A 57,671-nucleotide genomic window follows, 5' to 3' on the forward strand; every position below is an offset into this window, starting at 1 on the left:
CTCGAAAGGGAAATGGAAGACTGCATAGCCCGCGAAGTTGAAGATCTCCGCAATCGATACAAGTACTATCTTGATATCCTGCAAGAAATTCGGGATGAAGCCTCTTGGTTTCCCTTCCCCGCGGCCCTGCGGGAGTTCAGCCAGGAATTTAACGAGAGCGCGGGCATCATCAACCGGGCATTTTCGTGCAACTTCAAGGAGGCCGAAGCCTTCAAGCGTGCCCAGGGCGAAACTCCCCACTTGGCAGAATTGCTGCGCAGTCTGCGCAAGCGCTTGCAATTTTTGCGAATGGTGCGCGATGGTACTCTTTTTGGGCTTACCCTGATCAAAACGTTCATGTGGCTGGAGGCCTTGGGGCTGCTGCTCTGTTTTGTTGCGGTGCCGGTGATCTATTTTTGGGGTGAAGCGCTGCACTTGGGCTGGCTACGGGATATTCTTGGCTCCGAACCGTGGTCGATCCAAAAGATTCTGATCCTCATTGTGACCATGGTTTCTCTGGGGACAGCGGCCCTGCGCACGACAATCGTGTTTGACCGCAAGCGTGAGCGCCTGCTTGAGGAAGCGCGCCAGCAGCGTGAGCAGGCGCAGCAAACCCGGCTTGAGCGTATTCGTCAGCAACGTCGGCTTGAGGCGGATCGCGCCCAGAAAAAGAAGGATGCGGAGCAATCGGGGAAGAAGTAACTAAACTTGGGCCAGCCTCTTGCATAATTTATCGATAATTGTTATTAATAAATCAAGCACACAAGGAGGAAGCCATGACATCCCTGAAGGATTTTTCTCTTTACAATATAGACTGGAACCTCAGCCCCGAACACGCCGTAACCATGTATCTGGAATGGGGAAATAACGACTGGCATTCAGAATATCCGCCGGTTCGATCCAAGGAAGACGTGTCCCACTACTTTGTGGTGGACAGCTGGCAGGAGACGCCTGTTATCCGACTTGTGAGGCGCAATTCTGAACGGGCGGACGATCTGATTACCGTTCCTCTGCCTACGGGGCTGATGGAAGACTATCGAAATGTTCATGGTTCGTGGCGCGGCATAAGCGAACCCACGCCCGAAGTGAAGTCCTGGCTCAAAAAGGAGCTTGAGCAGGATTGATGCCCCAGCGCAGGGTGCCCCGGAAGTGCCCAACGATACAAAGAAATGTTAAAAGGCCCGCGTAAAGCGGGCCTTTCTCGTGACATGGAAGAAAGTCAAAGAGGCGGCGCTAGCGCGCTCCAAAGCCGGGGATGCGGTATCTGTCTTCAAGCCAGCGCAACAGAAATGTCGCCAGCGTGACCATTGCCAGATAGTACGCGCCCACAGCGATAAAGACTTCTGTGAAGCGAAACGTGTCAGAGGCAACAACCTTGCCTTCGCCCATGAGTTCAAGGCACGTAACAAGATAGGCCAGCGAACTGTACTTGATAAGGTAGATGATCTCATTACCGCAGCCGGGCAGAGCGCGTCTGGCTGCCTGAGGAATAATGATCCACGAGACTGTCTGCCACTGGCTGAAACCAAGCGCCTGGGCGGCGCGCACCTGCCCCTGCCTGATGGAAAGCAGCGCGCCCCGCACGTATTCCGACTGATAGGCGGCTGTGCAGAGTGTAAAACTGGTCAGGGCCGCGCCAAAGGGCGAAAAGAAAATGCCGAGCTTGGGCAGAGCGTAATAGATCATCATCAGTTGCACGGCCAGAGGCACACCTCGTATCAGCGAAGTATAGCCGTTGCCGAGGCGGCGCAGCCAGCGCGGCCCAAAAGCGCGGGCGCACCCCAGAAGAACGCCGCCCACAAAGCCGAGGCTACCGGCTGGAATAATGAGCGCAAGCGAAACCAGCAGCCCACGGTTCAGGGCTGGCAGCAGTTCGTTGCTGAAAAAGGCCGCGTCCAGCACTTAGGCCCCCATCTCCAGCAGGCGCTGGCAAAAATCGCGGGTACGCGTGTTTGACCCTTCGGCCAGCAGCACTGCGGGCGAGCCCTGTTCAATGAGCTTGCCGTGTTCCATAAAAATAATTTCGGTGGCGAGCGCACGGGCAAAATCCATCTGGTGCGTTGCCATGACCATGGTCATGCCGCCGCTGGCGAGATCGCGAATAACGGCAAGCACTTCGCCCACAAGTTCCGGGTCAAGGGCCGAGGTCGGCTCATCAAGCAGAATAACCTTGGGATCCATGGCGAGGGCGCGGGCCATGGCCACGCGTTGCTTCTGGCCGCCAGAGAGCTGCGCCGGGTACAGGCTCGCGCGGCGGGCAAGGCCCACACGTGCAAGTTCTTCCTGTGCGCGGGCGCGCGCATCGGCAGCAGACATGCCGCGCACCTTGCGCAGGGCTATGGCCACGTTTTCTTCGGCGGTAAGGTGATCAAACAGGTTGAAATCCTGAAAGATCATGCCAACCTGGGCGCGAAAGGCGCACAGTGCGGCCTTGTCCGTGCGGTTGAGCAGCTGACCTTCAAGATATATCTCGCCGGAATCCGGGGGGATAAGGCAGTTGATGCTTTGAAGAAATGTGCTCTTGCCCGCGCCGGAAGGGCCGATGAGCACCTTGAGTTCGCCCCGGTTCACCGTGAGACTGCAATTATCCAGAATGGGCTTGCCGCCCAACATCTTGGAAATGCCTTTGACCTGCAATACCGCTTGTTGATCCACGCTCATGCTTATCCCATACCCATGCCTTCCATGCCGATCCCTGAGGAATAGCCGGGTACATGGATTTTTTGTTCCAGAAGACGCAACAGTCTCAGCACCACCAGCGTCAGCACAAAATACAGCACGCCCGCTGTGGCGTAGAGGGCCAGATGCTCGTGCGTTCTGGCCGCCACAAAGGATGTGCGGGCCATGATGTCCTGCGTACCGAGCACAAAGCAGATGGCCGAATCCTTGAGGAGAATAGAAAATTCGTTGGCCCAGCCAGGGATGGAGAGCCGCATGGCCTGAGGCAAAATAATGGAGCAGATGCCCGTGCTTTCGCGCATGCCAAGGGCGCGCGCGGCATTGAGCTGCCCGTGGGGCAGGCTTTCGATAGCGCCCCTGAAAATCTGCGACTGGTAGGCCGAGCTGGTGCTGCCAAGAACGATACAGCAGATGAAAAATGGATCAATGGAAATACCGATGCTGATGAACAGGCCGTAGCAGAGAAACAGCAGCACCAAAATGGGCACACCTCTGAAAAACCAAACATACAACGCCACCAGCCGCCGCAGCCATGGGCCGCCATAAACCTGGGCCACGGCCATGGGCACGCCAAGCAGCAGACCCATTGTCAGCGACAGGGTGACGTTGCCCACCGTAACCAGACTGCCGGACAGAATGGAGGGCAGGGCGTTGTATACCACAAGCAGTGAATTCATGTATGGAGGGTGCCTTTTCCGCACAAGCGCGAACCGTCCGGGTTGCAGGCGGTTCGCGCTTGACGTGTGGGCGCTTGCGCGTCCGTTATTTGCTCAGGTATTTCTGCTGCAGTTCTTTCCAGTAGGGGTCGGCCATAAGCTTTTTATAGCCTTCGTTCACCAGCTTCTGCAGTTCCTTGTCGTCTTTGCGCATGGCAACGCCGAAATTGTCGGGTTCGCCGTGGGTGCCGGCCTTCTTGACGGCGCGGCCATTTTCAATGGCGTTGTTGGCGGGGAGTTCGTCCATCAGGGCAGCCTGGATGCGGCCATTGAGGAGGTCTTCAACCGCAAGGGGGGAAGATTCGTAAAAGCGCAGTTCAAAAGGATATTTCTTTTCTTCCTGCTCTTTTTTGATGTCGTTGGCTTCAGAGGTGCCGCGCTGCACGCCGAGCTGGATTTTTTTGCTCAGAATGTCGGCAGGGGTCAGCTTGGAATCGGCGGGCACAACAAACACGCGCGAAACCGTCCAGTAGGGGTTGGAGAACTGCACAACCTTGGCGCGCTCTCCGGTGATGCTCATGCCGGAGTCAACCATGTCGATCTGCTTGGCGAGCAGGGCGGGGATGATGCCGTCCCATGCCATGGGCTTGTGAACCACTTCAAATCCCATGGTCTTGGCTATCCAGTTCATGGAATCCACGTCAAAGCCCGCGGGCTTGCCAGTTTTTTCATCCATGTAGGCAAAGGGCGGATAGTCGGGGTCAATGCCGTTCACATAGGCCTTTTTGGCAAATGCGGGCACGGCGGCCAGTACGGCGGCCAGCAGGGCGCAGACGAGAAGCTTCTTCATGTTCAATTTCCCCCTCGGAAAGGACAGAACGGACATGCGCCGACACTGCCGCCTGGGGCGGCTGACGCGCATACCTGCGCGGTTGGAATTTTTTACCAACGCCGCGCGGCCACTGCAAAACAAGGTCTTTCTGTAACAGAAGGAGGACTGTGACGCAAGGGCGATAGCCCGCGTCACAGGGCCGCCGGGGCAGGGGCGGCCCGAAATGTACGAGCCGGTGTCGGCTTTGCCGACCCGAAAGCAAGAGCATTTCGTGAATATGTGTAAGCCGCAAGGGCGATAGCCCGCGTCACAGGGCCGCCGGGGCAGGGGCGGCCCGAAATGTACGAGCCGGTGTCGGCTTTGCCGACCCGCAAGCGAGAGCATTTCGTGAGTATGCGTAAGCCGCAAGGGCGATAGCCCGCGTCACAGGGCCGCCGGGGCAGGGGCGGCCCGAAATGTACGAGCCGGTGTCGGCTTTGCCGACCCGAAAGCGAGAGCATTTCGTGAATATGCGTAAGCCGCAAGGGCGATAGCCCGCGTCACAGGGCCGCCGGGGCAGGGGCGGCCCGAAATGTACGAGCCGGTGTCGGCTTTGCCGACCCGAAAGCGAGAGCATTTCGTGAATATGTGTAAGCCGCAAGGGCGATAGCCCGCGTCACAGGGCCGCCGGGGTCTGCCGGTATCGCATGGGGGGGATTATTGTGCTTTGCGAAGAAAGAGAATAACATTACATTGTTTGAGTATCTGTGTTTTCAGCAACAGCGCGGCTTGCCGCGCGTAAACGTGGTGCCGGTCCATCGGCACAGCGCCGCTCCTCATGAAACAATATCCCCTCTGGGTCAGGGCGCTTCTGGCTTGCGGGCTTTCCCCGCAAAAAACCCTGCTTTGTCTTGCTGATCTTTTCACCATCCTGGGCACGGCCCTGGTGGTTTTTCTTGTGCGCGCCGCTTTTGGCGACGTGGATTTTTCACAGTATCGCGGGGCATTGCCCTTGTTGATTATGGGGCCGGTGATGGCCGCCGGGCTCGGCCTTTATCAAAGCATAAGCCTGCCTCCGCACCGCGAACTCAAGGCCTTGTTTCAGCTCACAAGCCTCATGTACGGTATCATTCTGGCCGTGCTTTTCCTGTCAAAAGCAGGCGATACCTACTCCCGAATTGTCATTGCGGGCAGTTGGCTGGCCACGGTCTTTACGCTGCCGCTCATGCGCAGCTATTGCCGCCGCCTGTTTATGCGCCGCCGCTGGTGGGGCAGACCGTTGATAATTTTTGACAGCGGCAACGCCGGGCGTGACTTCTGGCGGTACCTCAAGCGCCGCCCCGAGCGCGGGCTGCGCCCGGTAGCCATATATTCTTTGCCCACCAATGAAGCCGCCGTGCGCAAACTCTTTGCGGAAACGTCGCAGGCCAAGCCAAAGGCGATGGCCATGATTCTGCAAAAGGCGGATCAGGGGCAGAGCCTTGACTATATTACCGAAGCCAGCCGTTATTTTGAGCGCATTCTTGTTGTGCCTTCGTTCAACGATGGCTTCCGCGCGCACTGGCTGACCCCGCGCGACCTTGGCACTGCCGTGGGCTTGCAGGTACGGCAAAACCTGCGCGACAAGCGCCGCCTGCGGGTCAAAAGGTTTATGGATGTGCTGCTCTGCGCCCTTGGTGGCGTGGTGCTGCTGCCCCTTGGCTTGCTGCTGGCTCTGGCTATTCGCCTAGACAGCAAGGGCCCCGTGTTTTATCGCCAGCGGCGTATTGGCAACGGGGGGCGCGAGATCAGGATTTTCAAGTTTCGCACTATGGTGGACAAGGCTGATATGGTGCTCAGGGAAGTGCTTGAGCACGATTCTGAATTGCGGGCGGAGTGGGAGAAAGACCACAAGCTCAAGCATGATCCGCGCATAACCCGCGTGGGCCGCATTTTGCGCAAGGTCAGCCTGGATGAACTGCCGCAGCTGCTCAACGTGGTCATTGGCGATATGAGCCTTGTGGGGCCGCGCCCCATTGTGCAGAACGAAGTTCAAAAGTACGGCCCTGTGTATGAGGAATACTGCATGGTGCGCCCCGGCATTACTGGGCTGTGGCAGATATCTGGCCGTAATAATACCACCTATGCCGAGCGCGTGGCCTTTGACCACTATTATATCAACAACTGGTCTGTCTGGATGGATTTGTGGATCTTGGCCAAGACGATTCCTGTGGTCATAACCGGGTATGGAGCATACTGATGGGAGAACGCGGCAACAGGCTTAACCGTTTGCTAGATCGTTATGCGGGCATACCTTTGGCGGCATGTAGCGCAGTCGCGCGCCTGGGCAAAAAATCTGTGCCCGATGCAGTGCCACAGCGTCTGGGCTTTATCTGTCTGGGGGCCATTGGCGATCTGCTGCTGCTTTCAGCGCTGATTACCGCCCTGCGCGAGCGGCTGCCCAACGTACATATTGCCCTGCTTGTGTCCCGCGCCAATGCCGCTACCGTCAACCTGATCCCTGGTATTGACCAGTTCGCGGCCTTTGCTGTGAGGGATGTTTCCGCAATGGCTGCATGGCTGCGTGAACAGCGTCTGGATGTGCTCATTGACAGCACGCAGTGGGCGCGGCTTGGCGCCATATTGAGCAATCTTTCCAACGCCCGAACCACAGTGGGCTTTGATACGGAAGGGCAGCAACGCGCCTTTGGCTATAGCCTCAAGGTACCCCACCGTAATGACAGGCATGAGGTGGAAAATTTCATGGAGCTGGGCCGCGCTCTGTACCCGGATCTTCAGGGTGCGCCACGCCTGCTTTTGCCGCAGTCGCCTCCGGATGATCTGCCCGCTGAACTTTGCGGCAGGCTGGAACCCACAGGCGAAATAGGCGATGCCTTGCCGCAGAGGGTTTATCTGCACATGTGGCCCTCAGGCTCCAATGCCTGGCTCAAGGAGTGGCCCGCCGACAGTTGGGATGCTCTGTCCCGACTGCTGGGCAGCAAGGGGTTTGAGGTCTACCTGACCGGTGCGCCAGCTGATGCCCCGCGTAATGACGCTTTTTTGCGGGCGCATCCTCAATGCCCTGCTATTTCGCTTGCGGGCAGAACATCACTTGCAGGCCTTGCCTGGCTGTTCAGCCGCGCCTCGGCTGTAGTCTCCGTGAACACAGGCACCATGCATCTGGCAGCCCTTGCAGGCGCACCCACAGTGGGGCTGCATGGGCCAACCAATCCCTTGCGCTGGGGGCCGGTGGGGCGTCATGTGCGCGCACTTTTGCCGCACAAGGGGCCATACGCCTACCTCAACCTGGGTTTTGAATATCCACGGCCCCACACCCCCTGTCTTGATTCGCTGCCAGTGGAGGATGTGGTGGATGCCCTGCACAGTCTTTCGCTCTTTTAGGCAACTAGCAGTAAAAAATTCTCCGTCGTGTGGTCTGCTTGTGGGCAGATGTCTTGCAACGGAGGGGAGAAATATTTAAGGGGAAGGGATCATTGATCCCTTCCCCTTAAATATTGCGGTCAGCGTTTGTGGAATTAGCTCTTGGGCCTGTCGCCGATGGCTGCGGTAATCTGCGCTTCTGCGGCAAGCTTGCCATCCACAAAGGCGCGGGCTTCCATTTTGCAGAGTTTGAGCTTCATGCGCAGGTTGCTGCATTCAAGGTCGAGCCTGTCGCCTGGGACCACCTGCCGACGGAACTTCACGCCGTCAAGCCCGGTAAAGAGAAAGAGCTTGTCGTCCAGGCTGTCCATGCCGGAAACGGCCAACAGGCCGCCAGTCTGAGCCAGAGCTTCCAGAATGAGCACGCCGGGCATGATGGGAGCACCGGGAAAATGCCCCTGAAAGAAAGGCTCGTTGAACGTAACATTTTTATAGGCCCGGATGTGCGAGCCTGCTACGCATTCCACGACCCTGTCCACCAGCAAAAAAGGGTAGCGGTGCGGCAGCAGACGCAAAATGCGCTGTATGTCCATGCCCGTATTCTGGGGGGCGGTTTCCTGCATGGGGGCCTCCTGATGAGTTGGTCTTATTCGCCTGTTGGCGGCATGAAAAAAGGCCTCTCGCCCCATCCGGGTTGAGAGGCCTGAGAATGAACGCCTGAGGGCTTTATTTCTTGCCGCTCTTGTCGTTGGCTTTTGCTTTGTAGATCTTGTTCACTTCGGCCAGCACGTCCTGGGTCAGATCCATGGACTGGTCGGCGTACAGCACGCCACCGGCGGTGACGTCCACCACAAAGTTAAAGCCCTTGGCGCGGGCAACTTCATAGGTGGCGCTGAAAACCAGGGTAACCATATCCTGGCGAAGCTTCACTTCTTCCTGCTCAACCTTGCGCAGGAAGTTGCGGGTCTTCTGATCCAGATCCTGCTTGGAGCGGATGAAGTCCAGCTTCTTTTCTTCGCTGGCCTTGGGGTTTTTCAGAGCATCGGCCTTTTTCTTCAGCGCTTCGCCCTGCTTTTCAAGTTCGTTACGTTCAGTGCCGAACTTGCTTTCCATTGTTGTTTTGGCGGCCTGGGCAGGGACGCTCTGCGTCGCCACGGTCTGCATGTCAACAACACCGATCTTGGCTGCGGGTACGGCGCCGCCGTCTGCAGCATAGACTTGCCCGGCAAGCAACAAGCCAACCGCAACAGCCGTCATCAAAACCTTGCGCATGAAAGTTCTCCTTCCCCAATGCTGATTTGTTATGTCGTCCTTGCGGAACTGGGATGACCCGCGCGCCGTAAGAGAAGATGCCTCTGCTGTTTGCAACTGTTCAATACACTTGGCAAAACAGCTATAATTGTCAGACGCGCCCAAAGGAACAGTCATTTGCTATGATACAGGCCGGGGACACGTAGTTGAAATTACTTGCCTCACATAGCACCAGCGCCTTCTTGCGTCAAGGAATTCTGGACAGTCCTGCGCTTAAGAAGCTTATCCTTGTATGCAAGAATGCCCTCGGCAAGCCCCTCGGCCAGGGTCATGCGGTATTTGGGCGTGAGAAGCCTTGCCGCTTCTTCCCTGTTGGTGCAGTAACCAATTTCCACAAGTACTGCTGGCATTTGTGCGCCAAGCAGAACAATAAATGGCGCAGATTTGATGCCATTATCCTTTGTATCATACTGGCGGCGCTTCAAACGGAACTGTGAAAGCCGCTGAATATCTTGCGCCAGATGGCGTGATTCGTCCACCCTTGCATTGAGCATGACATCGGCGAGCATTTTCTGCATATCGCCGAGACGGTGGTCGCCGTCAGCATTTTCAAGAGTGGCAAGCCGCGCCGCCTCAGGATTGCTTGCGATATCAAGGTAGTATGTTTCAAAACCCTGCACCGAAGGATCATCATTGGCATTGACGTGGATGGAAACAAACAGATCCGCCCCGGCAGCATTGGCCATGGTGGTGCGTTCACGTAGCGAGATATGCTTGTCGGCAGTGCGGCTGTAAACAACCTCCAGGCCATTGGCCTCAAGCAGCCGTCCCAGGGTCAGAGCCACGTCAAGGGATACGATGCGTTCCAGCACGCCGTTGTGATTGGTGCCTGGATCCCGCCCGCCGTGACCGGCATCAATAAATACCGTGCGTACCGTCAGGCCGAGCTGGCGGGCCATATCGCGCACCAGGCGCGGCGAAGGCGGCGTTGCGGGCTGGGTGCCGCTGGCATCGGCCACTGTTGCCTGATTTTCCGCTGCTGGCTGTGCATCGGCAAATCCGGCTTTTGCATTGCTGACCGGCGGCAACTGCGTGCTGCCGCCCGCCACCCGCAGGATGATGCGGCAGGGGTTGGTTTCTGTACGGGCATCAAAGCGGCGCGCATCCTGAAAATTGAACTGGAGCACGGTTTCGCCGCCCTTGCTGTCGCTGACGCTCATTCCCTTGAAAAGGCTGCCCCGGATATTCACGCCCTTGCGAATATCCTTTTCCACAGAGGCATTTTCCAGCGCGACATGCAGAGATGCCTGCTCAGCCTTATTCTTGCCTTTGGCGCTGCTTGTGTTCAACTTTGCCGTGTAACGGGCCGGGGCGCTCAGCTCAAGAACAATCTCCACGCTGTTTTTGCTCAGCGAATTCCAAGAAAGGGACTGAACCACCGGGCGGGCAACCTGCGTCGCAGCGCCTGCCTTGCTGGCAGTGGCAGCAGGTGCGCCTGTGAGGCGGTTGCGCAGGGTTTGCGCCTCCGCCACCATATCGCCGCCGGAGTAGAGGGCCATGATGGCGTCAAGCAGTTCCAGAGCTTCTGAGGTCTGGTTCAGACGGTCTGCCTCAATGGATGCGGCGCGGAACAGCGAGTCGTCAGCCAGGGCGCTCTTGGGAAATTCCTGCGCAACCTTGAGATAGAGGTCGCGCGCCTGTCGGTATTCATCTGCAAGATGCGAGCAGTCTGAAAGGGCCTCCTGGCTGGCAGCAGCGCGGAACAGCGCCCCGGGAGAAATGGCCCAGTCTTTACGGCTGGTATAGATGCGCAGAAAGTCAGTAGTCAGTTCTTCCCAGGGCTGACGCCAGCATGAACGGACCTTGTCGGCGCGCAGGGCATCCATTTTTGCCTTGGCCTCGCGGTAACGGGGCAAAAGCTCCGCTTGCGGCACAGGCTGCAAGGCTGAAGCCTTGGCAAGCTGGCCTGCTGCCGCATCTGCGCCGCCAGCAGTGGAAGATGCGGCAGTATTGGGCGTGGAGGCAGAAACTCCCTTTGCTGGGGCGGCCTCGTCCTTGGGTTCCTTGCCATCGGTGCTGGAAACCTGACGCGCCTCTGGGGCGGTGCGCCCGTTGGCAGCAGCCTGAAGCGTCTTTTCCAGGGCCAGGGCTTCCTGAATCATATCGCCCTTGGGGTACTGGGCTTTGATGCGCTCAAGCAGGGCCAGTGCCCCCTTGTCGTCTTTAAGCCACGCGGCGCGCAGCTTGGCAGCTCGAAACAGAGCGTCATCGGCAAGTCGGCTGTCGGCATGGCGCTGGGCGACAGCTTCATAGCACTCGATGGCCTTGCGGGCGTCAGCCTTGGCGAACGAGCGTCGGGCCAGCTCTTCCAGACTTTCCGCAGCGCGGAACAGGGCCGCAGGGCGGTTGGGCCAGCCCGGATCAGCATCATAGATGGCGCGGAACTCCGCAGCCAGATTTTCCCACGGTTCACGCTGGCCCGAACGCTTTTCGTCCTGCCGCAGGGTTTCAATATTCGCCTTGGCAAGATCGTAACGCTTGCCCGTTGGCGGCAAGGAAGTATAGCCGGAGTCGTAAAAGCAGACGACCATCAGGCACAGAGCAACCAGAAAAGCCAGAGGCGGAACAAGTCTGCGCATCTGGTTGTTGCCAGTTGGTTCGGAAGCCTTGGGCTGGGCTTTTTTTCCGGCCACGGTTTTTCCTTTTGCCATGATGGTGTCGGTAATTTGACTCTTAAAGTTTTGCCTGCGTTATTGATAGCATATTGTATGCCAGCGGCGCAAAGATGGCAAAATTCGCTTTTTGTCGGCTGATAAGCGTTGGCATGGGCATGAAAAAAGCAGCGCGCCGGATACACAGAAAACTGTGCCTCCGGCGCGCCGAATTTCTTTGCCGCAACAGCGGCAGAAGTGAGGGCTAGAAGAACTGGCCCATGCTGAATTCTATGCGACCGGATTCACGTTCCTTGTCGTAGTCCTGAACCAGCGGGATACCGTAGGCGATACGCAGATCGCCCATGGGTGAACGCCAGCGCAGTTCAAGGCCCGTGGAGCAGACGATGTACTTGTTGAGGTCGTTGCCCATGGTCTTGCTGTCGATGTTGTAACCAGTATCGAAGAAGGGAACCAGAGCAAGGCCAAGCTCCTTCTGGAAGGTCCAGATGTATTCAAAGTTGGCAACACCCATGCGGTCGCCGCCGATCTGGTCGCCGTTGTATTTGTAGTCGCGGGGCGAGAGGTCGGAGAAGGAGTAACCGCGAATGGTATCCATGCCGCCAACCCAGAAGCGTTCAAACACCGGGACGTTGGAATTGGTGTTCTGGTACACGCCGCCCAACCGGCCACGGACATGGATGGTGTTCTGCGGGTTGAAGGACCAGAAGCCCTGCCAGTCGGCCACAGTCTTGATAAAGTTGTCTGTGCCGCCGAGGCCGCCGCCGCCGTATTCAGCCCACAGGCGCGCAATGGTACCCTTGGTGGGACGTTCCTTGGAGTCCGTAGTGTCGCGCAGGATGCGGCCAGAAACGGCGCTTGTCCAGTTGGTGCCCTTGTAGTCGCGAATGTACGGAGAGGCGTTATCGTCCACATCGTAAAGAACATAGCGTTCCAGACGATAACCGCCGCCTACGCTGGTGTATTCACCAATGGGGTACGACAGGCGAATGGTGTCGCCGATGGTGTCCTTGGTAAAGTTGTCCCAGTAATCGTGCGTGTAATACAGGTCGTTGCCAACGGAGAGATCGGTATCGTACAGGCGCGGGTTGGTGAAGGACAGCACGCCCGACGTACGGCGCCAGGAGAAGAAGCCCTGCAGCTGCAACCAGTAGCCGCGGCCAAAGAGGTTGCGTTCCATGATGGAGGCGGTGACGCCCACGCTGTAGTAGCTGGAGTAGCCCACACCGCCCATGATGGCGCCGGTATTGGTTTCCTTGACCTTGACCTTGAGGTCAACTTCGTCTTCGTTTTCCGTGGGGATCAGTTCCATATCCACGGCAGAGAAGAAGTGCAGACGGTTCAGGCGCTCGTTGGAGCGGCGCAGCTTGGCGCCTTCGTACATGTCGCCGTCACCCAGGCGCATTTCGCGCAGAATGACGTTGTCGCGGGTTTTGGTATTGCCCTCGACAGACAGACGGCGGATGAAGACCTTCTGTTTTTTGTTGATCACATAGCCCACGTCCACCTGGTCGCTGCCGTCATCGGCCTTGACGACCTTGGTGTCCACTTCGGCGAAAGCATATCCGTAATCGGAATAGTAGTCGGTCAGGCGTTTGGAGTCTTCCTGCATGACCGTGAGGGAGAAGTACTTGTCGGACTTTTTCCAGTCGTCCATCTGCACGACTTCAAGCATCTTGTCTTCACTGTCGATAACATCGCCCGCAAAGACCACGTCGCGCACGGTGTAGCGGGGGCCTTCGTGCACGTTGAATGTGATGTAGATGCCGTCATCGCGGTATTCAACGGTGGGCGCAGCCACCTGAATGTCCACGTAGCCTTCGTTAAGGCCAAAGGCGGCAATGGCGTTGGTGTCGCGCTCCAGGTATTCGTCCTTGAGCACGCCGGTACCCGTCAGCCACGAGAACATGCCGCGCGTCTTGAGGGCCATGTATTTGTCAAGATCGCCGCGATTGAGCTTGTTAAGGCCTTCAATCTTGACGTCCCTGATATAAAGCTTGTTGCCTTCGGTAACGCTGATTACCAGCACTGCGCCTCGACCACCCTGACGGTCGTCAAGACGGTAGGTGACCTTGGCAAGGTAAAAGCCTTCCTTGTGGTACAGCTCGCTGATTTTCTGAAGGTCGTCCGAAAGCACCTGTTCGTTGAGAACACTGCCGCTCTTGGTGCCCATGGCTGCCAGCACGTCGTCCTTGCTGACTTTGTCCGAACCATCAACAACGATGTTGTCGATGCGCGGCTTTTCAACCACGGTGAACACAAGCACGTTGCCTTCAAGTGTGGCCTGCACATCGCTGAAGTAGCCCATATCCCATATGCGCTTCACTTCTTCGTTGATGGCCGTGGCGTCCGGGTTGTCGCCCTTGCGGATGGTGAGGCGCATGAGCACGGTATCGGGGTCAAGCACCTTCATGCCGCGTACCTGCACATCGGCAATACCGCCGTGGGCAGAGGTGGGGGCATTCATGGGAACAAGGGTGGCCGGCGCATCGCTCTTTTTGGGCGCTGCCTCGGCGGCGGTGGCGGGATTTGCAATTTCTGCCGCGCGTTTGGCCAGCACAGCGGCGCATTCGTTCAGCGAGGTCAGCGAGTTGCGCTCAAATCCGGCGGGGACGGCTTCGCCCTCATAGACAGGCACAATGCGCGTGTCCATGGAAAAACCTTGACCAAGCTGGTTGAACTTGCCGTAAATAACCATGCGCGCTCCAGCCTTGCGGCCGAGTTCGCGCGCGGTGGCAAGGTCAATGGATTCGCCGCTGTTGCGCTGTAAAACGCGGGCGGTTTCCATGGGAACAGTGCGCATGCCGTTCTGCTTGAGCTGATCGGCAATCGCCTGCGGCACATCCTGCGAGGCGTTGGGCATTTCAGGCCCGGCGTTCACCTGGAAGGGCAGAACAAGCACAAGGGCCCCTTCTGCCGCTACGGCTCCACCTGGAAGCGCCAGGGTGGCGCAGGCCAGCACGGCAAGGCACAGGGCTTTGCACAGTACGTTATCCAAAAATCTTTTCATACAAGGTCCCCGCTTTCAGTTCCAGGGTTCTGCCCATGCCTGCGGCCAGCTCTCGGTTGTGCGTTACAACTACGAGGGTCATGCCCAATTCACGGTTGAGTTCGTTCATGAGAGCACCCACCTGCGCTCCCGTAACTTCATCCAGATTGCCGGTGGGCTCGTCAGCCAACAGAACGCGCGGTCGCATAAAAACCGCACGCGCAATGGCCACCCGCTGGCGTTCGCCGCCCGAGAGAGTGGCGATCTTGCTTTCCATACGCGCCGATAGCCCCACGCGATCAAGCATTTCACGCGCACGGCTCATAACGGCGCTTTGTTTAGCACCGCCGATAATTGCCGGCATTGCCACATTTTCGAGGGCTGAGAATTCCGGCAGCAGATGATGAAATTGAAAAACGAAGCCCAGAGTCTTGTTGCGAAAGGCAGCTTTCTGGTCAGCGCTCATGAGCGCCATGTTGCGCCCTTCAAAACATATCTCGCCCGTACTTGGAGTATCAAGTGCACCCATAAGATGCAAGAGGGTACTCTTTCCGGAACCGGACTGTCCAACTATGGCGAGCATCTCGCCTTCTTCCACAACCAGGTTAATATCCTTGATAATCTCGGTCTCTTCACCAGGTGTGGCAAATTTTTTGCCCACGTTTGAAAAAGTATAGAGTGCTGACATGGCTATTCGTAGCGCAGGGCTTCTGCCGGTTGCAGGCGTGATGCCTGCCGTGCCGGGTAAAGGGTGGCCAGAAAGCACAGCAGCATGGCGCTTGCGCCAATGATGAGTACATCGGAGAGGGTGATGATAATGGGCAGGTGATCGAGGGTATAGACGTTTTCAGGCAACTTGATGAACTGGTAGCGCTTGAGCAGCCAGCCGAGCGAAAGCCCAAACGCATAGCCAAGCAATGTGCCGACAACCCCGATGATTGTTCCCTGAAACATGAAAATACGCCGTATCATGCCGCTTGTGGCACCCATGGACATCATAATGGCGATGTCGCGGGTTTTTTCCATAACCAGCATGACCAGTGTTGTTACAATGGAGAAAGAACCGATAAGCACCACCATTGCCAACAGAATGAACATGCCGATTTTTTCCAGCTTGAGCGCTGCAAAAAGGTTGGCGTTCATTTCCATCCACGAGCGCACGTAGAAGGGCGAGCCAAGCTCGGTTGAAACCTCGGCTGCGGTTTTGTCCGCCTTGTATACATCGGCCACGGTCAGTTCCACGCCCGAAAGATAATTTTCCGGCAGGCCCAGCACATCGCGCGCCGCGTTGAGCGTAACAAAACCCAGCGAGGAGTCGTATTCAAACATGCCTGTCTTGAAAATGCCTACCACTTCAAAGGGACGCACACGCGGCGCATAGCCCGAGGTGGTTTTTTGCCCTGAGGGAGAAAGCAGGTTCACGCGGCTGCCCATGCCAAGCCCAAGGCGCTTGGCCAGTTCCTCGCCAATAATAAGCCCTGGCGCGCCTTCGCGCTCAAGATCGGCGGCAGAACCAACGCGCATCTGGCGCAGCATGGAAAGCACCGCAGGGGCCGACTGCGGGTCAATGCCCCGCAAGACCACGCCCTTGACGCCGCCGCCAGCGGAAAGCATGACTTCCGTGTAAATAAAGGGGGTTGCCCCGGTCACGCCCTTGACGGAACGCACCCGATCCAGAAGGTCGGTGCGGTTCTCAAAGGCCGAGGGGATATAGGACATGACAATGGCGTGGGCATTGGCCCCAAGGATCTTGTCCCGCATGTCGGTGGTGAGGCCGTTGTACACGCCAAGCACCACCACCAGCGCACCAACGCCGATAGCCACGCCCAGAATGGACATGATCGATATGATGTAGATGAATGTCTGCTTTCGCCTCGAAAAGAGGTAGCGCAGGGCAACGAATAGTTCAAATGACATTTGCGGCATATTGTCCCACCTTGCCCGGATATTCAAGAGTTATTTTAGACCTGGGACATTGCGTTGCCGCAAGGCAAGCCAATAGCGTCAAGGATTGCTGCTGGCAGGCAATGGCAAGAGGTGCGGGCGCTCTCTTGCCGGGCCACTGGCGGGGCAGGAGCGCGGCGCAGATTCCGGGCGGCAGATTGGCGTGTCTGTTCAGTTCTGCCAGAACGCTGACAGCTCTTGGGGTTTTTTGTCTGCTGCTAGTTTCTCTGCCTGTCGTGATTTTGAATTTTAGCCATTATGGCGGGAAAACTATCAGGCAAAAGCCCCCGGCTGGCTGACAAACCAGACCGGGGACCCTCTTTTCATTCTTGCCCTCAAGGACAAGACAGATCATCCACAAGTTTTATTATTCCGGGTTTTAGCCCCGTTTCATAGCCTCAATAAGTTCGCTCAGCCTGCGCGCCTGCTGGGCAAGGTCGGCCACGGCCTTTGTGGCCTCGCCCATCGCCTGCGAAGTCTGGCCGGACATGGCGTTGACCTGCACGATGGACTGGTTGATTTCTTCACTGGCGGCGGATTGTTCCTCACTGGCGGTTGCAATGGCGCTTACCTGATCGGCAGTGGCCTCCACATTGCTCACAATATCCCGCAGGGCGGCACCCGACTGGTTGGCAAATTCGGTGGCCGTGTTTACTTCCATCAGGGCCTTGTCCATGGCGGCCACGCTCTGCGAAGCGCTCTGCTGGATGGCAGATATCGCATTGCCCACATCATTGGTGGAGGCCATGGTTTTTTCCGCCAGCTTGCGCACTTCATCGGCCACAACCGCAAATCCGCGTCCGGCATCGCCAGCGCGGGCAGCTTCAATGGCGGCGTTGAGGGCCAGCAGGTTGGTCTGGTCGGCAATGTCCGAGATCACGTTCATGATCTGGGTAATTGCCTGGGCATGCTGGTTCAGCTTGGTCATGTCGTCCTTGAGCGCCAGCGAAACCTTTTGCACCTGCCCGATGCTTTGGAGGGCGTTTTCCACAATATTTGCGCCGCTTTCTGCATTGGTGCGCGTTTCGGCAGAAACTGCCGAGGCCGAGGAGGCGTTGCGGGCCACTTCCTGCACGGTCACATTCATCTGATTCATGGCCGTTGCGGCCTCGCTGAGGCGCTGGGCCGACTGCGCGGCTATCTGGTCCGACTGCTCAATCTGCCCGGAAAGCTGGCTTGAGGCAGAAGAAATAATGGCGACCACTTCTTCCAGTTGCCCAGCGGCAGCCAACATGCCTTCCCGCTTGGCATTCTCTGCCCTTTGGGCCGCTTCTTCAGCGCGCGAGGTAGCAAGCCTGGCTTCTTCAGTTGCCTGCTGAGCGTCTCTGGCTTTTTGCTCGCTTTCTTGCAGCAGTGTTTGGATATTGCCAACCATGTGTTCCATGCCCGATGCCAGCGTGCTGAATTCATCACGGCGTTTTTCTGCGGCAAAGAGCATGGCTTTTTCTGCGGGGGTTGTTTCAAGGCGGCCCTCAGCAACGGATTCCGCAATGCCGGAAATGCCCCTGAGCAGTCGCGCGATGGCGCGCGCCGCAAAGAAGATGATCAGCCCAACCACAAGGGCGCTAGCAAAAGTCAGCATCATGGAGTTGCCCAGCATTATCCGCATGGGTGTGTAGATTTCGTCTCTGTCCACTTCCAGGCAAAGAACCCAGCCGACTTCCGGCATGGCCCGGTAAAAGACAGACTTGTTGCTGCCGTCTTCGCCCGTAAATCTTACCAACCCCTCTGGGTTTTTCAGCATCTCCGCAACATGAGGTTTTTTGCTGTCATCGCGCCCAAAGGCCTTGAGGTCGCGGTTCAGCATCATCATGCCCTTGGTGTCATAGGCATAGATGCCGCCCTTGGTGCCAAAATCTATCTGGCTTGTGGTGGTGCGGGCGAGATTTTCGTTGTCAACGCCTGCCCACACGAGGCCTTCGGGCTTGCCATCGCGCATGATGGGGAGGCCAATGATTGTTGCAACCTTGCCTGTGGTTTTGCTGATCACGCCAGTAATGGTTTTTTTGCCTTGCATGGCGCGCTGGTAGTAAGAGCGGTCAGTAAAGCTTACTCCTACGGATTTGCTGGGATGTTTTTCGCCTGCCAGATGATGGGCAATGGCTATGCCGTCCCTTCCGGCAACACCGCAAAATTCAAAGTTGGAATTGAGGGTCACAAATGTATTGAGTGCGGCATCTGCATCGTTGAACAGCGTGCGCGTCATGACTTCAGGCATTTTATCGTTGACAGCATCAAGATATAAAATAACCCGGTTGTCGGCGGCAACCATGGCGAGTGACTCTTCCATCACCTTCAGCATGGCGTGCAGGCCGATGCTTTGGCAGCGCAACAGCGACCTTGCATCGTTGATAATCTGCTCGCGCAAGTTGCTTTCAGAAATTTTATAGCTCACACCAGCAACCAGCAGCAGCCCTGCAATTGCCGGAGTAAGAATGGACAGGAGCATCTTGCTCAGCAGCCCCATTTTCATAAGAACCTCCTTGCCCAAACCACAATAAATGTATGCGCCATGCGCGAAAACATGCCCAATGGGCTTGGTTTGCACTTTTTATGAGTATAACTATCGACCAGTGGCGACAATAGTATATGCTTTTGATTCAAAAATGTTTTTTGGCAGGTAATTTTTTATGACAGCCTGAATTTGTACATGGTTAAGACTGCTGAACAACAAAAAAGCGCCACCAAAGAGGCGGCGCTTTGTGGAACGAGCGTATCAATATTTTTTAAAGGCGATCAATAAGGTAGCATGCTACCGTTGTTACACTTCGGGGCGCAGCAAGGGGAAGAGAATAACTTCGCGGATTGAGGCGCAGTCGGTAAGCAGCATGACCAGACGGTCAATGCCTACGCCCTGGCCCGCAGCCGGGGGCATGCCGTATTCGAGGGCGCGCAGGTAATCCTGATCCATGCTGTGGGCTTCGTCATCGCCCGCTTCGCGCTCGCGCACCTGATCTTCAAAGCGCAGGCGCTGATCCACGGGGTCATTGAGCTCGGAAAATGCGTTGGATAGCTCACGCCCGGTGATGAACAGCTCAAAGCGGTCCGTCAGTTCCGGATGCTCGTCATTGCGGCGCGAAAGCGGCGAGATTTCCGTTGGGTAATGATAGATGAAGTGGGGCTGGGTGAGCTTGCCTTCCACATCAAGATCAAAAAGTTTGGCATGCAGCTTTTGCAGGCTTTCACTGTCGGCGGCCTTTTCACCACGCGAGCGGATGTATGCCTTGACCTTGCCGTAATCGTTGTAGAATTCCGGCGAATGCCCGCCCACCTGGGTGAGCGAATCGTAGAAGCTGAGGCGCGTCCACTTGCCGGGCGTGAGGTCGATCATTTCGCCCTGATAGGGTACCACGGTGGTGCCGCAGGCAGTCATGGCAAGGTGGGCAATAAGCTGTTCAGTAAAGTCCATGAGGTCTTCAAACGTGGCATAGGCCCAGTAGAATTCGCACATGGTGAATTCCGGGTTATGGCGCGTATCTATACCTTCGTTGCGGAAGTTGCGGTTCAGTTCAAAGACCTTTTCAAATCCGCCCACCAGCAGCCGCTTGAGGTACAGTTCGGGCGCAATGCGCAAAAACAGGGGCAGATCAAGGGCATTGTGGTGCGTTTTGAAAGGCTTGGCCGCAGCGCCGCCAGCCAGCGGCTGCATCATGGGAGTTTCCACTTCCATAAATCCGTGGTCTTCCATAAAGCGGCGGAATTCGCGCACAATCAGGCTGCGTTTAAAGAAAATTTCGCGCGCGCGGGGCGTGACGATAAGGTCAACATAGCGCTGGCGGTAGCGCGTTTCCATGTCTGTGAGGCCGTGATATTTTTCCGGCAGGGGACGCATGGAGCGCGTGATGAGCTTGATCTTGCGGCAGGCAATGGTGAGTTCGCCCGTCTTGGTGCGGAACAGGTGGCCGGAAACGCCCACGATGTCGCCCACGTCGAGCTTTTTGACCACTGTGTAGTTTGCTTCATCCATGTGTTCGCGCGAGGCGTAACACTGGATGCGACCACTCTGATCCATGATATGGAAGAAGGCCACCTTGCCGAACGAGCGCAGGGAAACTATGCGGCCCGCAATGGCAAACACGTCTTCCTGACTGTCCAGGGAGTCGCCTTCAAGAGCGCCGAATTTGTCCAGCACCCAGGCGACGTCGTGTTCCTTGCGGAAGTCGTTGGGGAAAAGCGGAACGCCCGCATCCAAAAGGTCGCACGATTTGACAACTCTGTTTTTGACGACTTCGTTGAGGCCTTCGCGCGCGGCGAAACTTTCCAGCATGGGCATAAAATAGCCCGCATGCTGCGACTTGGTACCCAGCTTGATAGCCGGCTTGCTGTTTTTCTTTTCCCGAGTATCCACGTAACGACTCCTGAATGGCCCATACCTGAAAGGAGCGTTACGGTATGCCATTCACGCTTGGGCGTCAAGATTGTGAGGAGTGTGTCTGCAACTTGATGTAAAATCGTGGTTTGTTGGATGCTCATACTGTTGATGCGACTCTGGCGCAACAGGAAACATCAATGCATGCGGCGGCTTATAGCCGCGCCAGTCGGGGCTTTGCGCCCCCTTGAAGTTTTGACCTGTTTACGTATATAAAACCCTTTTACACGATACAACCGCCGTCAGATTCAAGCTGGCGGCTTTTTCAAGGAAAGCGTCATGCAAAAATTTACAGCCTCCTTTCTGGGGCGCGACTGCCCCGGCGTGGTGGCCAACGTCAGCCGCATTCTCGAAGACAGCGGCTGCAACATCGAAGAAGTGACCCAGACCATCCTTTCCGGCGAATTTGCGGCTATCTTTGTTGTTGCTGCGCCGGAAAAAAACGCGGAAACCCTGCGCTCCAAGCTGAGCGCCGGGCTGGAATCCGCCAAGGTTGATCTCTCCGTCCTCGTGCGGCCCGCAATCAAGGGGCAGTGGGGCACAGACCTGCACTGCGAACCCTTTGTGGTCACTGCCGACGGGCCGGACAAGCCCGGTCTTATCGCCGCCATGAGTCGCGTGTTTGCCCAGCACGGTGTGAACATTGAAAGCCTCAAGGCCATTCTGGGCGAGGGCGGCAACAACCATGCGCTTTTTGTGTTTGAGGTCATGGTGCCTGACAGCGTTGACATGGGCCGCCTGCGCCGTGAGCTTGACTGCGAAGGGCAGAAACGCGATCTGCGCGTCAGTGCCCAGCACAGGGATATTTTTGAGGCCGTGCATCGGGTGAATTCTTTTTAGGATATGTCGCCACTCTGGCTCTTTTGCCCCTGCCTGCGTCTGAAAACCTTTTATTCCGGTTGAGTGCCGTAACGTACACTCCCTTCATAAAAAGGCTTCCTTCCTTGGCAGGGAACAAGACTTCTCATAGTGGCAACAGGCCCGAGGCTAATTTCAACATAAATTGCCCTTGCGACTGTGTGAGCGGACGCCCACCACTGCGTAACGCTCTGTTTCAGAAACGATGCACATTCCCCTGAACGCCCGGTTTTGCGCGTCAGGGCAAAACCGCCTTCCGGGCGGGGCCGCCATATGGCAGGCCGACAGCCCGAACATACAGGAAGACCTCCATGCTTTCAGAACGCGAAGTTATAAGCACTCTGAACATGCTCCGCAACGAGCATCTTGACGTGCGCACAGTCACCCTTGGCGTGAGCCTGTTTGACTGCGTCAGTCACGACCTTGATCTTTTTACCGCCAACGTTAAGGCCAAGTTGCACCGCTACGCCTCGCAGCTCGTGAGCGTGTGCAACGAAGTGGGCGACAAATACGGCATCCCCGTGGTGAACAAACGCATCAGCGTGAGCCCCATTGCCGTGGTGGGCGCGCCTTTTGGCCCCGATGGCATGGTGCGCGTGTGCAAGGCCCTCGACGAGGCCGCCAAGGAAGCGGGCGTTGATTTTCTGGGCGGTTTTTCTGCCCTGGTGGAAAAGGGTTTTGCCAAGGGCGACCGCGCCCTGATTGAAGCGCTGCCCCAGGCCCTGGCCGAAACAGACCGCATCTGCTCATCCATCAACGTGGCTTCGTCACGTAGCGGTATCAATATGGATGCTGTGGCCCTTATGGGGCAGCAGATCCTCAAGGTGGCCGAAGCCACCGCCGAGCGCGGCGGCATTGGCTGCGCCAAGCTGGTGGTTTTTGCCAACATTCCGCAGGATGTTCCTTTCATGGCTGGCGCTTACCTTGGCGTGGGCGAGCCTGACGTTGTCATCAACGTGGGTGTTTCCGGCCCCGGCGTGGTCAAAAAGGCTCTGGATCGCGCCCGTGAAGCCGGGCACAACGGCAAGGGCGGCCGCCTTACCCTGCTGGATATGGCCGAAGTCATCAAGCGCACGGCCTACAAGGTGACGCGCGTGGGCGAAATGATCGGTACCGAAGTAGCTACCCGTCTGGGTCTGCCCTTTGGCGTGGCCGACCTTTCCCTGGCTCCCACGCCTGCGGTGGGCGACTCTGTGGGCGAAATTTTCCAGAGCATGGGCCTTTCGAGCATTGGCGCGCCTGGCACCACTGCCGTGCTGGCCATGCTCAACGATGCGGTGAAAAAGGGCGGAGCGTTCGCTTCTTCGTCCGTGGGCGGCCTGTCCGGCGCGTTTATCCCCGTGTCGGAAGATTCCAGCATCGAGGCTGCGGCCACCTCCGGCCTGCTCAGCCTTGAAAAGCTGGAAGCCATGACCAGCGTGTGCTCTGTGGGCCTGGACATGATCGCCATTCCCGGCGCCACGCCCGCTTCGACCATTTCCGGCATCATTGCCGACGAAATGGCCATCGGCGTCATCAACACCAAGACCACGGCGGTGCGCCTTATTCCCGTGCCCGGCAAGGGCGTTGGCGAAGAAGTGTCTTTTGGCGGTCTGCTCGGCAAGGCTGCCATCATTCCCGTGCCCAAGGGCGATGCTACAGACTTTATCGGCCTTGGCGGTCGCATCCCTGCGCCGATTCACAGCCTCAAAAACTAGGCTGGTTAAGCGTTAGCTGTTTTAAAAGCGGACATAATTCCTTTACGGCGTGGAATCTTTGAGATTCCGCGCCGTTTTTTATGGTTCATAGCCACGATAAAGGCATCCATTACATTTTTCTATTTGCGCCAGTACGTTGGCTTGCTGTATGTTCAGATACAGAAACCTTGTCCAGGACGAAATAATGCCCCAGTATTTTATCTACGGTCAAAAAGAAACCGACTTCCTTTCGCGCAAAGACAAACGCCTGGCCGCTGCAATTGAACGCATAGGCCCCATACAGCGGGAGGTGCGGCCAGACCTGTTTGACGCGCTCATGCATTCCATAGTCGGGCAGCAGATTGCCACCAAGGCGCAGCAGACCGTGTGGGCGCGGCTTGTGCTTGCCCTTGGCGAAGTGACGCCTGAAACCATTGACGGCGCAGAGACTGCCGAGTTGCAGGGAGTGGGGCTTTCCTTCCGCAAGGTTGGCTATATGAAGGCCGCCGCGCGCAAAGTGCTGCTGGGAGAACTGGACGTGGAGGCCCTGCGGCTCATGGACGATGCCAGCCTTTGCACCACCCTTTGCGCGATGGACGGGGTTGGCGTGTGGACTGCGGAAATGCTCATGCTGTTTTCACTCCAGCGGCCTGATGTGCTCAGTTTTGGCGACCTTGCCATCCTGCGGGGCCTACGCATGCTGCATAGGCACCGGGAAGTCAGCCGCGACCGCTTTGAAGTCTATCGTCGGCGCTACAGCCCTTATGGTTCGGCTGCAAGCCTGTATCTGTGGGCCATAGCGGGTGGGGCTTTGCCTGACCTATCCGATCCGGCTGCTTCCAGACGCTGATAACTTTGATCATCATTATCCGGCAGTAGGGCTCGCCGCAGTTTAGCGGTGTTCTGCCATGCTGCGCTTAACACAAATCGTTGTTGTTATCTGGTATCAGATGTCTACGGCTTTCCTTCCTAAATGGGATTGATATGCAATAGGCCAAAATAACAGTGTAAAAAACCCTAGCTCGTTTGTAGTAATTTCTTGTGAAAATAAGTATAATTGATATATTGAACGTCACGCTTTGTCCGATAAGCTCACTAGAATACGCCAGCCTTAAGGGATTTTAGGGGTAGTTTGATTTTTCACATGGTAATTAGCCTTTCGGTCATTCAGTGCGTAGACGCGACGCAAAAGGGGTAATGATGAAACTCGGATTACTTGCGAAAATGGGAATTTCCATCCTCACGCCTGCAATAGTGGGGCTGATGCTTGTGGCAGGGGTTTGCTACAAGATGTCAGAAGAAATCCTGAGAGAGCAGATCGCCACAGATATGAGCGCCTTGCTTGAATGCCAGAGCATCGGGCTTGACGCTGTGTTCTCGGGGATAGAACAGGGCCTGCAAACTATGACCGAGAACCAGCGCATCAAGGATCAGGTGGAGGCCTACTCCCGCAACAAATCGGATGCCTTTGAGGGTTCCCTGTTCACGCGGGCAGACCAGGCGCTTGATTCTTTTGTGACAAATAACGATATGGTTTCTTCCGCTGCCATTATTGCCATGGACGGCACCGTGCTTGGGTACCGCGTCGATAAGCAGCAGGGGAAGAACAAGTTTGTCGGCGCCAATTTTTCTGACAAGGAATACTTTGTAAAGAGCAAGAATGGCCAACCCAGTGTTGTCGGCATGGTAGATGCCGCCACTGGCGAGGTCTACACCGTGCTCGCCATGCCGCTCAAGCTGGACGGGAAAAACATGGCTGTGCTGGCTGCGGGCATAGACAATAAAATTCTGGGCAAAAATACCACGGATAAGATCAAGATCGGCCAGAAGGGCATGGTCTACGTATATGATCTTCAGGGGCGCGTAGCACTGCACCCTGATGGAAAGGTCATTGGGCGCAACGACAGCAAGATTGCCCATGTGGCGGCCCTGTTGCAGCAAAAAGAAGGCCGCACCCGATTTGACATTGGCAATGGCGAAAAGGGCTTGTACTACAAGCCGCTACCGCATGAAGGCTGGATTTTGTGCGTGGAATTTGACCGTGGAGAAATCTTCAAACCCACCAGCGACCTGCTGACCAACGCCAGCCTGCTTACTCTGGCCTGTGCGCTGATAGTAGGAACCATGATCTTTTTCTCGGCCCGGGGCATTGTGCGCATGGTGGGCGGCATTTCTAGCGTGGCCGAAGCCGTTGCTGGTGGCCGCCTTGAAACCAACGACAAGGAACGCGCCCTGTTTGACGTTGCTGAAAAGCGCGGTGATGAGTTCAGTACGCTTGCGGCGGGCATGCGGCGCATGGTGCAAAGCATCAGGCACCTTTTGAGCGAAAGTGAACACAAAACACAGGCCGCGCAGCACGCTACGGAAGAGGCGGAAAAAGCCACAGCCAGAGCCGAAGAAGCTGCACGTCAGGCCGAGAGCGCCAAGCGTGAGGGCATGCTGACGGCAGCGGGGCAACTGGAAGAAGTGGTGAGCGTTATTTCCGCCGCTTCCACAGAGCTTTCCGCGCAGATCGAACAGTCGGACAGGAGCGCCGTGGAATCCGCCCAGCGTCTGGCCGAGGCCGCCACTGCCATGAATGAAATGAACGCCACTGTGCAGGAAGTTGCCCGTAATGCGTCCGCTGCTTCGGCGGTGTCTGCGGAAACGCGGGCCAATGCCGAAAGCGGTGCGAATATTGTGGAAAACGCCTTGCAGAGCATTGGGCAGGTGCACAAGGTTTCGCTGGCGCTCAAGGGCGACATGACCACGCTGAACCAGCATGCCCAGGCCATCACCCAGATCATGAACGTGATCTCTGACATCGCCGACCAGACCAACCTGCTGGCGCTCAATGCCGCCATTGAGGCCGCCCGTGCGGGCGAGGCCGGGCGCGGTTTTGCCGTGGTGGCCGATGAAGTGCGCAAACTGGCGGAAAAAACCATGGCCTCCACCAATGACGTGGGCAATGCCATTTCTGCCATCCAGGGCAGCGCAGGACAGAGCGTTGCCGCTATGGACAAGGCGCTGGCAGAGGTGGAAAAGGCCACCGAGCTTGCAAAGCAGTCTGGCGAAGCCTTGCAGGGGATTGTAACCAAGGTCGAGGAATCGGCAGATCAGGTGAGCGCCATCGCGACGGCAAGCGAGCAGCAGTCCGCCACCAGCGACGAGATCAACCAGTCCATTGTCAGCGTCAACGAAATGTCCAGCCAGACGGCCCAGGCCATGGGTGAGGCTTCCCGGGCCGTGAGCGAGCTTGCCCGGCAGGCCGATCGCATGAGTGAACTTATCAGCGAGATGAAGCGCGGCTAGTTCTGCATTTCTCTCAATGGCAAACAGCCTCGGAATATCTCATTCCGGGGCTGTTTGCATTGAACTGTATGGCCCTGGTTTGTTAATGCATGCTCGGAGCCAGAAAATACTGCCATACCAGGGTAAGCAGCAAGAGGCTAAGCGAAATGGTCAAAAAGCGGCGCACAGCCGCAGGCCCCACGCGAATAGCCATGCGGCTTCCCATCCAGTTGCCGAGGCAGCAGGCTGCGGCCATGGGCAGGGCCAGACTCCACACCACCACGCCGTTGATGATGAAAACCACGGCTCCGGCAAAGTTCGAGGCAAGGTTGAGCACCTTGGAGGTGGCGGAGGCTTCCATCAGGCCCATGCGCAGAATCCAGTGAAAGGCGAGGATAAGAAAGCTCCCGGTGCCGGGGCCGAAAAATCCGTCATAGCCGCCCATAACAAGGCACACAAAGGCCACGGGAATCCAGAAGCGGGGGCCTGAGTGCGGCAGGGGTGTTTGCTTGCGTTCTTTTTTGGGCAACAGGGTTGCGCACATGCCTATGGGCAGCAAGGCCACCAGCACCTTGCCAAGAACAGCCGCGTCCAGCAGCAGGGCAAGGCGTGACCCGGCCCACGAGCCAACCAGTGAAAAAGCGATGCCCGCCAAGGCTACCCGCCACAATACCAGATTACTGCGGGCAAAGTTGCCAAGGGCAACCGTGGTGCCAAGGCAGGCGCTGACCTTGTTGATGCCCAGGGACTGGTGCGGCGGTACACCGGAAAGCAGCAGGGCGGGCATGGTGATAAGCCCTCCGCCGCCAGCGATGGAATCAATAAACCCGCCCCCGAATGCCGCGGCTATGCCAATGACGTATGTAGCAAGACTGAAATCCAACACGCTGCCTACCATTCCTTAAAGATAACCCATGCTGCCAGCACAATAAGCGCAAAACCCACAAGGTGGTTCCAGCGCAACGGCTCGTGCAGCCAAAAAGCGGAAAAACCCATGAAAACAGTCAGGGAGATGACTTCTTGAATGGTTTTCAGTTCTGCCGCTGAAAAATAGCCGTATCCGATCCTGTTGGCAGGTACTTGCAAAACATATTCAAAAAAGGCGATGCCCCAGCTTGTAATGATAACCAGCGGCAGTGCGGTGCTTCTGTAACGCAGATGCCCGTACCATGCAAAGGTCATGAAAAGATTGGAACAGAACAGCAGGCCCACGGTGCTGACGGGAATTGGTATCTGCATGGAAGATCCATCGGGCGGTCGCAAGAGCAAATGCCTGGCAGGCCGGAAGAAGTTGAACAGAGCGTAAATCTCATATCTGCTGCAACATGGCTCGTCAACAGCCTGCACCGGAGCTTGGGGCCATCGCCGCCTGCCTTGTTTGCGCGGGCAGCGCCGAAAGGCTATGTTAGGCGTGCGGCGGGGTTTGCGCCGCGCAAGCAATGGAGGAACACTGTATGGCAGCACGCTCACCGCGCGCTAAGGATGCTGAAAACGCAAGTTTTTTGAATACGGGGATGCCATCCGCTTCTGGAGGTGCGCATGCTCACGCCGCAGCGGAAGCTTCGCCTGACAGGGTGACATGGGCGCTGTTCTGGAAAGCGGCCTTGCTTGTGACCGTTATCTGGGCCGCATCGGCTGTGTTGCTCTACTGGTCAGTGGAAGATTTCAGCAAATCCGGAACCTTTGGCGATTCCTTCGGAGTGCTTAACACGTTGTTTTCAGGGCTCGCATTTGCGGGCATCATTGTTTCCATAAAAATGCAGAACGATGAAATGCGCGAGCAGCGCAAGGAGCTGCAAAAGCAGAAAAAGGCTGCGCAGATATACCACCGGGAGCGCATGTTCCTGCTGCTCATGGACGAATTTAAAAAATCGCGCGAGCGCCGTTTCAGCGTAGCAGACGTGCGGCTGGTGGTGCGCGAATGTTTGAACGATGTAACCGCCTTAAACGCCCGCAGCGCCGAGGCTGGCGCGGCCCTTGTGCGCGAGGTGGAAGGCGTGCTTGCGGGCGCGCATGCGGAGACACCCATGTTGCAGGTTTTTGGCCGCCGGGTCTTCCGGCACGAACAGTGCGAGGTGTTTATCAAGACCTTCCGGCAAGCGGCAGAAAGCGCCAGAAAGATTGATCCGGCCAACAAGACGGAATACTATGATATTGTCTGCAACAGCATGTCTGATGCAGAGGAGGCCCTGCTTTTCATGTGCGCTGTGGCGCGCGATGGAGCACTGGTTCTCGGCGATCCGCAGATTATGAAGCTGCGGGAAAGCTACGATGAAATCCGGGCGAAAATCTGAACAGAGGCAATTGCCGCTGCCCACAGTAAATCGCAGGCGGAGTGAGCCGTCCACACACAAAAACCCCTGACATACATCAGGGGTTTTTCCGGCGCTCCGTGCCGCCGTGCCCGATCCGAAGAACGGATCAATAGCGGCAGCGGCGCGTGGCTTCCCTCAGGGAATGATTTTCCGGCCCCCGACACCCGCCAGGGGCCGGAAAATCATGTGGGGAGGGGAGTATGTACAGGCTGAGGTATGGCTTTGGCCATTCCTAGGCAGCCATGGTGTCGAAAAGTTCCTTGGCATTGGTGTTGGTGGGGTTAGCGCCCAACACGGCTTCAAGGTGCTGCCGGGCTTCTTCGGCGCGGCCCAGGTAGATCATGCAGCCGGCCAGAGTGACGCGAACGGCCTCGGCTTCCACGCCGGAGCGCAGGGTGTCTTCCAGATAGGGCAGCGCGTTTTCAACGCAGCCAAGCTGATAAGATTCGCGCACCAGGCAGTTGAGAGCCACAATGTTTTCCCTGGATTTCTTCAGGGCAGCAGCAAAGTAGTCAAAGGCCTGCTGGTGTTCGCCCTTTTCCATGTACACAAGGCCAATGCCGCACAGGGCCTTGTCGGTTTCTTCCACGGAGGCGGCCTTCTGGTACAGAACCAGAGCCTTGTCCAGATCAGAGCGCTGCACGGCCACGGTGGCCAGGCCCAGGAAGGGGGCCGCGCTCTGGGAGTTGCTGCCTGCGGCCTTGCGGTAGTATTCCTCGGCCTTGTCAAAGTCACCCATGAAAAGGTAGCACTCGCCCAATTCCTTATTGATTTCGTAATCCAGTTGATTGCTCATGGTATCCTCCCCAACTGAGGCTGGTTTGTGGTCGGACGCTTTATGCGCCACTGACTTGCCTTTTCATATGCACTGAACGTGCCAATAGTAAAAGAGTGCAATAAATACAATGTGGTGATTTGCAGTTTGTATAAAATATACGCCAGGGGGGCGGCTTTGCACCACTTTAAAGCGCCAAAGCCTTGGCGCTCAGGGGCGCCGTGCGGGCAGGATTTTCCTGGTTGGGCAATTCTTGCCGCTGTGCTTTGCAGGTAGCCCAGAGGGAAACAAAAGAAGGCCGAACCATAAAACGGTTCGGCCTTTAAGGGTGCGAATTGGTGCGTGGATTACTGTGCGCGTCAGGCGGAGCGAAGGCTCTGCGTACCGCCATGCACGTTGATGTGGTGCAGGATGACGCCCAGCACCCCCTCAATGTCAAGGTGGGACGTGTCCACAATCAGCGAATCCTGCGCGGGGCGCAGGGGGGCCACGGCGCGGTTGCGGTCAAGGGCGTCGCGCTGGCGGATTTGTTCGGTCAGGGTGGCGAGATCTGCTTTCTGCCCGCTGGACTCAAGGTCGTGCAGACGGCGCATGGCGCGTACCTCAGGCGCTGCATCCAGAAAGAACTTAAAGCGCGCATCGGGAAAAACCACTGTTCCCATGTCGCGCCCTTCGGCCACCAGCGGGTACTGCTCGCCAATGGCGCGCTGGGTGGCGCGCAGAATTTCGCGCACCACAGGCACAGTGGCTATGCGGGCTGCCAGCATGCCCACGGTCTCGGTGCGCACCTCGCCCCGCACGGCAACGCCGTTGCAGAACAGGGTGGACTGCTGACCAAGGCCCGAAAGGGTGAACGTCCACTCCGCGCAGCGGGTGCGCAGTTCTTCTTCCGGCAATGTTTCCGCCCCGGCACCCAGCTTGAGCGCCATACAGCGGAACATGGCTCCGGTATCAAGGTAGGAAAGGCCAAGCCCTTCGGCCACACGCCGGGCCAGCGTTGTTTTGCCAACGCCTGCCGGGCCGTCAAGCGTCACCACAGGAAGCCGCGCACTCATGCCTTTTCCCCTTTGCGGGCAATAATGTCTGCCATGGCGGAAAGGAAGGCGAGGTTTTCCTGCTGGTTGCCAATGCTGACCCTCAACAGATCCGGCAAGCCGTAGCTCTTGAGCGGACGGATGATGATGCCGCGCGCGAGCAGCGTTTCAAAGCATTCGGCTGCGGTGGGCGCGCCCTCGGGCATGCCGAACATCAAAAAGTTTGCTTCGCTCGGCCACACCTTGCAGCCCAGAGCGGTCAGACCCGCAAACAGCTCCTTGCGGCCTGTGCGCACGGCATCCTGCGTGGCGTTGTAAAAGGTGTCGTCAGCCAGAGCCGCCAGAGCCGCTTCTTCTGCCAGAATGTTGACAGAGAAGGGCAGGCGCGCACGCCAGACAAAGTCCGCCAGATGGTCAGGCAAAATGCCGTAGCCCACGCGCATGCCCGCAAGCCCGAAGCTTTTGGAAAACGTGCGCATGAAGGCGGTATTCTTGGGCATGATGCCGCTCGCCAGCAGGGATGCGGCTTTTTCATTTTCGGCAAAATCCACGTAGGCCTCGTCCACCACCAGCAGGCAGTCGGGGGCCTTGTGCGCCAGATCGCGCGCAAGGGCCTCCACCGCAGCACGCGGGGGGCAAAAGCCCGAGGGATTGTCGGGCGTGGTTACAAAAACAATGCGCGTGTTGGCGTCCACCAGTTCCAGCAGGGCGGCAAAGTTGAAGGAAAAATCTTCCTCAAGGGGCTGCCGCCGGATTTCTACGCCGCAAATGCGCCCCTGAATGGGGTAAATACTGAAACAGGGGTTGAAGCACACAATGTTGTGCGCGCCGGGTATCGCCAGAATACGGATAAGCAGGTCAATGATTTCGTCCGAACCGTTGCCCACAACCACGCGGTGCTCGTCAACGCCGTGTCGCTGGCCCAGTGCCTTTGCCAGCCGCGGATTGCCGCCCTGCGGATACCGAAAGGCCCCGGCCGCGTGGCGTTCCACAGCCTCGCGGGCCAGAGGAGGCATGCCCAGCGGGTTTTCGTTGCTGGCCATCTTGATAACCTGGGGCAGGTTGTACTTATCCTGGATTTCGGCAATGGAAAGGCCGGGAACATAGGCCTTGAGGGCCATAATTTCCTGGCGCACACTGATCTCGGACATGGTTACTCCACCGGTATCGCCCGCAAAGGCGAAGATTCATGGCTGCGCATGGGCGCAAGGCGTTTTGCGGCGTTTGTCAGTATGTTTCAGCCAGCAAACCATCGCAATGCGACAGCTTGCTGGCTGAAAAAGTTGGAAAGCTTGTCTTTCTTTATGGCTCTGGTACTGGCGCAAATGCCCGCGTGCCTGCAGGAAGGGCCAGATCCGCCTGTTATTCGCCTGCTTCCGTGGGGCGCACGGTCAGCACGGGCATGTCGGCGTTCTTGACCACCTTTTCTGCCACAGAGCCGAAAAGAATGCGGTCAATGCCCTTGCGGCCATGGGTGCCCATAACGATAAGGTCGGCCTTTTCTTCACGGGCGCGGTTGAGGATTTCTTCGGCGGCATAGCCGATGAGCACCTGCCCCTTGGCTTCAACGCCCACGAAATTTTCGGCCACAAACGATTCCATGGACTTTTCAGCGCCGGTCACGATTTCGCCGACAAAGTTTTCAATGGTGTTTGGGGGTACATGAAAGCCCACGTACTGGCTCAGCGAGGGGGCAGTGTATACAACAAGCACGCTCGCCTTGAGGCCCTTGGCAAGAAGCACCGCGTATTCGGCAACTTCCTTGCTGTGTTCGGAAAGGTCTACCGCGCAAAGAATCTTCTTGATATCCTTCATGGCAAACTCCTGTTCCCCCCGGTAGGCAGATTGATTAACGGGCTGGCTGAATATGGCTGACCAAGAGGGGGTTGGTTTGGGGTCGCAGCCTTTATCCTTTGCCTTCATCTGTAATAAATGGTAGTTTTTTTTGGCACAATAGACAAGACATTTCGCCTAACGCCGCCAAGGGGCAGGGAAATTTTTTCCCCATTGCTTCTGCCAGCCTGTGAAAAATCAGCCTGTTATGGAAGTGAGCCTTTGTGGCAGGATTTTTGCACTTTTTCTGCAACGGCAGTACGCCAACCCTGGAGGCGACATGAAAGTTACCAACGATCAACTTGAGGCGCTGTTACGCCAGCAGAGCCAGACCCCGGGCACAACCCGAGCGCAGACGGCGCAGGGCGGCTTTGAGGCGGCTTTGAGCGAACAGATGGGCCTTGAAAATGCCGTTGCATCTTCTGCGTTCCCCACGACGGCGGCGGGGCAGGCTTCGCAAGCATCCATGATCAGTCAGATGCTGCTTGGCTCCACCCAGTCCGAATCGGTAGATGTGGACGAAGACGTTATCCAGAGTGCCTTTTCACAGGCTTCCGGTACGCTGGACATGTGGGATTCGTACGTTAACGCCCTGGGCTCCTCGGGCCAGAATGGTTCCTTGCGCGAAGCCTATTCCCTGTTGCAGGGGATAGACGGGCAGGTTTCCGCCCTCAAGAACAGCACGGCCTCTGTACGCGGCCAGAATGCTGGGCTTGATTCTCTGGTCAACGAGCTTGACGTGATGACAACGACAGAAAAAATCAAGTTCAATAGGGGCGACTATACCGCATAGCCGCCCGGACAGAAAAACCGCCGTGAAATCAGGGTTTCACGGCGGTTTTTGCTTGTGATCAGGCCGTCTGCTCCCAGGAGCGGGCGGTTTTTTTGCGCATGACGGTCAGTGCGGCATATGATGCTGCGTAAACGCTCAAGCCTCCGGAATCATGCGGTTCCGGAGGCTTGCTTTATGGAGGTGCGTTGCCCTTAAACGGGCTACGCGGTGCGCTGCTGTGAGGTTACTTGTTGCCGGTAGCGCCGGACTGCACGGCATTGCCAGTTGTATTGGCTGCGCCAGGCATGCCAGCCATGCCGGGGCAGTCGCCGGGATTCATCATGCCGTTACCCATCATGCCATGTCCCATGCCGTGTCCGCCCATGCGGTGTCCCATGCCCCGGCCCATGCCGTGGCCAGCCATGAAGGGAATGCCCTTGTCGGACATCTGCTTGAGCATTTCGGCCTTGGCGCTGTATAGCTTGGCGTCGATTTCGCGCAGATCCTTCTGGGCGGCCTTGACGCGGGCATCGTCGGGCTTGGCGCCAGCGGCGTCAAGATTGTTCAGTTCAGCCATCTTGGAAAAGTGCTGCTGCATGGTGGGCTGTGTTTTTTCAACAAAGCTCTGGTGGATCTGCTGCATGGTTTCCATCTGTTCGCTGGACAATCCCATGCCAGGACCCATGCCATAACCCATGCCGGGGCCCATACCCATACCCATGCCTGTGCCGGGTCCCATACCCGCGGGGCCTTGCCCATCGCCTTGCCGTGCAGAGGCAACGCCCGAAAGGCCGAGGAAAATGGCAAGGGTAAGGGCCGCGCCGCTGGTAACGATCTTGGAGGTCTTCATTGTAGTTATATCCTTATGGTTTGATAATATTTTCGTGGTAATTATTTGCTCTGGCTGCCGGGAAGCTTAACGTCCATAACCGTGGCCGTGGCCGTGGGGGCCGTGCGAGGCGGATTGACCACCGCCGCACCAGGTGGAACTGATCTGGGTGTTAGCCGTGTTGGCGGCTGAGGCGTTTACCGCAAAGGCCAGCACCAGCGCCAGGGAAGCGAAAACCAGGGTAAGTTTGATAGAGTTCATGAATATTCTCCTTTATCTCGGCCTGCAGAGGGCAAGGCCGCTCAGATGGATTTTTTCAGTTTTTCGTATTCCTCAAGAGTGATTTCTCCAGAGGCAAGCCGTCTTTTAAGAATCGCCATGGAATCTGTGTAATCCATGTTCTTTCTCTGTAACGGAAATATTCTGCTGATAAAAGCGACCGCAAGGGAAATAATCAGTATCATGAATATGAGGTGCGTCATGCCATTTCCCCATCCCATTACGCTTCCTATATCGCAGCCATACATATCAGTATCCTCAGTGTTACGTTGCGCCGTCAGTTTATTGTTTATCTGCTGATTGGTGTTGCGTATTTCAGCACCGTTTGATGTTGTATACGCAAAGGCCGTGCCAACATTGGTCATAGGCTGTAACTATTTGAATTTACATCATTAAATAAAATTTATGACAAACGATAGCTCGCTGGTCGGATTAATTTGTCCGTTTTTTACTCAGTTGGCTGGACAGCTATCCAATTTTTACCAGGGGGCTTGCGCGGTGAGTAAAAAATACATACTTTTGATACTGCGCCGTTGAGGAAACACTCATGATCCGTTTTCGCTCATCTTTCTCCCAGCGCTTGTCGCGCATGGGCCTTTCACCCTGGATGCTGATTGGGGCAGCCCTTATTCTCGGCCTGACTCTGGTGGGGCTTTCCGTTCGTAGCAATCAACGCGAACGGGCCTTTATGGTGCACAACCTTACGGACAGGGCCGAGGCGCTCATCTGGGCGCTTGAAGCCGGAACCCGCACGGGCCTGCGCCTCAGCCCCGGCGCTGTGCTCGGCCTGCGTCCGCTGCTCAGTGAAACCGCCCGACAGCCCGGCATTCTCTATATGGCCGTGACAGACACCAGCGGGGCCATACTAGCCCAGAGCGGCGACAGTTCGCCAATCCCCGGTGTGCCGGATGACGCCGCGCCGGAATTTGTCCCCACCCCCATGCTGGTGCAGCCACAGGATATCCCCCACCTTGCCCAAGTTTCAGACCGGCCCATGTGGAGGGTAAGGACGGTGGATGGAAGGGAAGTTTTTGAGGTTTTTCGTGTGTTTGCGCCCCTGAGCCGTTCACATGGGCAACAGTACATGGGCGGGCAACAACATATGGGTGGCGGGCATGGCCCCCACGGCATGGGCATGATGGGCCGGATGATGGGGATTGATGGCCCTGAGAGTGCTGGAGGCCCGTATGATCGCGATCTGTTTGGCAATCCGCCGCCGCCCCCTCCCGTACGTGGAGGGTTTGGTGCCCGCCCCGGCCCTGAGGCCCCCCGGCAGGTGGTGGGTGTGGCCTTGGTGGGCTTTGACGCGCGTCCTTTTGAGGATGCTCTGGCGCAGGACGCGCGCAACAACCTGCTTTCTGCCGCACTGGCTGCCGCCTTGGGGCTGGCCGCCTTTGTCTCCTTGTTCTGGATGCACAACAACCGGCGCTGGCGGCGTATTGTGCGCGATCAGCAAGTCATGGCCGCAGAGGTCGTGGCTAACCTCCCCCTGGGACTGGTGATCAGCGACCCGGACGGGCGCATTGCCATGATAAACGACACGGCTCTGGTCATGTTTGGCAAACAGCGCGCAGAGATATTTCCTTCTGGCGCGGCGGCCTCTCAAGGCGGCCCAGACATGCCCGGCAAACCCGCACGGGCAAGGCGGCTGAACAGTCTGCCCGGCCTGGAATGGGAAGCCCTGGCGGGTAAACTGGTTAAGGGATCGCGCATTCTGGAGCAGGAAACAACACTTGCCGTGCCGGGGATCAAAACGCTGACCATCAGCCTTGGCGGCGCGGCCATGCGCAATGAGGACGGCGCTTTTTTGGGCAACGTGTTTGTGTTGCGCGACATTACGGAAATGAAGCGCCTTCAGACTGACGCCCAGCGCAATGACCGGCTTGCGGCCCTTGGGCATCTGGCGGCGGGTGTGGCGCACGAAATCCGCAATCCCCTGAGCACCATCAAGGGCGTGGCCCTGTATATCGCCAAGCGCATGCCTCTGGGCGGGCGCGAGGAAGAAGCCGCCCAACGCATGATTGACGAAGTGGAACGGCTGGACCGCGTGGTTTCCGAGTTGTTGGAATTTGCGCGTCCCGGTTCGTTTGAAACAGTGGAGGCTGATCTTGGCGAAGTTATAGGGCGTGCGCTGCGGCTTGCAGAGGCCGACCTCAAGGCCAAGAACATTACTGTGGTTTTTGAAATGGAACCGGGTTTTCCGCTGGTGCGCATCAGTACGGAGCGGCTCACTCAGGCCCTGCTGAATCTTTTTCTCAACGCGGTTCAGGCCATGGATCACGGCGGCACCCTGCGTGTGAGCACGCGCGCGCTGCCCGAGGGCATGTTCAGCATCACCGTGGCCGACACGGGGCCGGGCATCCCGGCAGAGATCCAGGCTTCCATTTTTACGCCCTACTTTACCACCAAATCCTCGGGAACCGGCCTTGGGCTTGCCATCGTCTATCAGATTGCCGAGGGGCACGGCGGGCGCGTCAGCGTTGGCAACGCGCCGGGGCATGGGGCGGAATTTACGCTCACCCTGCCTGTAAACGGCAAGAGTTAGGGCAGTCCCGCACTGTTGCGTCATGCCTGTAACGCTTGCGAACCATGCAATCCCGATCAGTTCAAGGATAGTGTTATGACTGCAAATCCCGCCATGCAGCTGCTGGTGGTGGATGACGACCACAATCACCGCGAAATGCTGCGCGCCCTGCTTGAAGAGTGGGGCTACGCGCCCACCGGGGCCTCCAGCGGCGAGGAAGCCCTGGAACTGTGTCGTGAACGTCCTTTTGACCTCATTCTTATGGATGTGCGCATGGGGGGCATGAGCGGCATAGAAGCCACACGGGCCGTCAAGGGTTACAATCCTGCAATTCCCATCCTGATCATGACGGCCTACTCGGACGTTTCCAGCGCCGTGGAGGCGCTTAAGGCCGGGGCGTACGACTACCTTACCAAACCGCTGGCCTTTGATGCCCTCAAGCTTGCCCTTGAACGCGCGCTGGACCATGCCAGCCTGCGGCACGAGGTGCGTACTTTGCGCCACGAGCTTGCGGCTGGTCTGGACGCCCGCAACATCATAGGACAAAGCCAGGCCATGCGGCAGGTACTGGATCTTGTTTCGGCCATTGCGCCCTCTGAGGCCACAGTGCTTGTGACGGGCGAATCCGGCACCGGCAAGGAGGTGGTGGCCAAGCTCATCCACGCCAACAGCAACCGCCGCTCTGGCCCCTATGTGGCCGTGAACTGCGCGGCCCTGACGGAAACCCTGCTGGAATCGGAGCTTTTCGGCCATGAAAAGGGCGCGTTCACCGGGGCGGAAAAGCGTCGCGAGGGGCGGTTTCTGGCAGCGGACAAAGGCACGATATTTCTGGACGAGATTGGCGATATTCCGCTTTCCATGCAGGTAAAGCTGTTGCGCGTCATTCAGGAGCGAGAGTTGCAGCGCGTGGGCGGCGATCAGACCGTACGGGTGGATGTGCGTATTCTGGCGGCCACCAACAAGGATCTGGCGCGCGAGGTGGAAGAAGGGCGCTTCCGTCAGGATCTGTATTACCGGCTTAACGTGGTCGCCTTGCAGTTGCCGCCGCTGCGCGAGCGCGGCGAGGATATCCCCCTGCTTGCCATGCATTTTATGAAGCTTTTTGCCGAGCGCAATGGCAAGACCGTCAAGGGATTTACGCCTGGGGCCATGGATCGCCTGTTGAAGCACAACTGGCCCGGCAACGTGCGTGAGCTGGAAAATGCCGTGGAGCGGGCTGTGGTGCTGCTGGTGGGCGAATATATCAGTGAGCGCGAGCTGCCCCCTACCATTGGCGGGCAGGAGGCGGAGGCCCCGGCGGCGTCGCGGCTGGATTTTGCCAATATGACGCTTGAGGAGATTGAGCGTCTGGCGGTTATGGATACATTGGCGCAGGTTGGCGGCAACAAGAGCGAGGCTGCGCGGCGTTTGGGGATTAACCGCAAGACGTTGCTGTCAAAGCTGGGTGACGGAAAATAGCGCCGCAACGGTGGCGAGTTTGGTGGCGGGGAGAGCCTGTCGAGCGCATTTACGCAAACCCGACTTTTTTGGCCTGGCTGCGTTAAAATCCTGTTTTTGATGCTCACGTACTGGAGTACGCTGCGCTCAAAAACAGGATTTTTCCTTGTCAGTCCAGAAAAATGCGTATTTTGCAAACTCACTCAACACCAGCCATCGCCTTCGCGCGGCTCCGGCGAGTATAAGGAAGGCAACTCCACAACCAGCTTCTGATGGTGAATTTTTTTTCTGACTCGTAAATTTCCTGTCAGGTCATGGTTGAATGGCAATTACCATCACTACAGGCAGAGTGAAGCTGGTGGTCATGTTCGTGATGCAGTTTGATTTTTTCCAAGTTCGTGTGATGCCAACATGTCCTGAAGCAATGGAAAAAGGTACAAAGCCATTTCCTGAAGCAGTTCCCGCATCAATGGTATTGGGCTGAAGCGTATTATTGATCGAAGCGAAAGTGGACTCTGGCATTAACGCGGCGCGGAGGGAGATCACCTGATCGAGCGGAGCGAGGGAAGGAAGCTCCCGCAGCTATGGCCGCGTCGCCCTCGTCGTTTTATGGAAACTGAAAACCCTCTTGGGGGTGCTTCGGGGGGGATGCAAGGGGGGCCGGAGTGTTGACGCAGTCAACGCGACCGGAAATCAGGAGCAGGTCGCGGCTTTGCCGCGCCGTCAGCGACTGATATCCGTGCCTTTCCGCCCGGCGGCCATACCGCCGATGGCGGCCCAAACCCGCAACGCGGTGTTTGGCATCAGATTGGCGGGCGCAGCCCCGAACAGGCCCCCTTTGCCCCGCGCCGGGAAGGCGTCCCAAGCTCCGCCGACAGGCGAAACACCATGCCCGAAGGGCAGTAAAAAGGATTAGCTCCGCACAGTCCCGCCTTGCCGCCGCCGGGCAGGCGTCCAAACTCCTCGGAGGGCGGAATCCAGTGCCGCAGGGAAGCAAAAAGGATTACCATCGGCCCGCCTAGGCGAAACCGCACACCACGCAGGCATAAAACGCAAAAATCCCCGGTCACGCTACCGTAACCGGGGACTCTCAATTTTCAACAAGCTAGCGCTTCCGCGCCTCGCTGGAAAGACTGTCCACATACAACCAGAACAGCGTCCCCAGTTGCAGCGGCTTGGGCTGGCCGTCAGGCCCCTTGAGGGGATCACCGGGAATGCTGGCCATGCAACACCACCAGCCGGGTTGGCTTAATACAAAGGAGAATTCCCCCTTGTTGTTGGTGCGGGCGGCGATATCCTCATGCCATGAGGTCGGCACGGGGCGTTTTTCGGTATTTATGCGCGCCATGCGTACAGAAGCGGCGGCAAGAGGCTTGCCGTCCATGAGCACCACGCCGGAAAACATGGCGGGCGCAGTAAGACCAAAGGGGCGGGAAAGCGGAACGATTTCAAAACGCTGGCCTACGGGCAGGCTCCAGCCGCGCTCAACGCCGTACACCGGCAGCGTTGTTTTGACGTAATGTTGCAAAAAGCGTCCGTGCGCGGCATCCCACCAGGGACGGCCTTCAATGATGAACTGGTAGAGGCCGGGCTTGGTCAGGGCAACGTTGGCCCCCCATGCTTTCTGGTTCAGGTAGCGGATTTCTTCCATGTCTCCCAGCAGGTCGCGCCGTTCGGGCTGCGCCACGCCGTCTTTTATCGGTGTGGTGCTGTCGTAACGCAGCACCGCAAACATCTGCGGCATGTCCATGACCAACCCTTCGTACAGGAAGGGGCGCATCATAGTAATAAGTACGTCTACTTCTTCATCTATCTGCGTGTCAGCGGGCGTTGGCGCGGGGGCAGCGCCCTGTTCCGGCTTGGGCGGGGCGTCTGCTGGGGCGGCCTCGCCGCTGGGAGCGGGTTTGCCTTCGGCAGTGGGCCCAGCGGGGGCCGGTTCCGGCTGCTTGCCGGCGGCATCAGCGGGCTGGTCTGCCTTGCCGGATGCTGTTTTGGCGTCCTGCTGGCGCTTTTCGTCTTTTTTATCTTCGCGTTTGGCGGGGGCGTCCTGCTTTTGTCGGGGGGCTGGTGCCTCAATGCTGGGTTGGCTGGGCACCAGCAGCGTCACCTGCGCCTGTGCGGATGGCGCAAAAAAAAGGAAGGACAAAACAGCCCAACACGCGGCGACAACTGCACTTTTATGTTCAAATAACCCCAGATGACAGGAACGGTGTGCGCTGGGCATGAAATCTCCTGTGCGCCCAAGCCTGCGATATGCAGAGGGATTGACTCTGTTTCCGCACGTAGAGGGCGGGGCGCTAGTGTATGTGACCTGTGTATAGCCCAAGAGCATGAGCTTGTCATGTGCTGCGTGCACACTTACCCCGCATGGCTTGGGATATGCGAAATTTCGTTGGCTGTGTTGAGCGGCGTTCTGGCGGCAAATACCGCATCCACCCGCGCGGCTCCACCTGCGAGCAGGGCGCTGGCTGCGGCATTCATGGTGCTGCCAGTGGTCATAACATCGTCCACAATCCATACGCGCAGCCCCCTTGCCTCCGGCGAGGCGGCAAAGCTGTGACGCACGTTGCTGCGCCGGTCTTTTGCCCCCAGGTGCGCCTGCTCCTGACCGGGCACGGGGCGGGAAAGCAGCCTTGAAGACACAGACAGGCCTGACAGGTCGTGCAGTGCCCGCGCCAGTTCGTGGGCCTGATTGTATCCCCGGCGGCGCAGATGGGCGGGATGCTGCGGCACTGCCACAATGACATCTGGCCGGGGCAGGCAGGTCACCGATTCAAGCAGAAAATTTCCCAACAGGGGGGCAAGGTACAGATGCCCGTCAAACTTGAGCCGCAGCAGGGTGTGCCGCAGGGCCCCCTGATAGAGGCCGTAGAAAGCAGCGCCGCTCCACTGCGGTGGATTTTGTAGACATGCGCCGCAGATGCTGTTGCCTGCCTGTGGATCAGAAGGCGGAATTCCGCAACGCGGGCATCTGGGCCCGGCGTATGGGGCGAGCAGGTCGCAGCATTGGGGGCAAAGGAGGGATTCCGGCGCTGCCGCGGCATTGAGATGCGCCGCAAACGCAGGGGAAAAGGGACGCAGACAGTGCAAACAGCGGTCTTGGTTCAGCCCCAGTGCTTTTTGCATGCGGGCCACTGCAGAACCCAGCCAGCCACGACGTGCAGGTGCGTGCGGCTGGGGCTTGTCATGTGGCATGGGGTGAGGAACGGGGTACAAAAGGCGCGGTCTATGGTTTGTCCGCAGCTTCGGGCAGGGGCTGGGTCAGCTCATAGCTGGCATTTTCTGTGGCGAGCCTGTGGCCCCAGTCGTGCCCCCAGGCATGCAGGGCGGCCATTACTGCGGGGCGTTCGTGCAGATCCTTGGTTGATTCAAGCCCGCGCAGCAGGCGGGTTTCCCGAACGGCAGCCCCAAGGGGGGCCAGAGAGTACTTGAGCGAAATCAGAGAGCCTGAAAACAGCAGATTGCCGCGCCGACGCCCTGCAGTCATAGCTACAAGCACGGGCTTAGCGCGGGAAAGCGGCAGGGAACCGCGGTCTTCGCCGCCCTGCATCATCCAGAATCGTTGGGTTCTGTCGATGAGCGCCTTGAAGTGCGCGGGCAGAAAATAGAAATAAATGGGGGAAGAAATCATGACCAGCTGAGCTTCGTTGATCATTTGAAAAATTTCTTCAGCCTGATCCATCTGGGCGCAGGCATCATTCTGACCGGGCAGGGGCCGGTTGGCCAGAATGCATTTGTGCGGCGGCCTGGAGCAGCCGCCGCACCCCGTACAGGGCGAATATGCATAGTCGCGCAAGGCTACAGTGCGCGCTTCAATTCCGGCTTCAGCCATGCCTTTTGTAAAAAGGTTTGCCACCGAATCAGAAACGCCTCCCACATGAGGACTGCACTGGAGCACAAGCACGTTGTTCATAGCTGAAATTCACCGCAAAAAGGGTTGCTCTTTTTTTCATCGCCAATGGTGGTGGAGGGACCGTGACCAGGGTACACAACGGCGTCTTCCGGCAGTTTGAAAAGTACTTCCGTCACTGAACGCAGCAGGCCGTCGTGATCGCCGCCGGGAAAGTCCGTGCGGCCAATAGAGCGGTAAAAGAGCGCATCTCCTGTAAAAACAAGTTGTTCAGTAGGGAAAAACAGCGAAACTCCGCCCGGGGTGTGCCCTGGGGTGGCAAGCACTTCGCATTCCATTCCGCCGAACGAGGTCTTGCCCAGAGCTATGGGCTGCGACTGATACGGAGTCACAGTGGGAAAGCCCCACAGGCCGCCCTGCGCGGATTCCGTCCCCTCCAGGCAGTCATCATCGGCGCTGATGTAAACAGGTGCTCCTGTAGCCTTCTGCAAATCCGCCACGCCGTAAACGTGGTCGAAGTGCCGATGGGTAATGCAGATGGCAGCCAGTTTCAGACCGTGCGTAGCCAGATACTCCAGCATGGGTTCCGGGTCGCCGCCCACGTCCACCGCAACTGCCTGAGTGCCGCTGTGGATAAGGTAGCTGTTGGTCTGCAAAGGGCCGAGGGGAAACGTGGCAACTGGCATAAAAGTTCCTTTGGCTTGTCGATATCAGGCGCGCAGTGGTTTGCTGCGCGCAAAAATACCGACTTTGGATATGCTATCGTGGATGGTGTTCACAGGCAAGCGCCTGGCGCGTTAACAAGACGGCAGCGGCAAAATTTTTGCCCGCCACTGCGTTCAATTTCCATAAAATTAGCCGCACAATGGGGCAAAATCAAGTTGCGGGCATGGTTTGGCCTCGGCGGGCAGCTCCGGGATGGGGCCGAACGGAAAAGCCATCCTTTGGTCGTCAGGCCGACGGGGGTTCTCTGTCTTGAAATTTTCTAGACAAGCAGCCTTTGCCACACTACAATTTGAAGATGCAAAAAAACTGCCCGCAGCTCGAACTCGCGCGTGAAGACCTCATGGAAATGGAAGGCCTGTTGTGTGAACAGTTGTCTTCATTCCTGTCCTTTTCAGGGCACGCCCTGTATTTTCCTACCAGCCGCGCGCCCGAAGAGCCGCAATTGCTGTCGCGGGAACGCAGGCTGCTGCTGCCCTTGCGCCGCGACGACCATCTGCTTGGCGTTGCCATGCTGCACGGCGTCAAGGCGCGCGAGGCCCGGCCCCTTTTGCCTTTTCTGTCTGCCATAACGGCCCTGTGTCTGGAAAATCTTGCCAGAGCCAAGGCCATGCGCACGGATTCCGTTACCGGGCTTGCCACAGAAGAAGCCCTGTTTGCGCATATGGAAAATGCCGCGGAGCGTTTGCGGGCCTATCTGGAAGAGCCGGGCGCGGAAGAAAGCGGCCCCGCTCCCCTGCACTGGCTGTGCATGGGGATTGTGCTGCTGCGGCTTGCCAACGGGGATTCTGTGGTGCGGCGCGGCGGGCATGCTTTTGCAGAAAAATATCTCAAGGCTCTGGCAGACGCCTGCCGCGAAGCCCTGCCGTCGGATGTTCTGGCAGCGCGCGTGGGGCGCTGGGAAATTGCCTTGCTCTTTCCCGCCAGCGGGCGCGGCGCTTGCCATAAGTTGGCCCGCGCAGCCCTGACGCGCATGGAAGCGGTGCGCATGCCCTATCCGCTGCTGAAAAAGCCGGTGCGCCCGCGTCTGTGCGCCGGGCATGCCCTGTACCCGCAGGATATGCGCGGTACAGAAATGCACCTTGAAATGCACGATCAGGCTCGCCTGTGCATGGATCGCGCCCGCCTCGCCGCAGATGTGGCCGGGCAGGAGGCTGACGGCGCTCAGGCTGTGGAAAGCCGCATCATGCCCTTTGCGCGCATCCTGCAAGAAGGCGGCATGGTGCTGGAATCCCTGCCGCTGGGCCGCGTGCGGCTTAGCCTTGGGCGTCAGGCCAAGGCCCGCGAGGGCATGCGGTTTGCCCTGTGGGGACAGGCGGAAAGCGGTTCGCCCCATTACAAGGGCGAACTGGTGGTGCTGCATACGCGGGATACGGATTCCGTTGCCGAGGCCCTGCATCTGGTTGATGTTACCTGCCGCCCCGAGGTGGGGGACAGGCTCACCCTGCTGGGTGAAACGCCCGTTCTGAGCCCAGATCTGGACGAACAGGATTTTTCCGCCGCGCGCCCTGCCATTCCAAATGCGGCGGTGGCCGTGCAGGAGCAGAACCAGAGGGCAGAATCCGCCGAAGGTGGCAAACATGCCGCTGCCGCGTGCGGTGCTTCCGCAGCTGCCGTGTCCCAGTCAGCAGAGTGTGCTGGCGGTTTGTGCGGGCACGGTGATTTTTTGAACCGTTTTGCCGTGGAGGCGGAGAGGCGCAACCGCTTTACGCTTTGCCTGTTGCGGCTGGAGCCTGGCAATTCTGACTCGGGTGAGGCAGCGAACACGGATGCCGTTCCGCTGGATGGCGTGCACGATGCTGCAAATCGGCAGGGAATTATTGAAACAGCCCTCAACGTGTGGCGCGATGCCCTTGGCAAGACGCAGAGCCTGCCGCAGCCGATGGCTGGACGCTACGGCAGCAACAGCCTGATATTTTTCCATCCGGATGTGGAAGCGCAAGCCCTTGTGTCTCTGTACGAGGGCGTATGCGGCGAACTAAACAGCCGTGGCATTTCGGCTTCTGTGGGGCTTGCTGGGTATCCCTTCCTTCAGTTCCGCAGGGGAGAAATGCCCGACTGCGCCCTGAAGGCTCTGGAATACGCCCTGCTGCTGCCAGACCCCAAGGTGGGCGTGTGCAATTCCCTTGCGCTGAACATCAGCGCCGACAGGCGGTACAGCCTAGGCGATGTTTTTGGCGCGGTGGAAGAATACAAACTTGCGCTGCTGGCTGACGAGGCCAATGCCATGGCCTGGAATTCCCTTGGCGTATGTATGGCGGCCCTTGGGCGGCAGCACGAAGCCCGGCGGCATTTTACGGAAGCCTTGCGGCGCGGGCCGGATAAAGCTCTTGCCGAACAGATTTACTACAATCTGGGCACGGTCTGTCAGGGGCTTGGCGAAAAGCGCGCCGCAGCCCGGTATTACCGACAGTGCGTCAAGGTTTCGCCCGATCACCAATTTGCCCACATCCGTCTTGGGCAACTGTGCGAGCAGGGCGGCAGAAGGGCCGAGGCACGGCGTTTTTATGAAACAGCCGCTGCCCTGGAAGATGCGCGCCCCGGCGCGCCCAGCCTTGCCCGCAGGCATCTTGCGCGTGTGGCTGTGCGCCAGCGCAAGGGGGGCGAGGCCCGCGAACTGCTGCACGAGGCGCTGGTGCGCAATCCGCAGGATGCGGCCTCCATGCTGCTGCTGGCGAATATCTATCTGGATAGCAATGAAGATCCGGCCATGGCGGAGCTGCTGGCCCGCAAAAGCGCTGGCCTGCACGATAAGCCCGAGGCCTGGGAAACCCTTGCCCGTGCCCTGCGCAAGCTTGGAAGGGAAGAAGAGGCCCGTGTGGCCGAAGCCAAGGCAGTGCTTTCCTAGCTTTTCAGAGGCAGGTTGCAGCGGGACGTGTTGCGGGGATCTAATACTCTAAATATTTTTTGTTTCAGATAGTTGCATGGATTTTTCTGGCTAAGTAATATCTGCCCGACAGATCCTGCATCACAGATTATAGAACCGCCCCTTGGGGCGGTTTTTTCATGCCCGAAGCAGAGTGCCCGAAACGCAAGCAAGGCCCCCTGTCGCCAGAGGGCCTTGCTGTTATGTCATTTGGGCAAACCTTGAAGCTACACGTCAAAGAGCATTTCCAGATCTTCACGCGTAAGCGACTTCCAGGTGTCTTGACCGGGAATGATGGCTTCCGCAACGCCGCGTTTGGCTTCCTGCAATTTGAGAATCTTCTCTTCCACCGTGTTCTGGCAGATGAGCTTGTAGGAAAAGACCTGACGGGTCTGACCGATACGGTGGGTACGGTCTGTGGCCTGACTTTCCACGGCGGGGTTCCACCACGGGTCGTAGTGGATAACGTAGTCGGCGGAGGTCAGGTTGAGGCCCGTGCCGCCAGCCTTGAGCGAGATCAGGAAGATCGGGATTTCAGGCGTATTGTTGAACTTGTCTACCTGATCGAAACGGTCTTTGCTCGCGCCATCAAGGTAGCAGAAGGGAATCTGCGAGAATTCCAGCCACTGCTTGATGATTTGCAGCATCTGCACAAACTGTGAGAAGACCAGCACCTTGTGGCCGCCTTCTACAATTTCCACGATCATGTCCTTGAAGGCATCGAACTTGCCCGAAGGCAGGTTGTTGGAGAAGCCGGGCATGTCGAGCTTGAGCAGGCGCGGGTGGCAGCAGATCTGACGCAGCTTGAGGAGGGCATCAAGAATGGACATCTGGCTTTTGGCAAGGCCTTTCTGATCCACGTCTGCGAGCACCTGGGCGCGCAGCTTGCGGGCAAGGGCTGCGTACAGCTCGGCCTGCGCTTCTTCCAGCGCGCAACAGGTGACGCTTTCCACCTTGGGCGGCAGATCCTTGGCCACTTCGGCCTTGGTACGGCGCAGAATGAAGGGGCGCACACGGGTGCGCAGATAGTCCAGCGTTTCAGCGTCGCCGTCCTTGATGGGCTTGACGATGCCCCGCTGGAAGGCGTGCTGCGAACCCAGAAAGCCCGGCATGAGGAACTCGAACAGCGACCACAGCTCGAAAAGGTTGTTTTCGATGGGCGTACCCGAGAGGCACAGGCGCATGCGGGCATTGATGCGGCGCACGGCGCGGGCTGTGATGGTGTTGGGATTCTTGATGTTCTGGGCTTCGTCAAGAATAACGGTGTTGAACTCGTATTTTTCCATCTCCTCCAGATCGCGCCGGAGCAGTGCGTAGGTGGTGATGATGAGATCCGAGCTGGAAATATGCTTGAACATGCCCTCGCGGCGGGTGCCGTAAATGGTCAGCCGTTTGAGGCCGGGAACGAACTTTTCCGCTTCGCGCTCCCAGTTGGGCAGCACCGAGGTGGGCACCACAATAAGGTTTGGCCCGTCATGGTGCACGTCAATCATGTGCTGGATAAAGGCCAGGGTCTGCACGGTTTTGCCAAGGCCCATTTCGTCGGCAAGAATACCGCCGAACCCGTATTCCGAAAGGAAGTTGAGGTACGAAAGGCCTTGCACCTGATAGCTGCGCAGGTTGGCGTTGAGCCCCTTGGGCGGCGCGATGGGCCGCACCTCGCGGAACGAGCGGATTTTTTCGCGCAGGTTGTTCCAGAAGGAATCTGTGGCGGCGCCGGGCAGGTCTTCCAGCAGGCTGTCGAGCACCGGGGCCTCAAACTGCTTGAATTTCTGCTGTGGGGGCTTTGAAGGATCCAGCCCCAGAGCCGTGAGCTTATGCGAGAGCTTTTCAAGCCATGCTTCGGGCAGGCTGGTATAGGAGCCGTCTTTCAACTGCACATAGCGCTTGCCACGGGTCCAGGCCTTCCATATCTTTTCCAGGGGCAGGCTCTGACCTTCGTATTCCACGTTGATGTCCAGCGAGAACCATTTTTCCTTTTCATTGCTGACCACCTGCGCCGTGATGTTGGAAGAAGCCGTGCGCACCTTGTAGCGCGAGAGGGCCTTTTCGCCGTAGACGCGGTAGTTTTCAATCAGCTTGGGGTACGAGTCGAGCAGGAAGGCAATGGCTTCTTCCGGCTCAAGGAACCACAGTTTGCTTGAGCGGGCCTGAAAGTCCATGCCGCTCAGTTCGTTCATCAACTGGGCTTCCTCGTCCTGATGGCGGCGCACCAGATAGGTTTGCCCTTCATAGGCATAGCTGCCGGTCTGGAAGTCGGGGTTGGGCCCGTTGAGAGTGAATTCGCCGTGGCGCGTTTCATAGACGTTGTCGATTTCCAGCGTCAGCAGGCTGCCTTCTTCATCAAGGAAGAGCTTGGGATTATAGGTGGCAGGCTGGAACACCGGTTCCATGAGCTTGAGGAACTGCTGCGGTTCGTAGAGTTCCGAAGCTGGCAGGCGCGTCCACACACGGTCGAGAAATTCGGAAATTTCTTCGTGCGGCACAACCGGGCGTTCGTAAATAAGGTTGCGCACCAGCGAAGGATAGAGGCCCGTCTGCACCGGATAGAAATTGTGCTGGTAGCAGACCCAGAGGGGCATTTGCCCGTGAAAGGTGATGGGCGCGTCTTCCGGCGCGGTGCTCTCGGTCGGGTTGCGGTCGCTGGGATTGCTGCGCCCCGCGCGGATGGGCAGCGGGGGGCGGCCCTCGCGCTTGAGCAGCACTTCAAAGCGAAAGCCCGAGTCGTCCAGAATGGGCTTGAGCTTGAGCGCAAAAGGCGTGCTCTCGATGCGGCAGGGTTTATCCGTGTCTTTCCACAGCAGATAATATTCCTTGCGCACAGACCAGAAAAACCATGAGGTCAGCCCCTGCGGGATTTCAACCCGGTGGCCGTAATAGTCGAGGTGCTGGCCGATCTGGCGGGCCACATGCGGCAACTGCGGTGAAAATTCGCACCAGTCGGGGTTCTGGATGATCTGATCCAGTGTTACCTCGTTGTGTACGCTGGAAAGCCCGGATTTATTCTGCCGCCCACGGAAAAAGGAAACCAGCAGACGGCCCTGTTCCGGTTCAAAGCGGAATATGAGATAGTGGCGGCCTGGTTCCGGTTCCATGTCGGTAGAAAAAAAGTTGCGGAAGCTCTGTTTCCAGTCGGTGCTGGGGGGTGGGGTTTCTTCCGGGTCGCCCTGTTCCTTGCGCAGTTCTTCCACAAGGCGCAAAGCAAGTGCTGCCACATGGCGGCAGATGCCTGAGAACGCATCAGAGCAGTTGCACTGGTGGCGGGTGCTGCGGTCCGTAATGGTGAGGCTCAGGCTCGGCGTGAAGACCTGCAGGTCTTCGCCCTGGATGACGCCTTGGACGTCCCAGGTTTCGCCCTCCTGAATATTTATTTTTTGCACCTCACCTTCGGACAGGATATAGTAGGCAGCGTCGCGGATGTATTCCGGCACACTATCGTGCAGGAAAGTCTGGCACATTTCGCGAACGACGCTCTGTTCAGATCGACTCATGGGTTCCCCAAAAATACTCCGGTGAAATTTCTGGAAAATTCCAGAAACGGAGCGATGTTATGACGTTTGCGATAAATAGCACAGGTTGGGGGGCGAAAGCAATATGAAGTGTGACTTTTATGAAAAAAATAAATTTTGAGCGCGCAATCAATATGTTGGAATCAATATCGGCCCAACGGGCCACCCGATTTTACGGGAAAAAGTGGATTCGTTGGGTCACAATTTCATGTGCTTTACTGTGCATTTGTGCATCATCGGCTTTTTGCGCCAATTCTGCGGGTGATCTGCCGGAAGAAACCGGCCTTGCCCCCACGGGTGCGGCAGTCAGCCAGGCTGGCCCCCCGGCTTCGGGCGGCAGCATATTTTTTGGCACCATTGGCGAGGCTTCAAATCTTATTCCTTACCTCACATCAGACTCCGCTTCGCATGAGGTGGCAGATCTTATCTACACAGCGCCGTTGCGTTACAACAAGGATTTGCAGCCTGAGCCATGGGCAGCAGAATCTTGGAGCATGGAAGACGGCGGCAAACGCATGCGTTTTACCCTGCGCAAAGGCATTTTGTGGGAGGACGGGCAGGAGCTGACCGCTGAAGATGTGGCCTTTACCTGCAAGCTGGCGGCAGACCCTGCCACCGGCAGCCCTTATGCCGAGGATTTTTTGCGTATCAAGGAGCTGCGGGTCATTGACCGCTACACGTTTGAAGTGCGCTATGACCAGTTTTTTGCGCGGGCGGTATCCACCTGGATGAACCCTATCTTGCCCAAACATATTCTGGAAGGGCAAAACATCCGTTCCACGCCTTTTGCGCGCAAGCCCATGGGGGCCGGGCCGTATCGGCTCAAGTCGTGGGAGCCGGGGAGCCGCATAGTGCTGGAGGCATCGCCCACCTATTTTGCGGGCAAGCCGCGTATTGACGAAGTGGTGTACAGGATCATTCCCGACAACGCTACCATGTTTATGGAAACCCGTGCGGGCAGGCTGGACGTGATGGATCTTTCGCCCCTGCAATATCTGCGGCAGACCTCCGGCCCGGAATGGCAGAGCCGATTCCATAAATTCCGCTATATTGCCTCGGTGTACATCTTCCTCGGCTTTAATCTGGAGCATCCGTTTTTCAAGGATGTTCGGGTGCGGCGGGCCATTTCCATGGCAATCGACCGGGAGGGCATCATCAAGGGCGTCTTGCTGGGGCAGGGGGTTCCGGCTTTTGGGCCGTTCAAGCCCGGCTCGTGGCCGTACCATCCCGGCCTCAAGCCCATGCCCAGAAACATTGCCGCCGCGCGCGCCCTGCTGGCCGAGGCGGGTTTTGCCGACCACAACGGCGATGGCCTGCTTGACCGTGACGGCCAGCCGCTGGCCTTTACCATCCTGACCAATCAGGGCAACGAGCAGCGCATTCTTGCGGCTACCGTCATGCAGTCGCAACTGCGCGAGGTGGGCATTGACGTGCGTATCCGTACCGTGGAGTGGGCGGCCTTTATCCGCGAATTTGTCAACAAGGGGCGGTTTGACGCCGTGCTGCTGGGTTGGACAATCCCCCAGGATCCGGATCTGTTTTCTGTATGGCATTCATCGCAGACCTTTGAGGGCGGGCTGAATTTTACCCACTACCGCAATCCCGAGGTGGACAAGCTGCTTGAAGAAGCACAGTCCACGCCCGATCAGAAAAAGCGCGCAGAACTGTACTACCGCATTCAGGAAATATTTGATGCGGAGCAGCCCTACTGCTTTTTGTTTGTGCCCTATGCCCTGCCTGTGGTGCAGCGGCGGTTTCAGGGCATAGAACCCGCGCTGGCGGGCATAATGTATAATTTTGAGAAGTGGTGGATTCCCAAGGCGTTGCAGCACACGCAGATGGAGCCATAAGCACTGCGCACCGGGCACGCGGCAGTTTTTTTGCCCTTGCCTGCTGGCTTGCAGGCGCATATTCAGACCAAGCGGATTTGAACAGGCCCTGGCTGGTTGTCCAGCCGGGGCCGTTGCGTTTGTGCGCCTTGGCCTACAATTCGGCAGCCCTCGGCGTTGACAAGGCCGCTTTAGTCGGAACATAGTTCCAGAACTGGTTGAAGATATTTTTTTACGCTGTGGGTGGACGTTACGCATGATTCGTATTCAGGAAATTCTCGATAAGGTTTCGGCTGGCAACCCGAACGCGGATCTGGAGCTGATCCAGAAGGCGTATGTGTTTGCCGCCACCGCTCATGCGGGGCAAACCCGCCTTTCGGGCGAGCCGTACCTTTCCCACCCCCTGGCGGTTGCCAGCATTCTGGCGGGCATGGGTTTTGACGAACCCACCATTGCCGCCGGCCTGCTGCACGACACAGTAGAAGACACCAAGGCCACCATCGAAGAGCTGGACGAAAATTTTGGCGAGGAAGTGGCCGACATTGTCGACGGCGTTACCAAGATCAGCCAGATCACCTTTGAGAACAAGGAAGAAGCCCAGGCGGAGAATATCCGCAAGATGATCCTGGCCATGAGCCACGACATGCGGGTTCTCATGGTCAAGCTGGCCGACCGCCTGCACAATATGCGCACGCTGGACTTTCAGAAAAGTCACAAGCAGAAGCGCATTGCCCAGGAAACCATGGATATCTACGCGCCCCTGGCCAACCGCCTTGGTTTGTACGTGATGAAGCGCGACCTGGAAGACCTGAGCTTCAAATACATGCGCCCAGACATTTACAACCAGATCGATCACTGGCTGGACAACCATCAGGTTGTGGAAAAGCAGATCATCGGCAAGGTTGTGGGCCTGATTCAGGATCTGCTGGAATCAAACGGCATCACCGGGCAGGTTTACGGGCGCATCAAGCACAAGCACAGCATCTATAAAAAGATGCAGGCCCAGTCCATGACTCTGGACGAAATGCACGACATCATGGCCTTTCGCGTGCTGGTGCAGGATATCAAGGACTGTTACGCCACGCTGGGGCTTGTGCACTCCCAGTGGCGGCCTGTGCACGGGCGTTTTAAAGATTATATTTCCATGCCCAAGACCAACGGCTACCAGAGCCTGCACACCACGGTCATCGGGCCGGAAGGCGAGCGTATTGAAATCCAGATACGCACCGAGGAAATGCACAGGCAGGCCGAACACGGCGTTGCCGCCCACTGGCTGTACAAGGAAAAAGGCCGCGTCAACAGTAAAGACCTTGAGCAGTTTGCATGGCTGCGCGAAATTTTTGAGCGCCAGAGTGAAGAAACAGATTCCCGCGAGTTCATGCATTCGCTGAAAATGGATCTGTTCAAGGACGAGGTCTACATCTACACCCCGGCGGGCGATGTTAAGGAACTGCCCGAGGGCGCTACGCCGCTGGACTTTGCCTTTGTGATCCACACCAAGGTGGGCCAGCATTGCAGCGGCGCAAAGATCAATGGCCGCCTCATGCCCCTTGGCACGGAGCTGAAAAACGGCGACGTGGTGGAAATCCTCACCGACCCGGCGCGCAATCCCAACCGCGACTGGCTCAAGATTGTCAAAACCGCCAAGGCGCGCAGCCGTATTCAACACTATCTGCGCACGGAAGAACGCACCCACGCCGTGACTCTTGGTCGCGAACTGCTGGAAAAAGAAGGCCGCAAGGTCAGTCTGAACGTGGGCAAGGCCACCAAGGACGGGCACCTGGCCATTGTGGCCCAGGAAATGAATTTTGACAGCGTGGATGATCTGGTTGCCGCCGTTGGCTACGCACACACCACGCCGCGCAAGGTGCTCAACAAGCTGTATGCCGTACTGCACCCCGAGGCCGCCACAACTGCGGAACCTGCCACCCCCACGGTGAAGGAAAGCAAGGAAGCCGCCTCCCGCAAGGGTGAGGGCGTGGGCATTTCCGGCGTGGACGGCGTGCTCATGCGCTTTGCCAAGTGCTGCAACCCGGTGCCGGGCGATCCCATTATCGGCTACATCAGCCGTGGTCTTGGCATCAGCGTACACCGTGCCGACTGCCCCAATGTTGCCAATATGGAGCCGGAGCGCCTTATTTCCGTGCATTGGGACGGCATGGAAGAAAAGCCCTACGCAGCAGGCATATTCATTATCGCCAAGAACGAACAGGGCGTTCTGGCCAAGGTTGCCGAGGTCATGGCGCGCAACGGCGTCAACATTATTGGCCTGAACATGGACAATCAGGTGGATGGACGTGCCAGGCTGCGTATTACCGTAGAGGTGCTCGATGCCACCCAGCTCTACCAGCTTATTGAGGCCATCCGCGTATTGCCGCCCATTTTTGAAGTGGTGCGCGATACTGAGGCTGACGCCACGTAATCCGCAATTAAACGCGCTGTAAAAAGCCGACTGCTTCTCACGAGGCAGTCGGCTTTTGTTTGCGGCTGGTTGCTAAGGGGTGGCATTTTGCAGACATTGATTGTATATGCGAACAGTGCAAAGATACGTAATCATTCATCATGGATACAAAACTATGATATAGAAATATGTATTTATGATAATTTGAACAAGTAGGTAAATTGTATTTACTAGATGTGTAGCATGTAAAAAATACTGTTTATATATTATGTATTTTGAGTATTATAAAATTTATTGTGTGTTTAATGCTGTTGAAATGGAAACAAACTCTCTTGTTTTAGTGAAAAATTATGTTTAATTATCATTTATGTTGTTATTTTTATAATAATATATAAATAGATTAATAGCTAGCTATGAAATAAATAAATCCTGGAGCTTCAAGAAATGCCCTAAATAAATTTGCGTATTGTACGTTTAATGAAATATAGTCTATGTGCATCTACTGTGTATAACCTCTTCATATAAGTATGGGTAGGATATAACTATGCAAAGAATTACGACAATGCAGAAGATGGCAGGCTTGAGTTTGCTCCTGTGCCTGTTCACGGTGATTATTGGCATGTTTGGCGTCAGCCGTCTGAGCAATCTGGCGACTGACGTTGAGGAACTGAGTTCAATGCATATGAAGGGGCTGGATTTGCTCCGGATGACCAATATCGAAGTTTTGCGGATCATCCGTGAAGAAAAAAATCTTATTATCAGCACTACGGAAGAGGGTAACCGCACCGTCTTGAATAATCTGCAAAAAGAATATGCAGTGCTGGATAAATACCATAATGAACTGCCGCGCTATTTTATGACCGAGAGTGCCCGCAAGCTGCTTGCCGAACTGAACGGCCTGCTCAGTGAATGGCGTACAGTGCATAACAAGGTTGTTGAACTGGGCAGCACTACCGATCCTGCCATGAATGAAAAGGCGCAGGAAGTTTCGTCCACCACCGGGCGTGCGCTGGCGAAAAAGCTGGCTGATCTTTTGGAGGATATAGGCCACAAAAAGCTGGAATTCGCCCAGGAATTGAGCAAAAAAAGTATGCAGGAGTACGAACGCGCGCGGCTGATAACCATTGTGGGCGTGCTGCTGTCAGTTTTGGTGGGCCTTGGCGTGGGGTATTTTCTTTCGCGCAGCATGCTGCGCCAGCTTGGCGACGAGCCTGCCTCGCTCTCTGAACTTGCCTTGAAGATTGCAGGCGGGGATCTGGATGCAAAGTTTAATCCTGCACGGCCAGAGATCGGCGTCTTTGGCGCCATGAAGCAGATGGTGGCCACCCTCAAGGGCAAAATTGCAGAGGCTGATCAAAAGAGCCAGCAGGCCAGGGAAGAATCCGAGCGCGCCCAAAAAGCCACTGCCGATGCGGAAGAAGCACGCCGCCAGGCCGAGCGCGCCAAGGCCGAGGGCATGCTTCAGGCTGCTCACCAGCTTGAAGGCGTGGTAGAAATTGTAACCTCTGCTTCTGAGGAGCTTTCCGCCCAGGTGGAGCAGTCGAGCCGTGGCGCTGATGAACAGTCCGCGCGCGTGCGCGAAACCGCAACCGCCATGGAAGAAATGAACGCCACCGTGCTGGAAGTTGCCAGAAACGCACAGCAGGCTGCGGACGTTTCCAGCAATGCCAGAAAGCAGGCCATTGAAGGCTCGCAGATAGTCAATGAAGCTGTAAAAGGCATAAGCACCGTGCACACGCAGTCGCTGGCCCTCAAGCAGGATATGGATGCCCTTGGCAAGCAGGCCGAGAGTATCGGGCAGGTAATGGGCGTTATTGCCGACATTGCCGACCAGACCAATCTGCTTGCGCTTAACGCCGCCATTGAGGCTGCGCGCGCTGGTGATGCTGGCCGTGGCTTTGCCGTGGTGGCGGACGAAGTGCGCAAACTGGCGGAAAAAACCATGACCGCAACGCAGGAAGTGGGCCGGGCCATCAAGGAAATTCAGGAAGGCACAAAGAAAAATATTCAGAGCGTGGAGCACACAGGCGAGTCCATTGAAGCCGCCACAAAGCTCTCCGTGCAGTCGGGCGAATCGTTGAAAAATATCCTCGAGTGTGTGCAGCTTGTTAACGATCAGGTGCAGTCAATTGCCACCGCCAGCGAGCAGCAGTCTGCCGCCAGTGAAGAAATCAACCGCTCTGTGGAGCAGGTGGCTACAATCTCTGCTGAAACCGCTCAGGCCATGGAGCAGGCTTCCAGCGCAGTCGCCGATCTTGCGCAGCAGTCGCAAACGCTTCAGCATCTGATTGGCGAGATGAAGCGTCAAGGCTAGGCAAAATCTCATAAATCCAGACCAGTAAAAGGCCGTCCAGTTGGGCGGCCTTTTTGTCGTAGTTGCTCTAAGCTTTGCTGGTTATGGTTGCTTCGCCTTGTCACGATCTGCTCTGTGAATTTTTTAGTTGACAATGTTATGATTATAACTAAAAAAGTTATATGAATAACAAAAAATGGCTCTTCTTTTCATTTTCCGTTCCGGCAAAGCTGCAAGGCTTTCGTGTGAAAATATGGCGAAAAATCAACCAATTGGGGGCAGTTCAGATAAAAAACTCCATCTATGTTCTACCCGCAACTGACCACCATCAGGAGCAGCTTACATGGATGAGCAAAGAGACTGACGAGCAGGGTGGGGAGTTTCTGATTATCATGCACGGCAAACTGCTGCATTTTTCAGACGCGCAGATAGCCGCAGCCTTCACACAGGCGCGCGATGCTGATTACCATGTTCTGGGTGAGGAAATCCGGAGCGTTGCCGCTGCTGTAGTGTCACCTGACGCGCCAACCATGCTCCGAAAACTTGAAAAAAGACTTGAGGCCATACAGTCCATCGATTTTTTCCCCAGTGGCAAAGGGGCAAGTTTGCAAAAAATGCTGGAGGAAGCACGGAGCAGCCTCGATGCCCCCCGGCCTGTGGTTCCTGTAATGGACGCCAACCGTTACCAGCAAAAAACCTGGGTAACCCGCGCCAATCCCTATGTGGACAGGCTTGCGTCATTCTGGCTGATAAGGCGTTTTATTGATCCGACCCCACGCATCGTGTTTTTGCAAGAATCAGAGGCAGTGCCCGCTGGGCCAGACGTTGTTTCATTTGATATGGCCCATGCCGACTTTACGCACGTGGGCGGGTTTATCACCTTTGAAGTGCTTGTTGATGCCTTTGGTTTGACTGCGCAGGTTCCACAAAGGATGCGCGAGGTCATAAAGGCAATTGACCTTGAAGAGCTGGATGCTGCCCCGGTTGAAACCCATGGCATCAAACGCATGCTCGACGGGTTGGTTGCAGCCGATAATGATGACCACGTTCGCACAGAGCAGGCTCTTTATTTTTTTGACACCCTGCTTGCCTCATACACCCCAACCGCACCCACAGGAGCGTGAGATGAAAGACACCGCAATCCATGTTGCGCAGCTTATGGCTGCCTCTGCCCGCACTGCCCCCAAGGCTGGCGGCAAGGATTTTCTGGAAATCGGCGTTATTCATATGGACGATGATCTGCAAAAGATTGCCCTGACCATGAAGGCCTACGCGCCCAAAAGCACCAACGAGGCCTTTTGGCTGGCGCGATGCCGCCAATATAGAAAAATGCCAGGCCTTGGTGCTGGTGGGGCTGAAAAACAGCGTGTGCGGCGGGTATGACTGCGGCGCATGCGGCTACCCCACCTGCGCGGAGTTTATGAAAAAGCGGAAGCTTGACGAAAAAGAGATGGGTTACTCCGGCCCCTTCTGCGCCCTGCGCATGATGGATGTGGGCGCGGCCCTTGTGGCTGCCGCCAAAACTGCCAGTCTGCTCAATCTGGACAACCGTATCCAGCAGCGTGTGGGTGCGGCGGCAAAACATCTGGGGCTTATCGATGCCGAGGTCGTCATGGGTATCCCCGTGGGCTTTTACGGTAAATCCATTTTCTTCGACCGTTCTGCGCCAAAACACTAGGCAACAATTCTGGTGGTGTTCATGACGCCACCCCGTTGAGGCATGTATGCGAGATTTCACTAGCCTGTGCACCGTGGGTTTTCTTGCCCGTTTTTCCTATGCACTGGTCAGAAACCCTATGCTGCCGCTCTTCGCTCTCTTTTTGGGGGCAGGGCCGGAGGCCGTAGGGCTGGCTGTCGGCATTTCCACGGTTACAGGTATTCTGTTCAA

47 protein-coding genes (2 of these 47 cut by a window edge) are annotated in these 57,671 nt (G+C 57.2%); 21 read left to right on the top strand and 26 right to left on the bottom strand.

Annotation, left to right across the window (positions count from 1 at the left end; all coding sequences use genetic code 11):
- Nucleotides 1-681, top strand: partial view of a tetratricopeptide repeat protein gene (locus ACUZ9P_RS07610; protein WP_449249256.1) — the end only. Its footprint begins 2,043 nt before the window's first position; only the last 681 of its 2,724 coding nucleotides appear in the window; its start codon lies off the left edge, out of view; the stop codon is at nt 679-681.
- A 74-nt stretch (nt 682-755) separates the two neighbouring features.
- Nucleotides 756-1,103, top strand: coding sequence for a DVU0772 family protein (locus tag ACUZ9P_RS07615; RefSeq protein WP_449249257.1), 348 nt, complete (start codon nt 756-758; stop codon nt 1,101-1,103).
- 109 nt (nt 1,104-1,212) lie between these two features.
- Here ACUZ9P_RS07615 and ACUZ9P_RS07620 read toward each other — a convergent pair whose 3' ends face one another.
- The 4 genes from ACUZ9P_RS07620 to ACUZ9P_RS07635 form a co-directional block, all read right to left on the bottom strand.
- Entirely contained in the window at nt 1,213-1,881 is a 669-nt protein-coding gene (locus tag ACUZ9P_RS07620) for an amino acid ABC transporter permease (protein WP_298995753.1), read from the bottom strand.
- On the bottom strand, nt 1,882-2,640 hold the full coding sequence (locus tag ACUZ9P_RS07625) for an amino acid ABC transporter ATP-binding protein (protein ID WP_022657985.1): 759 nt from the start codon (nt 2,638-2,640) through the stop codon (nt 1,882-1,884).
- Nucleotides 2,641-2,642: 2 nt separating this feature from the next.
- Nucleotides 2,643-3,335, bottom strand: a complete 693-nt coding sequence (locus ACUZ9P_RS07630) for an amino acid ABC transporter permease (protein ID WP_298995756.1) — start codon at nt 3,333-3,335, stop codon at nt 2,643-2,645.
- Nucleotides 3,336-3,420: 85 nt separating this feature from the next.
- Nucleotides 3,421-4,164, bottom strand: a complete 744-nt coding sequence (locus ACUZ9P_RS07635) for an ABC transporter substrate-binding protein (RefSeq protein WP_298995758.1) — start codon at nt 4,162-4,164, stop codon at nt 3,421-3,423.
- A gap of 799 nt (nt 4,165-4,963) precedes the next feature.
- Here ACUZ9P_RS07635 and wbaP point away from each other — a divergent pair.
- A complete protein-coding gene (gene wbaP / locus ACUZ9P_RS07640; RefSeq protein WP_449249258.1) occupies nt 4,964-6,364 on the top strand; it encodes an undecaprenyl-phosphate galactose phosphotransferase WbaP in 1,401 nt (466 codons plus the stop codon).
- Nucleotides 6,364-7,506, top strand: a complete 1,143-nt coding sequence (locus tag ACUZ9P_RS07645; protein WP_449249259.1) for a glycosyltransferase family 9 protein — start codon at nt 6,364-6,366, stop codon at nt 7,504-7,506. The genes wbaP and ACUZ9P_RS07645 overlap by 1 nt, the downstream gene beginning before the upstream one ends.
- Nucleotides 7,507-7,640: 134 nt before the next feature.
- On the opposite strand, the gene fabZ is transcribed toward ACUZ9P_RS07645, so the two are convergent.
- From fabZ to lysS, 8 genes are all read right to left on the bottom strand, one after another.
- Nucleotides 7,641-8,108, bottom strand: coding sequence for a 3-hydroxyacyl-ACP dehydratase FabZ (gene fabZ / locus ACUZ9P_RS07650; protein WP_240823926.1), 468 nt, complete (start codon nt 8,106-8,108; stop codon nt 7,641-7,643).
- Nucleotides 8,109-8,211: 103 nt separating this feature from the next.
- Nucleotides 8,212-8,757 carry an OmpH family outer membrane protein gene (locus ACUZ9P_RS07655; RefSeq protein ID WP_298995766.1) on the bottom strand — a complete coding sequence of 182 codons (546 nt, stop codon included), beginning with the start codon at nt 8,755-8,757 and terminating at the stop codon, nt 8,212-8,214.
- A gap of 200 nt (nt 8,758-8,957) precedes the next feature.
- Nucleotides 8,958-11,429, bottom strand: coding sequence for an N-acetylmuramoyl-L-alanine amidase (locus tag ACUZ9P_RS07660; protein WP_449249260.1), 2,472 nt, complete (start codon nt 11,427-11,429; stop codon nt 8,958-8,960).
- A 223-nt stretch (nt 11,430-11,652) separates the two neighbouring features.
- Nucleotides 11,653-14,418, bottom strand: a complete 2,766-nt coding sequence (bamA, locus tag ACUZ9P_RS07665) for an outer membrane protein assembly factor BamA (protein WP_449249261.1) — start codon at nt 14,416-14,418, stop codon at nt 11,653-11,655.
- Nucleotides 14,399-15,085 carry an ABC transporter ATP-binding protein gene (locus ACUZ9P_RS07670; protein ID WP_298995772.1) on the bottom strand — a complete coding sequence of 229 codons (687 nt, stop codon included), beginning with the start codon at nt 15,083-15,085 and terminating at the stop codon, nt 14,399-14,401. The genes bamA and ACUZ9P_RS07670 overlap by 20 nt, the downstream gene beginning before the upstream one ends.
- 2 nt (nt 15,086-15,087) lie before the next feature.
- Entirely contained in the window at nt 15,088-16,314 is a 1,227-nt protein-coding gene (locus ACUZ9P_RS07675) for a lipoprotein-releasing ABC transporter permease subunit (protein ID WP_027180681.1), read from the bottom strand.
- A gap of 406 nt (nt 16,315-16,720) precedes the next feature.
- A complete protein-coding gene (locus ACUZ9P_RS07680) occupies nt 16,721-18,814 on the bottom strand; it encodes a methyl-accepting chemotaxis protein (protein WP_449249262.1) in 2,094 nt (697 codons plus the stop codon).
- Between the two features lie 288 nt (nt 18,815-19,102).
- A complete protein-coding gene (gene lysS, locus ACUZ9P_RS07685; RefSeq protein WP_449250247.1) occupies nt 19,103-20,608 on the bottom strand; it encodes a lysine--tRNA ligase in 1,506 nt (501 codons plus the stop codon).
- Nucleotides 20,609-20,989: 381 nt separating this feature from the next.
- Here lysS and ACUZ9P_RS07690 point away from each other — a divergent pair, with 381 nt between their 5' ends.
- The 4 genes from ACUZ9P_RS07690 to ACUZ9P_RS07705 all read left to right on the top strand — a co-directional run bounded on the left by ACUZ9P_RS07690 (nt 20,990) and on the right by ACUZ9P_RS07705 (nt 26,535).
- Nucleotides 20,990-21,550, top strand: a complete 561-nt coding sequence (locus ACUZ9P_RS07690) for a glycine cleavage system protein R (RefSeq protein ID WP_298995776.1) — start codon at nt 20,990-20,992, stop codon at nt 21,548-21,550.
- Nucleotides 21,551-21,879: 329 nt separating this feature from the next.
- The gene (locus tag ACUZ9P_RS07695) at nt 21,880-23,265 is read left to right on the top strand and encodes a PFL family protein (protein WP_298995778.1); all 1,386 of its coding nucleotides are present in this window, start codon (nt 21,880-21,882) and stop codon (nt 23,263-23,265) included.
- A 184-nt stretch (nt 23,266-23,449) separates the two neighbouring features.
- Nucleotides 23,450-24,094, top strand: coding sequence for a DNA-3-methyladenine glycosylase family protein (locus ACUZ9P_RS07700; RefSeq protein WP_449249263.1), 645 nt, complete (start codon nt 23,450-23,452; stop codon nt 24,092-24,094).
- Between the two features lie 350 nt (nt 24,095-24,444).
- Nucleotides 24,445-26,535 (top strand): methyl-accepting chemotaxis protein, encoded by a 2,091-nt coding sequence (locus tag ACUZ9P_RS07705; RefSeq protein WP_449249264.1) that lies wholly within the window; start codon nt 24,445-24,447, stop codon nt 26,533-26,535.
- 82 nt (nt 26,536-26,617) lie between these two features.
- Here the strand turns inward: ACUZ9P_RS07705 and ACUZ9P_RS07710 are convergent, their stop codons facing one another.
- Nucleotides 26,618-27,400, bottom strand: coding sequence for a sulfite exporter TauE/SafE family protein (locus ACUZ9P_RS07710; protein ID WP_298995785.1), 783 nt, complete (start codon nt 27,398-27,400; stop codon nt 26,618-26,620).
- Nucleotides 27,401-27,405: 5 nt separating this feature from the next.
- Nucleotides 27,406-27,753, bottom strand: a complete 348-nt coding sequence (locus tag ACUZ9P_RS07715) for a DMT family protein (protein WP_449249265.1) — start codon at nt 27,751-27,753, stop codon at nt 27,406-27,408.
- Between the two features lie 215 nt (nt 27,754-27,968).
- Between ACUZ9P_RS07715 and ACUZ9P_RS07720 the strand changes: the two genes are divergently transcribed.
- Nucleotides 27,969-28,808 (top strand): hypothetical protein, encoded by an 840-nt coding sequence (locus tag ACUZ9P_RS07720; protein WP_449249266.1) that lies wholly within the window; start codon nt 27,969-27,971, stop codon nt 28,806-28,808.
- Nucleotides 28,809-29,061: 253 nt separating this feature from the next.
- On the opposite strand, the gene ACUZ9P_RS07725 is transcribed toward ACUZ9P_RS07720, so the two are convergent.
- The 4 genes from ACUZ9P_RS07725 to ACUZ9P_RS07740 form a co-directional block, all read right to left on the bottom strand.
- Nucleotides 29,062-29,625, bottom strand: coding sequence for a tetratricopeptide repeat protein (locus ACUZ9P_RS07725; RefSeq protein WP_449249267.1), 564 nt, complete (start codon nt 29,623-29,625; stop codon nt 29,062-29,064).
- A gap of 338 nt (nt 29,626-29,963) precedes the next feature.
- A complete protein-coding gene (gene cmk, locus ACUZ9P_RS07730; RefSeq protein ID WP_298995794.1) occupies nt 29,964-30,659 on the bottom strand; it encodes a (d)CMP kinase in 696 nt (231 codons plus the stop codon).
- A complete protein-coding gene (gene hisC / locus ACUZ9P_RS07735) occupies nt 30,656-31,789 on the bottom strand; it encodes a histidinol-phosphate transaminase (RefSeq protein ID WP_449249268.1) in 1,134 nt (377 codons plus the stop codon). Before hisC ends, cmk begins: the two co-directional genes overlap by 4 nt.
- Before the next feature lie 211 nt (nt 31,790-32,000).
- The gene (locus ACUZ9P_RS07740) at nt 32,001-32,453 is read right to left on the bottom strand and encodes a universal stress protein (RefSeq protein WP_449249269.1); all 453 of its coding nucleotides are present in this window, start codon (nt 32,451-32,453) and stop codon (nt 32,001-32,003) included.
- Between the two features lie 298 nt (nt 32,454-32,751).
- Here ACUZ9P_RS07740 and ACUZ9P_RS07745 point away from each other — a divergent pair, with 298 nt between their 5' ends.
- Nucleotides 32,752-33,264: a hypothetical protein gene (locus ACUZ9P_RS07745; protein WP_449249270.1), complete on the top strand. Its 513-nt coding sequence runs from the start codon at nt 32,752-32,754 to the stop codon at nt 33,262-33,264.
- Nucleotides 33,265-33,487: 223 nt separating this feature from the next.
- Here ACUZ9P_RS07745 and ACUZ9P_RS07750 read toward each other — a convergent pair whose 3' ends face one another.
- The 3 genes from ACUZ9P_RS07750 to ACUZ9P_RS07760 all read right to left on the bottom strand — a co-directional run bounded on the left by ACUZ9P_RS07750 (nt 33,488) and on the right by ACUZ9P_RS07760 (nt 34,716).
- Nucleotides 33,488-34,093, bottom strand: coding sequence for a periplasmic heavy metal sensor (locus tag ACUZ9P_RS07750; RefSeq protein WP_449249271.1), 606 nt, complete (start codon nt 34,091-34,093; stop codon nt 33,488-33,490).
- Between the two features lie 66 nt (nt 34,094-34,159).
- A complete protein-coding gene (locus ACUZ9P_RS07755; protein WP_449249272.1) occupies nt 34,160-34,333 on the bottom strand; it encodes a hypothetical protein in 174 nt (57 codons plus the stop codon).
- A gap of 41 nt (nt 34,334-34,374) precedes the next feature.
- Complete coding sequence (locus ACUZ9P_RS07760; protein ID WP_449249273.1) at nt 34,375-34,716, bottom strand: SHOCT domain-containing protein; 342 nt, start codon at nt 34,714-34,716, stop codon at nt 34,375-34,377.
- A 182-nt stretch (nt 34,717-34,898) separates the two neighbouring features.
- Here ACUZ9P_RS07760 and ACUZ9P_RS07765 point away from each other — a divergent pair, with 182 nt between their 5' ends.
- The 3 genes from ACUZ9P_RS07765 to ACUZ9P_RS07775 all read left to right on the top strand — a co-directional run bounded on the left by ACUZ9P_RS07765 (nt 34,899) and on the right by ACUZ9P_RS07775 (nt 38,796).
- Nucleotides 34,899-36,896, top strand: a complete 1,998-nt coding sequence (locus tag ACUZ9P_RS07765) for a two-component system sensor histidine kinase NtrB (protein ID WP_449249274.1) — start codon at nt 34,899-34,901, stop codon at nt 36,894-36,896.
- 75 nt (nt 36,897-36,971) lie between these two features.
- Nucleotides 36,972-38,333: a sigma-54-dependent transcriptional regulator gene (locus ACUZ9P_RS07770; protein WP_449249275.1), complete on the top strand. Its 1,362-nt coding sequence runs from the start codon at nt 36,972-36,974 to the stop codon at nt 38,331-38,333.
- Between the two features lie 301 nt (nt 38,334-38,634).
- Nucleotides 38,635-38,796, top strand: coding sequence for a hypothetical protein (locus ACUZ9P_RS07775; RefSeq protein ID WP_449249276.1), 162 nt, complete (start codon nt 38,635-38,637; stop codon nt 38,794-38,796).
- 621 nt (nt 38,797-39,417) lie between these two features.
- Here ACUZ9P_RS07775 and ACUZ9P_RS07780 read toward each other — a convergent pair.
- From ACUZ9P_RS07780 to ACUZ9P_RS07795, 4 genes are all read right to left on the bottom strand, one after another.
- Entirely contained in the window at nt 39,418-40,407 is a 990-nt protein-coding gene (locus ACUZ9P_RS07780) for a DUF4198 domain-containing protein (protein WP_449249277.1), read from the bottom strand.
- Nucleotides 40,408-40,670: 263 nt separating this feature from the next.
- Nucleotides 40,671-41,438: a ComF family protein gene (locus tag ACUZ9P_RS07785; RefSeq protein ID WP_449249278.1), complete on the bottom strand. Its 768-nt coding sequence runs from the start codon at nt 41,436-41,438 to the stop codon at nt 40,671-40,673.
- 100 nt (nt 41,439-41,538) lie between these two features.
- A complete protein-coding gene (locus ACUZ9P_RS07790; RefSeq protein WP_449249279.1) occupies nt 41,539-42,225 on the bottom strand; it encodes a flavodoxin family protein in 687 nt (228 codons plus the stop codon).
- Nucleotides 42,222-42,848: an MBL fold metallo-hydrolase gene (locus ACUZ9P_RS07795; RefSeq protein WP_449249280.1), complete on the bottom strand. Its 627-nt coding sequence runs from the start codon at nt 42,846-42,848 to the stop codon at nt 42,222-42,224. The genes ACUZ9P_RS07790 and ACUZ9P_RS07795 overlap by 4 nt, the downstream gene beginning before the upstream one ends.
- Nucleotides 42,849-43,183: 335 nt before the next feature.
- Between ACUZ9P_RS07795 and ACUZ9P_RS07800 the strand changes: the two genes are divergently transcribed.
- Nucleotides 43,184-45,733, top strand: a complete 2,550-nt coding sequence (locus tag ACUZ9P_RS07800; protein WP_449249281.1) for a tetratricopeptide repeat-containing diguanylate cyclase — start codon at nt 43,184-43,186, stop codon at nt 45,731-45,733.
- 245 nt (nt 45,734-45,978) lie between these two features.
- Here the strand turns inward: ACUZ9P_RS07800 and ACUZ9P_RS07805 are convergent, their stop codons facing one another.
- Nucleotides 45,979-49,242: an SNF2-related protein gene (locus ACUZ9P_RS07805; protein WP_449249282.1), complete on the bottom strand. Its 3,264-nt coding sequence runs from the start codon at nt 49,240-49,242 to the stop codon at nt 45,979-45,981.
- 152 nt (nt 49,243-49,394) lie between these two features.
- Between ACUZ9P_RS07805 and ACUZ9P_RS07810 the strand changes: the two genes are divergently transcribed.
- The 7 genes from ACUZ9P_RS07810 to ACUZ9P_RS07840 all read left to right on the top strand — a co-directional run.
- Complete coding sequence (locus tag ACUZ9P_RS07810; RefSeq protein ID WP_449249283.1) at nt 49,395-51,110, top strand: peptide-binding protein; 1,716 nt, start codon at nt 49,395-49,397, stop codon at nt 51,108-51,110.
- A 235-nt stretch (nt 51,111-51,345) separates the two neighbouring features.
- Entirely contained in the window at nt 51,346-53,511 is a 2,166-nt protein-coding gene (locus ACUZ9P_RS07815; protein ID WP_298992205.1) for a RelA/SpoT family protein, read from the top strand.
- Nucleotides 53,512-54,034: 523 nt separating this feature from the next.
- Nucleotides 54,035-55,804 carry a methyl-accepting chemotaxis protein gene (locus ACUZ9P_RS07820; protein ID WP_449249284.1) on the top strand — a complete coding sequence of 590 codons (1,770 nt, stop codon included), beginning with the start codon at nt 54,035-54,037 and terminating at the stop codon, nt 55,802-55,804.
- Nucleotides 55,805-55,965: 161 nt separating this feature from the next.
- Nucleotides 55,966-56,907 (top strand): chromate resistance protein ChrB domain-containing protein, encoded by a 942-nt coding sequence (locus ACUZ9P_RS07825; protein ID WP_449249285.1) that lies wholly within the window; start codon nt 55,966-55,968, stop codon nt 56,905-56,907.
- Between the two features lies 1 nt (nt 56,908).
- Nucleotides 56,909-57,166 carry a hypothetical protein gene (locus ACUZ9P_RS07830; RefSeq protein WP_449249286.1) on the top strand — a complete coding sequence of 86 codons (258 nt, stop codon included), beginning with the start codon at nt 56,909-56,911 and terminating at the stop codon, nt 57,164-57,166.
- Between the two features lie 37 nt (nt 57,167-57,203).
- Nucleotides 57,204-57,461 carry a DUF2148 domain-containing protein gene (locus ACUZ9P_RS07835; RefSeq protein ID WP_449250248.1) on the top strand — a complete coding sequence of 86 codons (258 nt, stop codon included), beginning with the start codon at nt 57,204-57,206 and terminating at the stop codon, nt 57,459-57,461.
- A gap of 46 nt (nt 57,462-57,507) precedes the next feature.
- Nucleotides 57,508-57,671, top strand: partial view of an MFS transporter gene (locus tag ACUZ9P_RS07840; RefSeq protein ID WP_449249287.1) — the 5' end (the start) only. Its footprint extends 1,024 nt past the window's final position; the window shows 164 of its 1,188 coding nt (coding positions 1-164); its start codon is at nt 57,508-57,510; the stop codon falls past the right edge of the window.

This window comes from Desulfovibrio intestinivivus (genome assembly GCF_053570665.1).

Excerpts from the sequence above, each read along its gene's own strand:
- ACUZ9P_RS07795 (WP_449249280.1), bottom strand. The coding sequence starts at position 42,848 with ATGCCAGTTGCCACGTTTCCCCTCGGCCCTTTGCAGACCAACAGCTAC.
- ACUZ9P_RS07775 (WP_449249276.1), top strand. The coding sequence starts at position 38,635 with ATGGCAATTACCATCACTACAGGCAGAGTGAAGCTGGTGGTCATGTTC.
- ACUZ9P_RS07635 (WP_298995758.1), bottom strand. The coding sequence starts at position 4,164 with ATGAAGAAGCTTCTCGTCTGCGCCCTGCTGGCCGCCGTACTGGCCGCC.
- ACUZ9P_RS07715 (WP_449249265.1), bottom strand. The coding sequence starts at position 27,753 with ATGCAGATACCAATTCCCGTCAGCACCGTGGGCCTGCTGTTCTGTTCC.
- wbaP (WP_449249258.1), top strand. The coding sequence starts at position 4,964 with ATGAAACAATATCCCCTCTGGGTCAGGGCGCTTCTGGCTTGCGGGCTT.
- ACUZ9P_RS07800 (WP_449249281.1), top strand. The coding sequence starts at position 43,184 with ATGCAAAAAAACTGCCCGCAGCTCGAACTCGCGCGTGAAGACCTCATG.
- cmk (WP_298995794.1), bottom strand. The coding sequence starts at position 30,659 with ATGAGTGCGCGGCTTCCTGTGGTGACGCTTGACGGCCCGGCAGGCGTT.
- ACUZ9P_RS07825 (WP_449249285.1), top strand. The coding sequence starts at position 55,966 with ATGAATAACAAAAAATGGCTCTTCTTTTCATTTTCCGTTCCGGCAAAG.
- ACUZ9P_RS07675 (WP_027180681.1), bottom strand. The coding sequence starts at position 16,314 with ATGTCATTTGAACTATTCGTTGCCCTGCGCTACCTCTTTTCGAGGCGA.
- ACUZ9P_RS07725 (WP_449249267.1), bottom strand. The coding sequence starts at position 29,625 with ATGAGCAATCAACTGGATTACGAAATCAATAAGGAATTGGGCGAGTGC.
- ACUZ9P_RS07785 (WP_449249278.1), bottom strand. The coding sequence starts at position 41,438 with ATGCAAAAAGCACTGGGGCTGAACCAAGACCGCTGTTTGCACTGTCTG.
- ACUZ9P_RS07680 (WP_449249262.1), bottom strand. The coding sequence starts at position 18,814 with ATGAAAATGGGGCTGCTGAGCAAGATGCTCCTGTCCATTCTTACTCCG.
- ACUZ9P_RS07720 (WP_449249266.1), top strand. The coding sequence starts at position 27,969 with ATGGCAGCACGCTCACCGCGCGCTAAGGATGCTGAAAACGCAAGTTTT.
- ACUZ9P_RS07815 (WP_298992205.1), top strand. The coding sequence starts at position 51,346 with ATGATTCGTATTCAGGAAATTCTCGATAAGGTTTCGGCTGGCAACCCG.
- ACUZ9P_RS07645 (WP_449249259.1), top strand. The coding sequence starts at position 6,364 with ATGGGAGAACGCGGCAACAGGCTTAACCGTTTGCTAGATCGTTATGCG.
- ACUZ9P_RS07745 (WP_449249270.1), top strand. The coding sequence starts at position 32,752 with ATGAAAGTTACCAACGATCAACTTGAGGCGCTGTTACGCCAGCAGAGC.
- ACUZ9P_RS07630 (WP_298995756.1), bottom strand. The coding sequence starts at position 3,335 with ATGAATTCACTGCTTGTGGTATACAACGCCCTGCCCTCCATTCTGTCC.
- ACUZ9P_RS07805 (WP_449249282.1), bottom strand. The coding sequence starts at position 49,242 with ATGAGTCGATCTGAACAGAGCGTCGTTCGCGAAATGTGCCAGACTTTC.
- ACUZ9P_RS07830 (WP_449249286.1), top strand. The coding sequence starts at position 56,909 with ATGAAAGACACCGCAATCCATGTTGCGCAGCTTATGGCTGCCTCTGCC.
- ACUZ9P_RS07765 (WP_449249274.1), top strand. The coding sequence starts at position 34,899 with ATGATCCGTTTTCGCTCATCTTTCTCCCAGCGCTTGTCGCGCATGGGC.
- ACUZ9P_RS07655 (WP_298995766.1), bottom strand. The coding sequence starts at position 8,757 with ATGCGCAAGGTTTTGATGACGGCTGTTGCGGTTGGCTTGTTGCTTGCC.
- ACUZ9P_RS07835 (WP_449250248.1), top strand. The coding sequence starts at position 57,204 with ATGAAAAAGCGGAAGCTTGACGAAAAAGAGATGGGTTACTCCGGCCCC.
- ACUZ9P_RS07770 (WP_449249275.1), top strand. The coding sequence starts at position 36,972 with ATGACTGCAAATCCCGCCATGCAGCTGCTGGTGGTGGATGACGACCAC.
- ACUZ9P_RS07615 (WP_449249257.1), top strand. The coding sequence starts at position 756 with ATGACATCCCTGAAGGATTTTTCTCTTTACAATATAGACTGGAACCTC.
- lysS (WP_449250247.1), bottom strand. The coding sequence starts at position 20,608 with ATGCTGGAAAGTTTCGCCGCGCGCGAAGGCCTCAACGAAGTCGTCAAA.
- ACUZ9P_RS07690 (WP_298995776.1), top strand. The coding sequence starts at position 20,990 with ATGCAAAAATTTACAGCCTCCTTTCTGGGGCGCGACTGCCCCGGCGTG.
- ACUZ9P_RS07790 (WP_449249279.1), bottom strand. The coding sequence starts at position 42,225 with ATGAACAACGTGCTTGTGCTCCAGTGCAGTCCTCATGTGGGAGGCGTT.
- ACUZ9P_RS07750 (WP_449249271.1), bottom strand. The coding sequence starts at position 34,093 with ATGAAGACCTCCAAGATCGTTACCAGCGGCGCGGCCCTTACCCTTGCC.
- ACUZ9P_RS07740 (WP_449249269.1), bottom strand. The coding sequence starts at position 32,453 with ATGAAGGATATCAAGAAGATTCTTTGCGCGGTAGACCTTTCCGAACAC.
- ACUZ9P_RS07760 (WP_449249273.1), bottom strand. The coding sequence starts at position 34,716 with ATGACCAATGTTGGCACGGCCTTTGCGTATACAACATCAAACGGTGCT.
- ACUZ9P_RS07820 (WP_449249284.1), top strand. The coding sequence starts at position 54,035 with ATGCAAAGAATTACGACAATGCAGAAGATGGCAGGCTTGAGTTTGCTC.
- fabZ (WP_240823926.1), bottom strand. The coding sequence starts at position 8,108 with ATGCAGGAAACCGCCCCCCAGAATACGGGCATGGACATACAGCGCATT.
- hisC (WP_449249268.1), bottom strand. The coding sequence starts at position 31,789 with ATGTCCGAGATCAGTGTGCGCCAGGAAATTATGGCCCTCAAGGCCTAT.
- bamA (WP_449249261.1), bottom strand. The coding sequence starts at position 14,418 with ATGAAAAGATTTTTGGATAACGTACTGTGCAAAGCCCTGTGCCTTGCC.
- ACUZ9P_RS07695 (WP_298995778.1), top strand. The coding sequence starts at position 21,880 with ATGCTTTCAGAACGCGAAGTTATAAGCACTCTGAACATGCTCCGCAAC.
- ACUZ9P_RS07810 (WP_449249283.1), top strand. The coding sequence starts at position 49,395 with ATGTTGGAATCAATATCGGCCCAACGGGCCACCCGATTTTACGGGAAA.
- ACUZ9P_RS07705 (WP_449249264.1), top strand. The coding sequence starts at position 24,445 with ATGAAACTCGGATTACTTGCGAAAATGGGAATTTCCATCCTCACGCCT.
- ACUZ9P_RS07670 (WP_298995772.1), bottom strand. The coding sequence starts at position 15,085 with ATGTCAGCACTCTATACTTTTTCAAACGTGGGCAAAAAATTTGCCACA.
- ACUZ9P_RS07625 (WP_022657985.1), bottom strand. The coding sequence starts at position 2,640 with ATGAGCGTGGATCAACAAGCGGTATTGCAGGTCAAAGGCATTTCCAAG.
- ACUZ9P_RS07755 (WP_449249272.1), bottom strand. The coding sequence starts at position 34,333 with ATGAACTCTATCAAACTTACCCTGGTTTTCGCTTCCCTGGCGCTGGTG.
- ACUZ9P_RS07700 (WP_449249263.1), top strand. The coding sequence starts at position 23,450 with ATGCCCCAGTATTTTATCTACGGTCAAAAAGAAACCGACTTCCTTTCG.